49 protein-coding genes, 2 tRNA genes and 1 pseudogene (1 of these 52 running past the window's edge) are annotated in these 57,671 nt (G+C 40.8%); 43 read left to right on the top strand and 9 right to left on the bottom strand.

The genetic code is table 11. The features are described 5' to 3' along the window. The 12 genes from G601_RS22195 to G601_RS0106100 form a co-directional block, all read left to right on the top strand. Positions 1–224: the 3' portion of a glucosaminidase domain-containing protein gene (locus G601_RS22195; protein ID WP_051205643.1), read on the top strand. The gene continues 466 nt to the left of window position 1, outside the view; 224 of the gene's 690 nt are visible here — the last part of the coding sequence; its start codon lies beyond the left edge, outside the window; its stop codon occupies positions 222–224. Positions 225–757: 533 nt separating this feature from the next. Next, positions 758–1,636, top strand: a complete 879-nt coding sequence (locus tag G601_RS0106150; RefSeq protein ID WP_026664828.1) for a hypothetical protein — start codon at positions 758–760, stop codon at positions 1,634–1,636. Positions 1,637–1,859: 223 nt separating this feature from the next. After that, entirely contained in the window at positions 1,860–2,483 is a 624-nt protein-coding gene (locus tag G601_RS0106145; RefSeq protein ID WP_026664827.1) for a DNA-directed RNA polymerase subunit alpha C-terminal domain-containing protein, read from the top strand. An 86-nt stretch (positions 2,484–2,569) separates the two neighbouring features. Continuing rightward, a complete protein-coding gene (locus tag G601_RS0106140) occupies positions 2,570–3,595 on the top strand; it encodes a bacteriophage abortive infection AbiH family protein (protein WP_026664826.1) in 1,026 nt (341 codons plus the stop codon). Between the two features lie 132 nt (positions 3,596–3,727). Further along, a complete protein-coding gene (locus G601_RS0106135) occupies positions 3,728–4,825 on the top strand; it encodes a bacteriophage abortive infection AbiH family protein (RefSeq protein WP_196808826.1) in 1,098 nt (365 codons plus the stop codon). A 56-nt stretch (positions 4,826–4,881) separates the two neighbouring features. Beyond that, positions 4,882–5,112, top strand: a complete 231-nt coding sequence (locus G601_RS0106130) for a hypothetical protein (RefSeq protein WP_026664824.1) — start codon at positions 4,882–4,884, stop codon at positions 5,110–5,112. A 135-nt stretch (positions 5,113–5,247) separates the two neighbouring features. Continuing rightward, positions 5,248–5,733, top strand: coding sequence for a hypothetical protein (locus G601_RS0106125; protein ID WP_026664823.1), 486 nt, complete (start codon positions 5,248–5,250; stop codon positions 5,731–5,733). A gap of 17 nt (positions 5,734–5,750) precedes the next feature. After that, positions 5,751–6,209 (top strand): hypothetical protein, encoded by a 459-nt coding sequence (locus G601_RS0106120; protein ID WP_026664822.1) that lies wholly within the window; start codon positions 5,751–5,753, stop codon positions 6,207–6,209. Between the two features lie 130 nt (positions 6,210–6,339). Next, positions 6,340–7,848, top strand: coding sequence for a recombinase family protein (locus tag G601_RS24790; protein ID WP_051205642.1), 1,509 nt, complete (start codon positions 6,340–6,342; stop codon positions 7,846–7,848). Continuing rightward, positions 7,775–9,163: a recombinase family protein gene (locus G601_RS0106110; protein ID WP_026664821.1), complete on the top strand. Its 1,389-nt coding sequence runs from the start codon at positions 7,775–7,777 to the stop codon at positions 9,161–9,163. The genes G601_RS24790 and G601_RS0106110 overlap by 74 nt, the downstream gene beginning before the upstream one ends. A gap of 125 nt (positions 9,164–9,288) precedes the next feature. After that, positions 9,289–12,996, top strand: coding sequence for an AAA family ATPase (locus G601_RS26775; RefSeq protein WP_051205641.1), 3,708 nt, complete (start codon positions 9,289–9,291; stop codon positions 12,994–12,996). A gap of 14 nt (positions 12,997–13,010) precedes the next feature. After that, positions 13,011–14,324 (top strand): McrC family protein, encoded by a 1,314-nt coding sequence (locus G601_RS0106100; RefSeq protein ID WP_026664819.1) that lies wholly within the window; start codon positions 13,011–13,013, stop codon positions 14,322–14,324. A gap of 75 nt (positions 14,325–14,399) precedes the next feature. On the opposite strand, the gene G601_RS0106095 is transcribed toward G601_RS0106100, so the two are convergent. Next, entirely contained in the window at positions 14,400–14,612 is a 213-nt protein-coding gene (locus G601_RS0106095) for a hypothetical protein (protein ID WP_026664818.1), read from the bottom strand. Between the two features lie 153 nt (positions 14,613–14,765). Between G601_RS0106095 and G601_RS0106090 the strand changes: the two genes are divergently transcribed. The 5 genes from G601_RS0106090 to G601_RS0106070 all read left to right on the top strand — a co-directional run bounded on the left by G601_RS0106090 (position 14,766) and on the right by G601_RS0106070 (position 18,379). Then, a complete protein-coding gene (locus G601_RS0106090; protein ID WP_026664817.1) occupies positions 14,766–14,945 on the top strand; it encodes a hypothetical protein in 180 nt (59 codons plus the stop codon). 22 nt (positions 14,946–14,967) lie between these two features. Continuing rightward, positions 14,968–15,369, top strand: a complete 402-nt coding sequence (locus G601_RS0106085; RefSeq protein ID WP_026664816.1) for a (deoxy)nucleoside triphosphate pyrophosphohydrolase — start codon at positions 14,968–14,970, stop codon at positions 15,367–15,369. Positions 15,370–15,388: 19 nt separating this feature from the next. Further along, positions 15,389–16,876: a hypothetical protein gene (locus G601_RS0106080; protein WP_026664815.1), complete on the top strand. Its 1,488-nt coding sequence runs from the start codon at positions 15,389–15,391 to the stop codon at positions 16,874–16,876. A gap of 286 nt (positions 16,877–17,162) precedes the next feature. Further along, entirely contained in the window at positions 17,163–17,942 is a 780-nt protein-coding gene (locus G601_RS22185) for a ComEC/Rec2 family competence protein (protein ID WP_196808824.1), read from the top strand. Between the two features lie 146 nt (positions 17,943–18,088). Next, positions 18,089–18,379, top strand: coding sequence for a hypothetical protein (locus tag G601_RS0106070; RefSeq protein ID WP_026664814.1), 291 nt, complete (start codon positions 18,089–18,091; stop codon positions 18,377–18,379). A gap of 68 nt (positions 18,380–18,447) precedes the next feature. On the opposite strand, the gene G601_RS0106065 is transcribed toward G601_RS0106070, so the two are convergent. Next, a complete protein-coding gene (locus G601_RS0106065; RefSeq protein ID WP_026493349.1) occupies positions 18,448–18,861 on the bottom strand; it encodes an amino acid-binding protein in 414 nt (137 codons plus the stop codon). Positions 18,862–18,987: 126 nt separating this feature from the next. On the opposite strand from G601_RS0106065, the gene holA reads away from it, so the two are divergent. The 3 genes from holA to G601_RS0106050 all read left to right on the top strand — a co-directional run bounded on the left by holA (position 18,988) and on the right by G601_RS0106050 (position 22,046). Next, entirely contained in the window at positions 18,988–20,004 is a 1,017-nt protein-coding gene (gene holA, locus G601_RS0106060; protein WP_051205639.1) for a DNA polymerase III subunit delta, read from the top strand. Between the two features lie 261 nt (positions 20,005–20,265). Further along, on the top strand, positions 20,266–20,991 hold the full coding sequence (locus G601_RS0106055; protein ID WP_026664812.1) for a DUF1653 domain-containing protein: 726 nt from the start codon (positions 20,266–20,268) through the stop codon (positions 20,989–20,991). A gap of 29 nt (positions 20,992–21,020) precedes the next feature. Further along, on the top strand, positions 21,021–22,046 hold the full coding sequence (locus G601_RS0106050; protein WP_026493352.1) for a glycosyltransferase family 2 protein: 1,026 nt from the start codon (positions 21,021–21,023) through the stop codon (positions 22,044–22,046). Between the two features lie 128 nt (positions 22,047–22,174). Here G601_RS0106050 and G601_RS0106045 read toward each other — a convergent pair whose 3' ends face one another. The 3 genes from G601_RS0106045 to G601_RS0106035 all read right to left on the bottom strand — a co-directional run bounded on the left by G601_RS0106045 (position 22,175) and on the right by G601_RS0106035 (position 26,332). Next, positions 22,175–24,373: a S41 family peptidase gene (locus tag G601_RS0106045; protein ID WP_026664811.1), complete on the bottom strand. Its 2,199-nt coding sequence runs from the start codon at positions 24,371–24,373 to the stop codon at positions 22,175–22,177. A gap of 132 nt (positions 24,374–24,505) precedes the next feature. Next, positions 24,506–25,222, bottom strand: coding sequence for a phosphatase PAP2 family protein (locus G601_RS22180; RefSeq protein ID WP_026664810.1), 717 nt, complete (start codon positions 25,220–25,222; stop codon positions 24,506–24,508). Between the two features lie 129 nt (positions 25,223–25,351). After that, positions 25,352–26,332, bottom strand: a complete 981-nt coding sequence (locus tag G601_RS0106035; RefSeq protein ID WP_026664809.1) for a diacylglycerol/lipid kinase family protein — start codon at positions 26,330–26,332, stop codon at positions 25,352–25,354. 264 nt (positions 26,333–26,596) lie between these two features. On the opposite strand from G601_RS0106035, the gene glyA reads away from it, so the two are divergent. Together glyA and G601_RS22175 are read left to right on the top strand one after the other, a co-directional pair. After that, positions 26,597–27,835 (top strand): serine hydroxymethyltransferase, encoded by a 1,239-nt coding sequence (glyA, locus tag G601_RS0106030; RefSeq protein ID WP_026493356.1) that lies wholly within the window; start codon positions 26,597–26,599, stop codon positions 27,833–27,835. An 816-nt stretch (positions 27,836–28,651) separates the two neighbouring features. Beyond that, positions 28,652–29,941: a glycoside hydrolase family 3 N-terminal domain-containing protein gene (locus tag G601_RS22175; protein ID WP_051205638.1), complete on the top strand. Its 1,290-nt coding sequence runs from the start codon at positions 28,652–28,654 to the stop codon at positions 29,939–29,941. Positions 29,942–30,046: 105 nt separating this feature from the next. Here the strand turns inward: G601_RS22175 and fliD are convergent, their stop codons facing one another. Then, complete coding sequence (gene fliD, locus G601_RS0106020; protein ID WP_026664808.1) at positions 30,047–30,844, bottom strand: flagellar filament capping protein FliD; 798 nt, start codon at positions 30,842–30,844, stop codon at positions 30,047–30,049. A gap of 253 nt (positions 30,845–31,097) precedes the next feature. Between fliD and G601_RS0106015 the strand changes: the two genes are divergently transcribed. The 9 genes from G601_RS0106015 (at position 31,098) to truA (ending at position 40,062) form a co-directional block, all read left to right on the top strand. Continuing rightward, positions 31,098–31,436, top strand: a complete 339-nt coding sequence (locus tag G601_RS0106015) for a hypothetical protein (protein ID WP_026493358.1) — start codon at positions 31,098–31,100, stop codon at positions 31,434–31,436. 53 nt (positions 31,437–31,489) lie between these two features. After that, complete coding sequence (rlmD, locus tag G601_RS22170; RefSeq protein ID WP_081673407.1) at positions 31,490–32,830, top strand: 23S rRNA (uracil(1939)-C(5))-methyltransferase RlmD; 1,341 nt, start codon at positions 31,490–31,492, stop codon at positions 32,828–32,830. A gap of 90 nt (positions 32,831–32,920) precedes the next feature. Continuing rightward, entirely contained in the window at positions 32,921–34,042 is a 1,122-nt protein-coding gene (locus G601_RS0106005) for a DUF362 domain-containing protein (protein ID WP_026493359.1), read from the top strand. A gap of 21 nt (positions 34,043–34,063) precedes the next feature. Continuing rightward, the gene (locus tag G601_RS0106000; protein WP_035790411.1) at positions 34,064–34,756 is read left to right on the top strand and encodes a DNA alkylation repair protein; all 693 of its coding nucleotides are present in this window, start codon (positions 34,064–34,066) and stop codon (positions 34,754–34,756) included. Between the two features lie 130 nt (positions 34,757–34,886). Continuing rightward, entirely contained in the window at positions 34,887–35,429 is a 543-nt protein-coding gene (locus G601_RS0105995; RefSeq protein WP_026664806.1) for a glutathione peroxidase, read from the top strand. Between the two features lie 110 nt (positions 35,430–35,539). Continuing rightward, the gene (locus G601_RS0105990) at positions 35,540–36,724 is read left to right on the top strand and encodes an aldo/keto reductase (protein WP_026664805.1); all 1,185 of its coding nucleotides are present in this window, start codon (positions 35,540–35,542) and stop codon (positions 36,722–36,724) included. Positions 36,725–36,849: 125 nt separating this feature from the next. Then, entirely contained in the window at positions 36,850–38,598 is a 1,749-nt protein-coding gene (locus G601_RS22165; protein ID WP_051205637.1) for a bifunctional diguanylate cyclase/phosphodiesterase, read from the top strand. An 81-nt stretch (positions 38,599–38,679) separates the two neighbouring features. Continuing rightward, positions 38,680–39,285: a bifunctional phosphoserine phosphatase/homoserine phosphotransferase ThrH gene (gene thrH / locus G601_RS0105980; protein ID WP_026664804.1), complete on the top strand. Its 606-nt coding sequence runs from the start codon at positions 38,680–38,682 to the stop codon at positions 39,283–39,285. A 24-nt stretch (positions 39,286–39,309) separates the two neighbouring features. Beyond that, positions 39,310–40,062: a tRNA pseudouridine(38-40) synthase TruA gene (truA, locus tag G601_RS0105975; RefSeq protein ID WP_026664803.1), complete on the top strand. Its 753-nt coding sequence runs from the start codon at positions 39,310–39,312 to the stop codon at positions 40,060–40,062. Between the two features lie 44 nt (positions 40,063–40,106). Here the strand turns inward: truA and G601_RS0105970 are convergent, their stop codons facing one another. Beyond that, complete coding sequence (locus G601_RS0105970) at positions 40,107–40,754, bottom strand: hypothetical protein (protein WP_026664802.1); 648 nt, start codon at positions 40,752–40,754, stop codon at positions 40,107–40,109. A gap of 265 nt (positions 40,755–41,019) precedes the next feature. On the opposite strand from G601_RS0105970, the gene G601_RS24785 reads away from it, so the two are divergent. From G601_RS24785 to G601_RS0105920, 10 genes are all read left to right on the top strand, one after another. Further along, positions 41,020–42,057 carry a polysaccharide deacetylase family protein gene (locus tag G601_RS24785; RefSeq protein ID WP_081673406.1) on the top strand — a complete coding sequence of 346 codons (1,038 nt, stop codon included), beginning with the start codon at positions 41,020–41,022 and terminating at the stop codon, positions 42,055–42,057. Between the two features lie 24 nt (positions 42,058–42,081). Further along, complete coding sequence (locus tag G601_RS26770) at positions 42,082–43,095, top strand: polymer-forming cytoskeletal protein (protein ID WP_026493365.1); 1,014 nt, start codon at positions 42,082–42,084, stop codon at positions 43,093–43,095. Then, a complete protein-coding gene (gene pyrH / locus G601_RS0105955; protein ID WP_035787258.1) occupies positions 43,095–43,787 on the top strand; it encodes a UMP kinase in 693 nt (230 codons plus the stop codon). The genes G601_RS26770 and pyrH overlap by 1 nt, the downstream gene beginning before the upstream one ends. A 23-nt stretch (positions 43,788–43,810) precedes the next feature. Beyond that, a complete protein-coding gene (gene frr / locus G601_RS0105950) occupies positions 43,811–44,362 on the top strand; it encodes a ribosome recycling factor (RefSeq protein WP_026493367.1) in 552 nt (183 codons plus the stop codon). A 227-nt stretch (positions 44,363–44,589) separates the two neighbouring features. Next, on the top strand, positions 44,590–45,312 hold the full coding sequence (locus tag G601_RS0105945) for an isoprenyl transferase (RefSeq protein ID WP_026493368.1): 723 nt from the start codon (positions 44,590–44,592) through the stop codon (positions 45,310–45,312). 30 nt (positions 45,313–45,342) lie between these two features. Continuing rightward, positions 45,343–46,170 (top strand): phosphatidate cytidylyltransferase, encoded by an 828-nt coding sequence (locus G601_RS0105940; RefSeq protein ID WP_026664801.1) that lies wholly within the window; start codon positions 45,343–45,345, stop codon positions 46,168–46,170. An 18-nt stretch (positions 46,171–46,188) separates the two neighbouring features. Further along, positions 46,189–47,334 carry a 1-deoxy-D-xylulose-5-phosphate reductoisomerase gene (gene dxr / locus G601_RS0105935; protein ID WP_026664800.1) on the top strand — a complete coding sequence of 382 codons (1,146 nt, stop codon included), beginning with the start codon at positions 46,189–46,191 and terminating at the stop codon, positions 47,332–47,334. Positions 47,335–47,359: 25 nt separating this feature from the next. Next, positions 47,360–48,415: an RIP metalloprotease RseP gene (gene rseP / locus G601_RS0105930; protein ID WP_026664799.1), complete on the top strand. Its 1,056-nt coding sequence runs from the start codon at positions 47,360–47,362 to the stop codon at positions 48,413–48,415. Positions 48,416–48,425: 10 nt separating this feature from the next. Beyond that, positions 48,426–49,481 carry a flavodoxin-dependent (E)-4-hydroxy-3-methylbut-2-enyl-diphosphate synthase gene (gene ispG, locus G601_RS0105925; RefSeq protein WP_026664798.1) on the top strand — a complete coding sequence of 352 codons (1,056 nt, stop codon included), beginning with the start codon at positions 48,426–48,428 and terminating at the stop codon, positions 49,479–49,481. 61 nt (positions 49,482–49,542) lie between these two features. Continuing rightward, positions 49,543–54,096 carry a PolC-type DNA polymerase III gene (locus G601_RS0105920; protein ID WP_026664797.1) on the top strand — a complete coding sequence of 1,518 codons (4,554 nt, stop codon included), beginning with the start codon at positions 49,543–49,545 and terminating at the stop codon, positions 54,094–54,096. Here the strand turns inward: G601_RS0105920 and G601_RS0105915 are convergent. Then, on the bottom strand, positions 54,083–56,422 hold the full coding sequence (locus tag G601_RS0105915) for a putative bifunctional diguanylate cyclase/phosphodiesterase (RefSeq protein WP_081673405.1): 2,340 nt from the start codon (positions 56,420–56,422) through the stop codon (positions 54,083–54,085). The two genes, G601_RS0105920 and G601_RS0105915, sit on opposite strands and share 14 nt — an antisense overlap. Positions 56,423–56,592: 170 nt before the next feature. Here G601_RS0105915 and G601_RS0105905 point away from each other — a divergent pair. Next, positions 56,593–56,664 (top strand) — tRNA-Glu (locus G601_RS0105905). Positions 56,665–57,196: 532 nt separating this feature from the next. Here G601_RS0105905 and G601_RS0105900 read toward each other — a convergent pair. Continuing rightward, a tRNA-Glu gene (locus G601_RS0105900) sits at positions 57,197–57,268 on the bottom strand. Between the two features lie 228 nt (positions 57,269–57,496). On the opposite strand from G601_RS0105900, the pseudogene G601_RS27420 reads away from it, so the two are divergent. Continuing rightward, positions 57,497–57,671, top strand: a pseudogene (locus tag G601_RS27420) (IS1634 family transposase); the annotation flags it as partial.

Genomic DNA, 57,671 nt, shown 5'->3' with positions numbered 1-57,671 from the left:
TCATTGAAAATCCATACAAAGAGCCCTTATTCAATGTTAAGACTGGAATGAAAGGTGATTCAGTCAAATGGGTCCAGGCTCAGCTGCGTACTAAAGGTTACAGCCTTGCAATCGATGGCGATTTCGGATATAAGACAAAAGCTGCAGTGGTACAGTTCCAAAAGGCAGTAGGTCTTGATCCGGATGGGATTGTTGGAGTGCTTACACGTGACAAACTTAAATAGTACATTAGGAAATAGCTTGCTGTTATATTGTGACATCTGTGTAATGTTTATAGGACAGCAGATTTGATAAGCTGTAATTCCTGCTGACGGCCGTCTGAAGGAAACAAGCTATTTTTTATTTAAGGAGTTTTATATGTGTATTTATTGTACCCCTAATGACAAAATCGATATTATGTGTAGAGAGATATTTAATATCAGGGTGGACTGTGGATTTGTAGGAAAAATATGCTCATCATTGAGTATTCGCAGGAAAGAAAAGGTATTGGAAATGGTCGTATATAACGAGAAAGGAGACGACTATAGAGTGAAGAAGGCTATTGAAAAATGTCCATTTTGTGGTGAGTTTTTTTAATAAGAGGATGTAGTAATTCTTTAATTATGTGAACGGAAATTATACTATGACCTCAAGTTAGATAATATATAGAAAGTAAAATGTATAAAAGGTAAGCTTAAATAGATGATATTTGAAGAAAAATCATAATAAAAGTGCTAATATATTAAATAGTGTGTATTTAAAAAAGGGAGGAAATGGTATGTCAGTATTATTAGCGCTCATATGGTTATTGGCGTTTATTTCAACTATTGCTTTATTTGTTATTTCGATGGTGTTAAGAAAACAAAACAAGGATTACAAATCCGTAAGAAGAATGTCTTTTATTGCATATTTGATTTCTTGTGCATCATTTATTGCAGCAGGACTATTAGATTCGAGAAATATATCTGATGTATTAATTTTGTCATGGATGTTTGCTTTTGTAGCAGCTGTTGCTTTATCTATTATAGCACTTGGGGAAAAGCACAGAAAAGAAGATCATAGGCGTACAAGAAATTTGGCTTTTATAGCATATTCGGTATTTTTTGTATGTTTTATAGCTTCTATTGCACTGATGTGGAACAATCCGTCAAAAGCTTCAGGACCTGCGGTAGAAGGGGAAAACGACACAGTTGAAGTAGCTGCAGAAAATGAAGTGGTGGAAGAAGTAGAGGCTAAAGAAGATAAAGAGACAGAAGTAGAAGATACCAAGGTTGATGAAGTGCTTGAGGAAGAAGCTGAAAAAACAGGAGATGTAATTGAAAATGATGAAGCTCTTACTATTTTTCTAGTTGCGGAAGAGCCAAATGAGTATAGTAAGGAATTAGTTCTTAATGAGGGACGCGGCGAAGATGAATATAGGATGTTAGGCTATTTCATTCCTGCTGGAAAATATGAATTTACCAATTTAGGAGATTATCCGACTCAGATAAATATTTATAAAAATGAAAAACATACTACGGAAGAAGGCTGGGAAGAATGGTCTGATGGAGAGGTACAGAGGATAAAAGTGGATGAGACTATAGAAATGACTGTAAAAGAGGGCTATTTTGTTAAGCTGATAAAACCTGATTATATTAGGGCAACAAAAATTGATTAAGCACTCAGTGAAAACAAAGTGATATATAGAAAGAGGCATGGTGGATTTTTTATCACGATGCCTCTTTTTCATCTTGCTGATATTTAATATTTTGGTTTTGCGGAGAAATACTGACTTGACGGAGCAGGCTAAATGTTTATTTTATTTTTATCGTGGATTCATCTGATTTTTACAAGAATGCGTAATAATATGCGTAGGCTTTTTGATATGAAAGGAAATCGTGATGAAAGCATCAGTAATGGAATATCCATTTCCTTTAAATTTATATCGTGATCTATGTAATACCTTAAAACGGGAGCCTCTTCCTGATGCAATTACTGATGATGAGAAAAAGGGTATAGAACTTGTTATTAGCAGTATAGGAAATCCTCGATACAAAACGATACTTTTTGAAAGGTATAAAGACGGGAAGAAGTATTCTGAGTTGGCCGAGGAATATGATTTTTCATATCAAAGAGCGAGCCAGATCATAAAGAAAATTCTAAGTAATCTGTGTAAAACATCTTTTGTTGGGATGATCTTTGGCTACGAAGAGTATATAGCTACAACAACCGTTGAGGACCTTGATTTTTCCACTAGAGCTTTGAGGGCGTTACTTAGAAATGATATAAATACGCTTGATGATATGAAATATCATGGTAAGGAAGGAATAAAGAAATTACGCAATATTGGTGATGACACATATGCTGAAATAATCGAAAAGACATGGTTTTTGTGGGATGAAAGCTTAGAAGATAAGCTCAGTGAAAAACATGTGAGGAATATAACAAAAGCTTTAAAAGATAAAGGATGGAAAACAAAGCAAATAGCAGACTTTATAGACTATGTAAATAAAAATGATGATTAATACAATCTGCTCAATATTTGGGCAGATTTTTTTCGTTTTTGTGATAAAATAAATTCTTGTGAATCTTTTATTACAGGGAGAACGGTATGGAGACAAAATTATTTGTTATTGGAAATGGTTTTGACCTCGGTCATTATTATGAACATGAGTTTTGGGAAGATGGTACACATAAGAGTCTACCAACTAGATATAAAGATTTTAGAGAATATTTGTATTATAATCATCCGGATTTCCTAAATAAGATGGAAAATGCTTATGGTTCGAGTTACTATTCGGGAGAAGATTACCAAAATCCTGGATATTATGAGAATCCTAAAATAGTTGTGGATGATAAATGGTGGAAGGATTTTGAATATAACTTAGGAGATGCTGATCTATTTGAATCAGATTTTCGGGATGCAGCTAAATCCATTATAGATGGTATGAAGGATGATGATGGCGAGTCTATGCCTGATATTGAGGATACGCTTAGAGAAGCGTTTAAGGATTACTATGATTTTATGGAGGAGCTTAAGGAGCTTGCAGCAGAATGGATAAAAACAGTTAACCTTGAAGATGTGGAAAGGCGTACAAAGTTTATAACCGATATAGATTCGCTTTATTTAACATTCAATTACACTAAGGTATTGGAAAAAGTATATGGCATTCCTTCGGAAAATATATGCCACATACATGGAAGTGTAGATTTATATAAGGTAGTTATAGGGCACGGTAATAATGAAAAAATAGAGTATCATAGAAATAGATATTATGAACTAAAGGATTTAGATAAAAATGAAGCTGAGATAGAAAGTGCTTTTGAGGAATTTTATGATGCGTCATTAAAGGATACCTCAAGTATAATTATTGATCATGCAGATGTTTTTGCTTCATATAAAGGTGTAAAAGAGGTTCATCTTGTAGGACTATCTTTAGGAGATGTTGATAAACCATATTTTAAAGAGATTAAAAGAGTTATAAGGCCGGATGCAGACTGGTATTGCTATTATCACTGCCCGGATAAAAACCAGGTTCCACAAGAAGTAAAGGATAAGCGTGATAAACTTAGTTTTCTTGATCTTGATGAAGATAAACTGCATATTGTTGATGCGGATAAATTCTGGAAACTATAAATGCGCGCACTGAGGTAATATGCTTACATATAAAGAAAAAACAATAGGAGGTTTTTGAAAAGTGTAAGTACTGTAGCGGTGATGAGAGTGTAACATATGAGGAGAGATCATTTATCAATGAAGGAGAGCGGTATGAAAACGAAATTATTTGTATTTGGAAATGGCTTTGATCTGGGGCATTATCTTGATACACGATACACAGACTTAAGGGATTATTTAGAAAAAAAAGATCCGGAATTTTTAAGTGTAATGGAAGAATTATATGAAGTTCCGCAACAGATAGAGGATAGATTTGGTAGACTTATTGATAATTCTGATAAAGAGAGGAATTTTTGGTGGTCAAAATTTGAGGAACATCTAGGAAATAGGTACAGAACTTATGATGAAAAGAGGGAGTCTTTTGATGAAGGGAGTGAGTCTTTTGATGAAAAGATTGAGCCTTTTTATGAAGAGACTGGAGATTTTTATTTCGACACCTATCATGATTTTATAACGGGGATGTATGCTGATGATATTGCAGATGCATTGGTAAATGCTGATGGCGAAGCTATATGTGATGGAGATACTTTGAGAGATATTGTAGAAAATGAGCTTGCTAAGTACTACAATTTTATGGAAAAGCTTAAAGAACTTACAACAGAATGGGTAAGAACTATTGATATTGATTTGGTGAAGAAAAAAACGGATAAAATAGCAAAGAAGAATAAGGATTCTCTATACTTAACATTTAATTATACTAAGGTGTTAGAAAAAGTTTATGAAATAAATTCTAAAGATATATGTCATATGCATGGAGATGCAGATTCTAATGATGTAATTATAGGACATGGGAATAAGTCTGGACTATTACATGACAGGAGAGAAAGTGAATTACTAAGTGGAGGCAATGGGAAGAGGGCTGCAGTAATATATACGAACTATCGCATATATAAAAGTACATTTAAGGATACTTCAAGCATAATTTCCGCTCATGCAAGTGTTTTTGCTTCATATAAAGATGTAAAAGAGGTTCATATTGTAGGATTATCTATAGGAGATGTTGATAAACCATATTTTGAAGAGATCAAAAATGTTATAAGGCCAGATGCAGATTGGTATTGCTATTATTACTGCTCGGACAAAAAAGAAGCTCCACAAAAAGAGAATGAAACACGTAATAACCTTAGTTTTCTTGATCTTGACGAAGATAAACTACATATTGTTGATGCGGATGAATTCTGGAACCTATAAATGCGCGTACCGCGATAATATGCTTACATATAAAAAAACAATAGGAGGTTTTTGAAATGTGTAAGTATTGTAGTGGTGATGAGAGGCTAACATATGAGGAGAAATCCTTTATCAATGAAGATATTGATTTGGGCTTTCTTGGAGAAATATCCCTCTTTAATCTGATCAATATAAAAGAGCAGGCGATAGAACTTGCTATTAACAATGCGGGAGAAGATGCCAAAATATTTAGGCAAAAAATAGATTTCTGCCCGTTTTGTGGGGATCGTCTTCAAATAAAAAAATGATATGTAATAAAAGCTGGATAGGAAAATTATTTTTCTTCCAGCTTTTAATCTTTTTTCGAGAATAAGTGATAAAATAAATTAAAGTAAGTTCATTTACTATTATTATCTTTAGAACATTTTCGAGAGGGGAAGAAGATGGGATTTGTGGCCGGGAAATGCCCATGTTGTGGGGCTAATTTATCTGTTGATCCATCACAAGATGCTGCCATATGCGATTATTGTGGCAATCCGTTTGTTGTCAAAAAAGCAATTTCTACTACTAATGTGAATATCCCTAATATGTATGCTGATAACATAAATACGAAGTCGACAAATTATGTAAAAGTAAATGGAGTTAGATATAATAGCGGAACTAATTATAATCAATCCAATTACAATGGGGTTAATAATAATTTGTATGACCAGACGAGTAATATAGAGCATCATATATATGAACCTGATTCGAAGTTAACAAAAATGGCCAAATACATTTCATATGGGCTTCAGAATGAAGCTTATATGAGACCTTATAGAAGAGAAAGATTTAAAAACGAAGTAAAAGAAACGGCAACGAGACTGGTAGTATCATATGTTATTGTACTGATTATTGTTTTAATAATTATATCGATGATGATTAAATAAAAAAGAGGTACGGAATTATGGGACTTGTGGGTGGAAAGTGTCCGTATTGTGGAGCTAATCTAACTGTGGATTCATCAAAAGATGCTGCTATATGCCAGTATTGTGGAAGTCCATTTATTGTAGAAAAAGCAATTGTAAATTGGAATATACAAAACCTTAATGCTGGTAACATCAATATGTTTGATGTCAATAATGCTAATACTAGTGGAGTTACTAATATACAACAAGCTAATCATGTTAATGTGCCGCAGAATGCGAAGGTTGAACAACATATACATAAATCAAAATCAGCGCTGGCAACGCTGGCTGAAGGAGTAACAAGAGCCCATGAAATAGAAATGGAACATGAGCAAAGAAGAAGAGATAAGTATATTGAAGAAACTAGCAAATGGGATGGACCTATTGCAATGGGGATGATTGTTCTTCTGATAATTGTGTTGTTAGTAATTATTGCAGGATTGTCTTCAATATTTTAAATTTTTACTAAAGACATAATAAGGACTACGAATATCACATGATGACGCGTAGTCCTTTTTTATACCCGAAATTTCTATTGATAGTACCTGGACTTAGAGGTAACATGTGACACTACAAGGAGGAACGCAATTGGGAATTCAAGTAATTAAAAGTAAGAAAAGCAATGAAAAGCTGAGGGTTGCTGCCTACTGCAGAGTGTCATCAGATACTGATGAGCAGGAATCATCCCTCGAGAATCAGATCGATTATTACACTAAGCTTATAAAGAATAATCCATTATATGAATTTGCTGGCATATATACAGACCAAGGAATATCCGGCTATGTAGAACGCAGGCCAGGCTTTAAGCAGATGATGGAAGATGCCAGGCAAGGGAAGATCGATCTTATCATTACAAAATCAATAACAAGATTTGCAAGAAATACCGATACCGTTTTGAAAGCTTCAAGAGAGCTTAAGAAACTTGGCATCGGTATTTTTTTTGAACTTCAAAATATGAATACCTTAAAAGAAGATGGTGAATTTCTTCTTACGGTTTATGCTGCCTTTGCTCAGGGTGAAAGAGATACATACAAAGAGCTGGCTGATATGACATACCGTAGGAGATTTGAGGAGTGTAAGCCTTTTTATAACATCAAAAATGTTCTCGGCTTCGACATGGATGGAAAGCAAAACATCATTGTTAACAAAGAGGAAGCAAAGAATGTGAAGCAAATCTTTACCTGGGTAAAACAGAATTATTCGACTGTTGAAATAGTAAAGAAATGCAAAGAAGCTGGGATAACCAACACGATGGGGAAGCCGGTTACAAGGGTATTCATAATAAAGACAATCCGGAATGTGCAGTATAAAGGGGACTACATTATGCAGTCAACTTATACAGATGATAAAAAGATATCACGTCGGAATAATGGTGTGGTGCCATCCTATTATATAAAGAATAATCATCCAGCTATTGTTTCAAGAAAGTTGTGGGAGGACGCAAAAAGGTGTGTAGATGAAAGAAGTAGTGAGCTCCATAAGAGGCTGGTGGTAAAGCCAATGACTACTACCAACTACCCATACAAAAATATGATTTATTGCGCTGAGTGCGGCGGGAAAATGAAAGCGGTTAAGAAGAAATCTGGATTGGAATATTCATACACATGTCAAAATCGTAGGAAATATGGTAGCGACTTTTGTAATAACAGGGCGGTTCCGCAGAAGGTAATAGAGTCCTGGGGGACGATAGATGAGCCGGTCTATGTCAGCTTTGATAAAGAAAAGCCCATAGATAAGCAATACAAATTTGTTAGAGGCAGTACTTGGAGAAAAGGTCATATAGAAAAAGTGCCACCAGAAGACTATACAAGGGAAAAGTGTTTTTATTATAGACGGATTTTTTGTGATAAGTGCGGAAGCATGCTGAGGAAAACAACAGATACTGGTGGTAATGTACATTTTAGGTGTGGGGGACATGTAGACTTTGGAAATGAATATTGTAAAGGGATATATGTTCCTAAAGAGAAGCTTGATAACTTGCCACAGGTAGATGGCTACTACTTGATTAAGGAGGAGAAGAAAGGTGAAGAAAAGCGTTACAGTTATACCTGCAAAGAGGAGCGTCCAATCAGGAAAGAGAGGCCGGATAGGAAATAAAAAACTCAGGGTTGCAGCATACTGCAGAGTTTCTACAGAACATGAGGAACAGCTCAATTCTTTTGAAAATCAGGTGGAATACTATACACAGTATATTAGTAATAAGCCAGACTATGATCTTGCAGGCATTTATGCTGATGAGGCTATATCCGGTACAAGCACCAGGAGACGTGAAGGATTTAATAGGATGATTGCAGACTGCGATGCTGGGAAGATAGACTTTGTAATAACAAAATCGATTTCAAGATTTGCCAGAAATACGCAGGATTGCCTTTCTTATTCCAGGCATCTAAAGAGCTTGGGAATAGGTATTTATTTTGAAAAAGAGAATATAAACACACTAGAAGCAGCCGGTGAGCTGCTTTTTACAATTTTGAGTTCTTTGGCCCAGGAAGAATCCAGGAATATTTCTGAGAATAGTAAATGGGGCATAAGGCATGGCTTCAAAAATGGTAAGCCAGTTCTTAACACGACTTGCTTTTGGGGATATGACAAGGATAAGAATGGGAAACTTATTGTAAATCGCAAAGAGGCAAAAATAGTAAAAAGAATATATCAAAGATTTATAGAGGGGCAGACTATAGGTAGAATCTGCAGGGAATTAGAAGAGGATCATATAAAGGGAATTATGGGAGGTCATTGGGCACACCAGGTTGTTAAGAGCATTCTTAGCAATGAGAAGTATTGTGGAGACCTACTTATGCAAAAGACATATTGCGAAGATTTCCTCACTAAGAAAATGGTCAAGAATAACGGTGAGGTCGATCAGTATTTTGTTGAAGATGACCATGAAGCAATAATTCCAAAAGATGAGTGGAAAGCGGTACAGCTCGAATTAAAACGAAGAGACGATTTTAAAAATGAAGTAGGGATAATTAAGCTTGCTGAAAGACAAGGCGGATTTTCTCAGAAGGTAGTATGTAGCTGCTGCGGGAAGACCTATGTTAGGAGGAACTATGGTACTAAAGGAGAAAAAGCCTGGTATTGTTCTAATAAAAAGAATAATGGGGCCCACGTATGCAATGGGGCATTTGTTCGAGAGGAGAGTTTGAATGCGGCTTTTAAGATTGCCTGGAACAGCATAGTACAAGAAAAGGATATACATATACAGAGGTGGGATGAAGCCATAGAAAAGGGTGATCCGCTGGAAAGATTAAGAGCTAAGCAGATGAAAATGATGATGGATGAAGGTATGGTTAGAATTGTGATACCCGAGCATGTCATATATGTATTGGAGAGGATTATCGTCAGAGATAAGTATGTATTTGAAGTGAGGTTCTTGGACGGAACGGTGAAAAATGTAAGTGTAAGATAATAGGTTATGTAAGGCCGGGGAGTAAAATCCTCGGTCTTTTTTTTATTTCCGGAATCTTCATTAAAAGCCAATTGAGAATTTGTTATAATAGTTCTATTGTATTTATATTTTTGAGAGGTTTTCATATGGCGCATCAGACGGGAAGATTTGATTCATGGAATGTCGTTAATGAATTAAATGTTGAAAAAGAGTGTGACAAGTCTTTTTTTGTGAATAATGGTTCAGGAATACCAGCTGAAATAAGGTGGTTTTTTGATGCTGAGGAAATGACACCTGGGCAGAATAAAAATATTGCGCTGAGGTTTGGCGATAATATTTATGATGCCAGAATTAATAAGGAATCACATGAACTTGGGAGAACGAGGATTTTTTGGTCAGCTAATTTTTCAAAGGCTTTTGCTGCAAAGAAAAAGAAACCAGCAGATAAATTGATTGCTCGTTTTGAAAATGGATATGAAGGACTGACGGTTGAGCCATATTTAACAGAGGTGTCTTTATTTAATTCGAAGCAGATAACTGAATTGTTGAATAGTTTTTCAATAAAAAATCATATTGTTGAGCCTAATATGATTGCATTTGGTGATGATAATAGCAAGTCAAGAATGATCCACTTGCAAGATAATAGAAGATTTGTTCTTTATATTACTTATGAGGACTATAAGACTTTAGTAGAGTCTGAGGTATTAAAGAAAAATATAGTCAAGTTGAATGACAATGTAAGTGGAGCTTCTGAGCGTCAAATGGAGGAACAAGCCAGGCTTAATCCTGATCTCATATTTTGCGTTGCAGATGAAGAAAATGGAAGCGAATACAGGCCGCATAATATTTATATTTATTCGGATGATTCTTTAAAAGCGGTTATTAATTTCATAAGATCTGAGCTTCAGAAAAAGATTTCAGTAAATGATGCAATTTGGATTGCTACGGCTGTTATAGCGTATGAAAAGTATCATGTGGAAGGTACAAGAAGTATTGCTGGCTATGCCTTTTCACAGGCAGATATTATTAGGCGTGCTTCCGAATATACTGATGATAATGTAGATGCGGCAAGAGCAAGTCAGTGGTGCTGCGGAGATCATGACAACCATTCACATGCTTATTTAAGAGCGGTTGATTCAAAGCGTAGATTGTCTTTCCATAATGAATTTGCAGGGGAAGCATCAGAGCCCAGCGGTTTGGATATGTCAAAAACTATTCAAACTTCAGCAGGTGATGTTTCATTACAGCAATTATTTGATTTTGTTCATAAGGAGTATTCAGATATGGCAGATCAGGTGATACAAAAGACGGATATCGATTATAATGCGCCGCTTGAGTATATTGACCTACATGCTAAAGAAGCATATTCGGGTCCTGATAAGATTACAACAGAAGAAGAAAAAGTAAGGATATCAGCCTTGCGGGTAAGTGCTCAAAATGCTGTTGCCCAGATGAACAAGGTAATTGAGCTATGTGATAAGAGTTTCAAATTGAAGAGAGCTGCACAAGTTAAGTGGCTTGATGGAAGCAATACCAAAACAAAACATTATTTATGGGGGCAAATGAAATATGCCGATAGGCTAGACAACCCCATATCTATTTCAATATTTGTTGATAAAAATGCAGAGACATTACAGCCAAGGTATCGTATTAGTCTTGAAACTATGAATAAGGATTCAGACTTGGCTATGATGAAAAAATATCATAGCTATCTTGATATGGATCCTGATATTACGCATGAGCTTTCCTATGGTGCAGGAAGTAATGAAGCCGGTTACGTTGAAATTATTGACGATGATCTGGATACAATAAAAGAAAAAATTGAAGATGGTACATATAAAAAAGTACAGTACTGCAAGGTGATTAACCAGAATTCGGATTATTCTAATGAGGACTATGAGCGGTTGATTCTGGAAGGTGTAGAGGCGCTAATACCATATTACGAGCATGTGACCAGCGGTGAAAACGAGCAGTATTGGCCAAGTAAAGAAGAGTATGATCCGGGTATTACAACAGAACAGTGGATTGATCTTCTTAGAGATTCGACAGTGGTTTCGGAAAATAATTTGCAAATGTTATCCATGATGCTTGCCTATGGGAAGCCGGCTACATGCACACAATTTGCTGAAAGATTCGGGAAAACCAAGAATTTCTTTAATGCTGGGTCAGCATCACTTGCTAAGAAGGTCGCTGATAAAACAGGATGTCCGCTTCCACCGGAAAGAATTAATGAAAATGCTAAATGGTGGCCAATTCTTTATGTGGGTAGGTATGCTGCAGAAAATGAAAAAGGAAGTTATGTGTGGAAATTGCGAGAAGAGCTCAAAAACGCACTTACTCAAATAGAGATTCCTGAAATAGAAGGTGAAAACAATATGAATTCAGAGGAAAAAAACTTTAGCCTAAATACAATTTTGTATGGCCCGCCCGGGACAGGAAAGACATACAACACAGTTAAATATGCTGTAGCTATATGTGAGGAACAGCCGCTGTCCAATTATGATGACATGGATTATTCTGAAATACTCGAAAAGTATGAGTGGTTTAAAACCCAGGGGAGAATTGCGTTTACTACATTCCATCAGTCATATGGGTATGAAGAATTTATTGAGGGAATAAAGCCTGTACTTAGTGCGACAGAAGAAGCTGATGATTCAAAGGAAATAAAATATGATGTGGTACCAGGCTTATTCAAAAAGTTTTGTAAGAATGCTTCCACAAAGTGGGTAAGCGTGGGAAATACTATATTTAGCATGAATGAAAAAATCTGGAAGGTCACTGTTAGATCAAATGTGAAGAAAGACTGCTTTGACAATGACTACGTACGTGTTGACTATAATATAGATGATATAAACGCAGCTGGATTTGTAAATGATATTGAAGTTGGGGATATTATTATTACGACTGATGGCTCAAGATCTACGATAAATGGCATTGCTAAGGTTGTCGGCGAAGAAGCATACATGCTCAAAACAGAATCTGATAAGTTGACCAGGGATGTTAAATGGATTGCAAAGGATATAGATGAAAATATTGTTGGGATAAATTCAGATAAAATTCTTCATCGAATGACTGTAGCAAGAGTTCCACATATGAAAGTTGAGGATCTTGTTTCTGTAGTAGAGAATGTTAATCTTTACGATCTTGATGAAGTAGAAGCAGAAGAGGAAGTAAAAGGACCTTACGTATTTATTATTGATGAGATAAACCGAGGCAATATTTCAAAGATATTCGGTGAACTAATTACATTGATTGAGGATACTAAGCGTGCTGGTGCAGATGAAGCTATGGAAGCAATACTTCCATACTCAAATGAGCCTTTCAGTGTTCCTAATAATGTATATATTCTTGGAACCATGAATACGGCAGATAGGTCTATAGCTTTAATGGACACCGCTCTTAGGCGTAGATTCCAATTTGAGGAGATGATGCCTAACGCGCAGGTACTTCGTGATATTGGTGCAGATAAGGTGGAAGACCTGGATGTTGCAGCTATGCTTGAAAAGATTAACGAACGCATTTCCTTCCTATATGATAGGGAACACACAATAGGCCATGCTTTCTTTACCGGATTAAAAGATGATCCTACTGTTGAAAAGCTGGCAAGTATCTTCCAAAGATCAGTAATACCTCTACTACAGGAATATTTCTATGAGGATTATCAGAAGATACAGTTTGTTCTTGGAGATAATGCAAAGTCAGAGGATAAGTATAAATTTATTCAGGATGTGACTGTTGTTGCTAAAAATATATTCAAAGGAAGCGTAGATGATGTCATTGATCTTCCAGAGAAAAAGTATGTAATTAATACGGAAGCATTTATGGAGCTTCAGAGCTACAAAGAAATTATGTAAAAAGTGGTGACTCAATGGATAAGCTGTTAGAAGTTAGGGAGTTTGACTCCATCATAGGAAATGAAGATTATAAAGATTATGATAATTATAAGTACCTTGATAAAAAGGTATTTGAGGGACTTGTCAGCTTTATCCACGAGTATGCTGGGGATGATGAGAATTCTGATGCTTTGGAATTTATGAGGATAGGCTATAAGCGTAATGTTGGAGATGTAGTAACCATAAAGAATTATGTTGGGCTTATCCAGATGAAGAATGGATTCCAGGTTCAGGTGCTTCCTAAGATTGACTTTGGATATGGCGAAGATAGTTCAGCGAAAACAAAGAAAGTATTTCTTAAAATGCTCCGGAGCATGAAGGATTTTCCTTGCAAGGTTTTCAATGATGCATCTCTGAAGATTGATCGCATGAATCTTTATGAGATATTTATTAATATGTATCTGCAGGAAGTTCGACAACTTGTAAAGCGCGGGATCAGATCTAATTATGTTCGGCAAGAGGATAATCTTAGGTATTACAAAGGAAAGTTGATGATAAGTCAGCATTTAAAAGCAAATCTGGCTCATAAGGAGCGCTTTTACGTTGAGTTTGACGAATTCCACCCTAATTGCTCTGAAAATCGCATTGTTAAGGCGACTCTTTTAAAGCTGCAATCATTGACCAATAGTACAGAGAATTCAAAAGAGATAAGGCAGCTTCTTACTGCATTTGAAATGGTGGAGCCATCAACCAATTATGAGAAGGATTTCTCTAAGATTGTAATAAATCGTAGTACAAAGAAATATGAAATGCTAGTACAGTGGTCAAAAGTATTCCTGATGAATAAGAGCTTTGCTACCTTTACAGGAAGTACCAATTCAAGATCATTGTTGTTTCCAATGGAATCTGTTTATGAGAGTTATGTTGCTCAGCAGATGAAGAAAGTGTTTGGACCTGCTGGGTGGGATGTTTCTAGTCAGGATAAAGGGCATTATCTCTTTATGCAGCCTAGAAAGCAGTTTGCACTTAGGCCGGATATAGTAATTGAGAAAGATGGTCACAAGATTATTCTGGATACAAAATGGAAAAGGCTCTATAACAATGAGCGTATCAACTACGGAATATCCCAGGCTGACATGTATCAGATGTATGCGTATTCAAAAAAGTATAAAACTCCTGATATTTGGCTGCTATATCCTATAAATGAAGATATGAGAGCTCATGCCCCAATTGAGTTTGACAGCGGGGATGATACATACGTTAGACTGTTCTTTGTTGACGTAGCAAATATAGAAGCCAGCTTGGGAAATCTTATGTCTAGGATTGAATCAACGATCCAGGATATATAGGAAATATAATAGCTCTCAGAGTTTGTCAGCAGGAACTCTGAGAGCTTATCTAGGTAAAAGAAATGACTGTTGAATTTATGATACGTTTATAAGTTTACAAGAATGGCACTTTATGCGGATGTCTCCGTTTTCACCAGCAATCTCATATAACTTGTGGCCGCATCTGCGACATCTGGCCCAATTCTTTTCATCGATCCGCATTTTACCGTAACCATTTGAAAAGTCTTTGTTTTGGCTTGGAACTTGCAGATATGTCAGATTTGCAAGTTCACTAATATCTGGATTCATAATAACGATCTCCCTTCATTTTTTAAGACAACTACAAAACTCATAACTAGATAATACTCAAAATGGTGTCCAATAACTATACCACCAAAAATGCTATAATTTGTATAGTTGTTATAATGGTGTATAGTTTGACAGAGTCAAGGGGGATTTTCTATGGCGTATATTGATTTCGTTTTAAAAAGCTTTATTGGAGAGCATGCTGATATTATAATATTTTGGTTGGGGTATATCCGTTTGGTTGCAATTTTGTCAGTCCTTTTGCATGTTGTACTATTGAAGCATGAAATAGAGGAAGGGCAGTTGAGAATTCCTTATGAGCAGGATTGGCCATAAGAAGATTGAGGGGGGAGTTTAAGTGAAAACAGTTAAAGTAGTAGCCGCAGTTATTTATAAGGAAGGAAAAGTATATGCGACGCAGCGAGGCTACGGTGAGTTTAAGGATGGATGGGAGTTTCCTGGCGGAAAGATAGAAGAAGGTGAAACACCGGAGCAGGCTCTTGTAAGAGAAATAAAAGAGGAGCTCAATACGGATATTACGGTTGGGCGGTTTATTGGAGACGTAGAGTACGATTATCCGAAGTTTCACTTAGACATGCAGTGTTTTTTATGCGAAATAAAAGCAGGTACGCTGGAACTTAAGGAACACGAAGCAGCGAAGTGGCTAAGTGCGGATGAGGTTTACAGTGTGGATTGGCTTCCGGCGGATATAATAGTAATTCCAAGAATTAGGGAAGCGATAAAAAAATATAGTAGATAACAATAAAGAGGGCAATGGCATGATAAATCCATATATATGGGAATTATATAAGAATGCTGAGGGAAAGAAAGTAATCGATATTTTTCGTGAGTGCTTATATAGCAAGATTTCAGATGAGTATATTGATACCATTAGTAATTTGCGAGAGTATTACTGTGCGAATTCTAGTGCTGTTGAAGTTGCAAAAGCAGATCTCTCAAGGTTAAAACAAAATATACGATATGATAGTTCAGTTGAAAAAACAAATGAAGATGTGGACTTATACATTGCTGGTGAAGATATAGATGAGTGTTTTACTGATTTTTATAATCAAATATTTGAAAAAGATGAAAAAGATACATTTCTATATTTTATAAATACTATTGAGTATGAAACCACTCGCTTAGCAATTATGTGGCCAGGATTATTTGTACCTTATTATTTTTTATTTAATTATAATGTGTTAACCAAGATAGCTGAAACATTTGACATTACGCTTCCTGAAATACCATTGAAAACTGATATTAAAGGAAGGATGTGGCACTATGTCGAATTGTGCAAGAGTTTAAATAACTTCAGAAAAGAAAACAACCTTTCGGTGTATGAATTATGTGCTTTTATTTATGATTTTGCTCCTAAATATATAGGTGGCCAAAAAAGCTATATAATTGATGATCTTCCTGAGCCAAGGGGAGCATACTTTATTGGTGGTGATGGAAACAATCAGGATAGTGTAGCAGAGGAAGACGAGAATAATGTTATACGATGGCAATGCAGCCCAGATACACGTGCAGGAGACATGATTGTAATGTATCTTCGTACTCCGATCAGCGCTATATCATCAATTTGGAGAGCTAGATCGGTAGGTTTTATAGATCCGTTCTTCTGGTATTATAGATGCACATATATTGGTAACCCTGTAAAAGTAAAGCGAATACCGATAGATAAGATAAAAAAAGATAAGGTTTTAAAGGAATTACCGATAGTTAAAAAGAATATGCAGGGAATAAATGGTGTGGAAATTAAGCCATCTGATTATAACTATATTGTAGAGAAAACAAAGGCGAATGTGCCTAAACTTGAGAGTGTTTTTGAAGTGAGTACCAGTGAATATGCCAGTGAAAAAGCCGTTGAAGACGCTTTAATAAAGCCTATTATTAAAATGTTGGGTTATGATGAAAACGAATATAGACAACAAATATATATTGAAATAGGTAATCATAACTATGCGTTGATACCAGATTTTGTTCTGGCACCATCTGTTTCAAAGGGGCATTATTCTGGATATGTTATTATTGAGGCCAAGCGAAGTATAACAACAGAAAAACAGCTGGAAGAAGCAAAGACGCAGGCAAGAAGCTATGCGAAGATAATGGGAGCAAAATATTCTTCGATTGCATCTCAGGAGGGAATATGGGTCACTTCATCTAAGGATGATTATTCGAAGAATATCTTTTCTGCGTCATGGGATGAATTAAAGAACGAAGACAAATTTCATGTGTTACAGCAATTACTTGGAAATATGTAACTGAATCAATTGTTATTGACTCTGGAACCATAGTATTTATAATTATCAAAATGGCTATGTTTCTGAGAGATGTTTGGTAAATGCGAAAAAATAAAAAAACAAGCAAAATATTCTAAATTTGACATACAATTCAGAACATTATATATTAAATGAAATCAATACCCTTGGAGTAATCTGAGGGTATTTTTTATACTATCGCACATTTAATAGGGGCATAAGATAAATATTTGTTTCATGCTATATATTGTATTTAAATAAAACATAAGCACAATATATAGTGTTGGAGGTGGGGGATGGAATAGTCATTGAGACCAGATCCGCCAACTACCTTATAGATGGCGGAAGCACCTCTAAAAAGAACATCGCCAAATATCAGCTCATACCATTTTTATCCTACAGAGGTATAGGAAAACTGGATGCGGTGATTGTAACTCACGAGGATGAGGACCATATAAGCGGAATAATAGAGCTTATGGATGAGATGGAAAGTGCAGGCAGTATAAGGATAAGAAAACTGATTCTTCCTGCGGTAAGCGCAGATTCCAAAGGGGACAATTACAGAATTCTGGAAAGAAAAGCCGCTGAGCAGGGAATACCGGTTTCGTACATAAGCAGGGGAGACAGGATAAGGAATGATGCCATAGATATCACATGCATTGGGCCTGTTAAGAATATGTACACCGATGAACCCAATGCCTATTCCACAGTACTTTATATAAAAAAGGGCAGCTTTAAGGGGCTTTTTACCGGGGATGTGGATGGTAAAGGACAGGAGCTTCTAAGAGACTATGTGAAGGAAAACAGAGAAGAATTCAAGGACATAACGCTTTTGAAGGTTGCCCACCATGGGAGCAGGTACACAACCGACGAAGAATTTTTAAATATCATAAATCCAAGAATTTCGATAATAAGCTGTGGAATCAATAATAAATACAATCATCCACACAAGGAATTGCTGGAAAGACTTGAAAATACTGGCTCTTTGGTATATGTAACCGCTGAAAAAGGCGCTATTATGTCATTTTTTGAACAGGAAAAAGTAAAAGTAAAAACATGCCTAGATTAGTGAGATATGCATAATGGTTTGGGGAGTGTTCGAGAAAATGAGGCTTTGTCAAGTACGAGTTTTGAACAGAACCGTGCATATCCCGTAAACACAGGGTTTCAGACGTACTATATAATGAGACATGTGAGGAAAGACAGAGGTGAGGGATGAAAAAAATTTTTGCAGGCGCGATTCTTGTATTCGTGATTCTGCTAGAAGCATTTTGTTCTACCGAAACGGTATATGCTTCAACGGCTGAAAATCAATCAGCTTCTTATGAGTTGGCAGGGGAATTGGAAACGACAACTGAAAATGAGACAGAGGTTGAAGAGGATGCTGAGGTTCTCGGAGCGAAGAGAGACCAGACTGATCGATTCATCATCGGTATAGAGATAGCTATCTCACTAACATTTTTAGTAGGCCTTATAGCTGCTAGTCATGGGGCTGAAGTTAAATGAGCTAGGTATGAAAATCTATATATATATATATTAAAAGACGCGGACAGGGGAGTCCGCGTTTTTGCTTTTTATATGATCTCTATTGATTTATAACCTTTGTTAACAAGAATGTTCTCAACTGCGTAAATATCGTCAGTGTGCATTACCATAATGGGAAGTCCGGATTCACGGTTGAAGGACAGATAAATATAATTGACGTTTATGTTGCTCTCATATAATGACTTAAGGATATTATCAAGAGCACCAACTGCATCGGGACACTCAATACCAAGAACATGAGTGGTCTTGCAGATATAACCCTCTGCACCAAGTACAGCTATACATTTTTCAGGATCTGAAACAACCATTCTGATTATGCCGTATTCTGCAGAATCATTAGTTACTGATCCGAGAATGTTGATATCATTTTTTCTAAGAATGCCGGTGATATTCTGAAAACATCCTTTTTTGTTTTCAGCGTAGATAGAAACCTGTTTTAACATAATTTATCCTCCCACAAAACTTTGTATAAAACGATTAGCATGCGAGCATGCACACATTTATGACTTTTAACGTCTATATCATGTTATAATATACAACATATTGTAATAACGGGGCAAGGGAAGAATATGGCAGCTAGTAAAACATCAGACTACAAAGTAAAGGCTGAAAAGATAAAACAGGATATCCAGACAGGGACCTTCAGACCGGCATATCTTGTATATGGGGACGAGGCGTATCTGAGAAAACAGAACAGGGATAAGCTTAAGGTCGCCCTTCTTGGAAGCGGAGATGCCATGAATATGCAGCATTATGAAGGTGCGGGCATCAATCCCTTAGAGGTTATCGATATGGCAGAGACCTTGCCGTTCTTTGCCGAGCGCCGAGTGATAGTTATTGAGGACAGCGGCTTTTTTAAAAACGGATGCCCTGAACTTGCTGACTATCTTAAGCATCAGTCAGAGACCACGGTTTTCCTGTTTGTGGAATCCGCTGTTGATAAGCGCAAGGATATGTACAAGGCTGTTACGAAGACAGGACTTGATATAAACTGCGAGACCCCTGATGAGCAGCAGCTCTACAAGTGGGTTGCCATGAAAATGAAAAGCGAAGGCTTTGCAATATCCGCAAGAACAATTTCCTACTTCATAAGCCGTGTCGGAACCGACATGTCCAACATGGTCCATGAGATGGAAAAGCTTGTGAGCTACTGTCTTGGAAGGACAGAGATCACTGAGAAGGACGTGGATGCTGTCTGCGCAAACTGGCTTACCAGCAGGATCTTCGAGATGACGGATGCCATCGTAATGAAAAATCAGGCAAAGGCCATGAATATATATTATGAGCTTCTTGCTTTAAAGACTGCGCCTGAGCAGATTCTCGCCCTTATCATGAGACAGTTTAATCAGCTTTTGTCAGCCAAGGAGATGGCTGATCTTGGCGTTGGTAAAGGTGTTGCAGCGTCAAAGCTTGGTGTTCCGCCCTTTGTTGCGGATAAGATTATGGGATGGACCAGGAGCTATTCCATGAAGGATTTAAAGGACTCGCTTAACATGTGCCTTGAAAGTGATGAGGCGGTTAAGACAGGACGCCTCGACAGGATCATAAGTGTCGAGATGATTATAGTAAAAGCCTCGTCAAGATAGTAATACCATGCGCCAAGCAGGGCTTTTTATGGTATAATCGAGAAGCGAGTTTCTTATGATATAGGAAATTTCTCCGAAATTCCTATATCATAAGAAGCGCTCCGCTATGGATGCGCACTCGCGCGATAGGAATATGTTGCCTTCAGCAACCGCGTCTACGTTCCACTTCGGTCGTTGCAAAGCAGATGTCCCCCGGACATCTTGCAACGGCGCGAGAATGTCGCAAGCGACATTCTATCTTGTATTTAGGAGGATTTTGTTTTGAACAGACCAAAACCGCAGGAATTATACAGACATTTTAAAGGCGGAAAGTATCAGATCATCACTATCGCAAGGGATGCTGATACAGGTGAAGAGCAGGTGGTATATCAGGCTCTTTACGGCGACTATACTATATATTGCAGATCTCTTAAGGAATTCACATCTGAGGTTGACAGGGAGAGATATCCGGGCCCTGATCAGAGAATGAGATTTGAGCTGTTTACTCCCGATGAGACTGAGGCAGCAGGGGAAGCCAAGGTGCACGCCGAGGCTGATAAAAAGCCTGCATTTACAGATGCAGAGAAAAAGCCGGCACCTTCCGAGACAGAGAGAAAGTCTTCTCTTTCTGAGACCTTCAAGAAGTCTCCACTGTTCGAAACAGAAAAGAAGGTTACGCCGGAGACAGATAAAAAGCCTGAGACCTCTGAGGATGAGGAAAAGGCTGAGATTAACGAGAATTACATGAATCGTACCATTGAGGAAGAGGCAGAGAGCTTTGGCATGAATCCTCTTGTTGTAAAGTTCCTTGACGCCAGCAATTCAGGAGAGAGAATTGAAGTCCTCAGTCAGATCAGACCTGTTGTTACAAATGACATGATCGACATTATGGCAATGGCCATGGATACAGAGATTCCCGGAGATGACCCGGATTTAAGATGCAGTGAATTAAAGGAATTCCTGCTGACAAAGCAGAAGTTTGAAGTTACCAGACTTCGTGGACTGTAATATGAATTTTTAAGGAGAAATGGAAAAAGATGAAGTTACTTAGCATAACAGTACCCTGTTATAATTCGCAGGATTATATGAGAAAATGTATAGATTCACTTCTTGTTGGTGGAGAGGACGTTGAGATCCTTATAGTTGATGATGGTTCAAAGGACAACACAGCAGCAATCGCTGATGAGTATGCCGAGAAATATCCCACCATCTGCAAAGCTATTCATAAAAAGAACGGTGGACACGGTTCAGCGGTTAATACAGGTCTTGAGAACGCTACAGGTCTGTACTTCAAGGTTGTCGACAGTGACGACTGGGTAAAGGAGATCGCTTACAGAAAAATACTTACAACTCTTGAGGACTTTGTTGCAGGAAGTGAGAGACTTGACCTTCTTATCAGCAACTTTGTATATAACAAGGAAGGTGAGCAGCGTCATAAGGTAATGCGCTACAACAGAATGTTCCCCATCGAGGAGCTCTTCACCTGGAATGATGTAAAGAAGATCACCATTGGTCATTATCTTCTTATGCACTCAGTAATTTTCAGAACCAAGCTCCTTCGTGACTGCGGTCTTAAGCTTCCGGAGCACACCTTCTATGTGGACAATATTTACGTATTTAATCCGCTGCCCTTCGTTAAGACCATGTACTACCTGGATGTAAACTTCTATTACTACTACATCGGAAGAGCAGATCAGTCTGTAAACCAGGAGATCATGATCTCAAGACTTGATCAGCAGGTACGTGTAAATAAGCTTATGGTTGATTATTACGTTGAGAATATCGGAATGATCAGATCCAATAAAAAGCGTTACCGCTACATGTTCAATTACCTGGAAATCATTACAGCGATTTCAACAATCCTTATGCTCGCATCAGGAACCAAGGAAAATCTTGAGAAGCGTAAGGAACTTATGAAATATATTAAGAACAGAAGCTTTTTGTTGTACGCTAAGCTTCGCTACAGAATCGAGGGGGTATTCGTATACCTTCCCGGAAAGGGCGGAAGAAAGATCACACTTACCGGATATAAGATTGCACAGAAGCTTTACAACTTTAATTAACCTATTGCAGGGCAAAAACATCAAAAAACCTCATGGCTGTGCTTGCACAAAGCCATGAGGTTTTTTTGATGTTTTTAAGGGGCGGTAGCCCCAAAACGAGGAATCTTTGATTCCGAGTCTGCAACAGGTTACTCCTCTTCCTCATCAGAAGTCAAAATGGATATAAGTGCATTCGCCAATGAATCTAACTTATTACCCTCATAATCAATTTCTGTTTTGCCATCCTTGTACTGGTGAACAGCATCAGTAATACCTTCGGGATCAAACCAGGGAACGCTGTTAAAATCCAGAAGTGACGTCATCATATTAAGATCAGGTACTGTTGCTGTTTCATTGGAGATGAACTGACCATTCTCCATTTTACCGAGCTTGAGCATTCCTGAAAATGAGCCATTATATCCATAGGCATCGACGTAGTTACCTACAACACAGTCGCCTCCGCCGGGTCTTGTTCCGATAATTTTTGCAAGATCGTATTGCTGTGCAAAATATGGAAGGGCATTTCCGCAGGAATAGGAGGAAGGACTTGTCATAATAAAGAAGTCATATTGACCGCCATATCCATCATTATCATCTGCGATACCATCAAGATTGGTATCAACGTGGTAACATTCCTCACGGTAGGATTTTGATACAAGATCAAGGTTAGTGATCTTTACCTCGCCATCCTTAGAGAGGAAGCCAAGGATAGTAATCAGTGCAGAGGCTGCTCCGCCGCCATTGTTTGATAGATTGATGACTACATTTTTAACGTCCTTATGAGTTTTGATATCCTCAAAGCAGTTATAGAAAAATACAAAATTGTTTTCGGCTATATCATCCTCTGTCATGGGATCAAGATAGAAGGATGGATCTCTTTTAGGATTATCTTTGAAGACGTCAAAGTAGATAACTGCAGTATCATCAACATAATCCAGTCGTTCATGACCATAATTTTCAGGAAGCGTCTTACTGAAATACGTTGACCATGCCATTGTAGGAGCGATTTCCGGGATTTTGAAGCCTTTTTCGATAAGAGCTCCCATGAGAGCATTGCCAAGAGCATCCGGTTCTTCGTTCCCACTATCCTCGTCATCATCGAATAACTTATTTCCTTCTTCTGAATCCTTCACATTGTTAATTATTTCTTCAGCCTGTGAACTGTCTGCTTCTGCTACATCGCCAAAAACGTTTTTGATTCCTAAAAATGCATCATGACCTGAATCGAAAAGGTAGAAGAATACAAGAGTTTCAGCTACTGCTACTGAGGAAAAATCTGTAGAGCATAGGGATTCTTTCGCATTGATTCTGGTAAAGTACTCATCAAAAGTGGTGATGTTTCTCTCTTCCTTGTGACCAAAATATAAATCCAGTAAAAGACAGATGGAATAATAGTTATAGTTTGCATAATCCTGCGTAGGAGTACCTTTTTCGCTAAAAGGTCCGGTATATAGTGCGTTTGCGTAGGGCAGGGTTTCCAGATCCACATTCTCATGTGTCATAGTATATGAGGAAATGGCAGAGACGTTGTAATAGTCCTTACCATTGTAAACAAGAACATTGCTCCAGCAGATGGCTCCTAAGGTATTCTGAAGTGCCAAAAACGGCATAAGAACGTCATCCTCAAATGGCATTACGGGCATATTATAATCATCCAGTGAAATGGTGATTGGCTCAGGGGCTGTTTGTGTAGATTTGTTTTTAAGAGATGTGGTAACCACATTCATCTCTTCAACCTCTAAGATAGCACCATCAACCAGACTGTCAGATCGGAATCTGGAAGGGTTTTCAATATAAACAGTATCTGAAGCAGGATCTATGGAAGCCTTTGTGTCATTACGTGTAATATAAAGAACTCCGTCTTCAAAAGATAAATAAGCCTTTTTTTCGAATACGATATGCACATAATCGGATGCTTTAACAAAGGGCACATCCTCAAAGCCTTTGACAGAATAGGTCGGCATTATGTAATACTGACCAAGACTGGTGCCTGTGTAAACTCTGCTGTCTTCCCAAAGCAGAGTAATATCTCCGGAGGGCACATCTTCCTCTGCACCTCCTTTTATTTCAGGAGCTGCTTCGGCTTTTTGTGTTTCTTCTTTAGTTTCTTTGTTTTCTTCTTCCTTTGTATCTGCCTCAGAAGTGGTCTCTTCCGGAGCATCCTTTTTTGTGGAGGGCTCTTTGGCAACAGTTTCCTCTGAGGAGGATTCTGCTGAAGCAGAAACAGACTTGGTGTCAGCATCGGAATCAGTAGTGGACGCACTGTTTGCAGCTGGACTGCTGCAGGCAATGGCAGATGATATCATAGCAATAGATAAGATACAACTTATAACGCGTTTGAATTTCATTGATTACCACCTTTCGTTATTTCGTTAATGCCTACATACAATGATTATAGTGTATATAAAAGGTGGAATGGCGGAGTTTAGCCTTTTTTAATAAAAAAATAAAAATAAAAAAAGTGCTAAAAAGCACTTTTTTTATAGTAATACCTTTCCGGTTTTAATTCTTTCATTATGACGGTGATAAGCATTTACAACAAGCTCACTCTTGTAAACCACAAGGTTAGTTGCTACTGCAAAGATAATTCCGCCCAGCACATCGATTACTGAGTGCTGCTTCAAAAACATAGTTGAAAGGATGACCGATATGCAGAAAATAAGTGATCCGCCCTTGAGCCACTTGCTAAAACGCTTGGAATTGGTAACTGCCAGGTGTGTTCCGATCGCGTTATACACGTGGATACTGGGCCATAGATTAGTGGGTGTATCGGTCTTATACAGGTTAGCAACCAGATGAGTAAAGATATTGTCTCTGGGCATAACCGTGGGCCTTAAGTACTGTATGTTAGGCCAAATGGACGATATTATCAAAAACAGTGTCATTCCCGTAAAGAAGAATGCTGCATTCTTAAAGAAGTCCTCCATGTCGTACATGAGAAGGAACAGGAAAAAGAAGAATGCACAATATGCAAACCACCCTAAATAAGGAATGATAAATATCTCAAGGAAGGGAATCTTATCATCCAAGGTGGAATGAATAACTGTGTAATGCAACTCCTTGGTACCTTCCAAGTGGAAAAACCATGTTAGATAAACAAAACCATAAATGATTACCGGGATAAGGCATCTGATGGTATCTTCAAGTCGTTCTTTGGTCCAAGGCTTGTCAAACCATTTTGATGTTCTTTTTTTCATATAACTTTTCACCTTATTACGCTAAGCAGTGTTTGTACTATCGACTTCTAATATATCGCAAGGAGTGACATTTTTCAAATTAAAAACTGTACAAAAATCATAAAAAAAGTATAAATTTCTGTGCGTTTTTCACGATAAGAGGTTTAGTTTTTGTTTATAACAGCTAAGGGTAATGGAGTCGGACTTAAGAAGCACTTCTCCATCGGTGTGTACCCAGAGCGGAAGAGCAGTGGTTATCTTTATTTCTTTAGCTCTTATGTGATATATGCCGGGCTGTCCGTAGTGTTTACCAAAATAAGCCATGGGTAGAGCTTTGAAGATTTGTCCTGTAGACATATCACCACCTGCTATAAGGTCGAAATACCCATCCTGAAGATCCGCATCGGGAGCAAAGTTAAATCCGCCACCCTCGTAGTGATGGATCATGGCTGCTGCAAATATCAGGTGATCAAAGTGAAGCTTCTGGCCGTCATCTGTCTCAATGTCACATGCGGGCTGATCAGCGTGAAGTATCTGTCTTACTGCGACAATGCCGTAGGTTGCTTTTCCAAGACCTATTTTATTAAGAGTGTTTTTTGTCTTTGAGGACAGGGCCTCCTCACACACGGCAGCATCGAAGCCGATACCTGCACTTACGTCAAAGCGTCTGTCTGATTCTATGCGCTCATCGTGGAGTCTCGACAAAGTTTTGGTCATATGGTCGTAGTGAACATTACCTATGTCCAGCTTTCTTACAATCTCACCCTTTAGAATCTGATCGATAAGCTCCTCGGTTTTCCTGGGGAATCCCAGATCCCTTACGAAATCATTGCCGGAACCAAGGGGGACAACACCCAGGCGGACATTGTCAAAATCCTGGATTCCCGATACTACCTCATTTAAGGTTCCATCGCCGCCCATAACAACAAGGTTTACAGGCTCTGAAGGTTTATCCCCTTCGGAGGCAGACTTTTCAGTGAGGCGCTTTACAACGCTCATGGCATGGCCCGGTCCCTTGGTGAAAACTACCTTATAGGGAATACCAGAAAGACGGCATTTTTCCTCAAACATATTGTAAATATTCTTCCCGTGACCTGATCTTGCAGAGGGATTTACTATGCAATAAAACATGGATTTCAGACTCCCATAAAAACTTTTTTAATATCATAGGAAATTGCTTTCCTATGATATTAAAACGCTCCGCGTGGATGCGCACTCGCGCGAATGGAATATGTTGCATTCTGCAACCGCGCTCGGCGCGAGAATTTCGCAAGCGAAATTCTTTCTTGTATTATAGCATAAGCTTTGACACCTATATTATTATGTGCTATGATACATCACAATTGCTTTAGCACATTAAAACGTCAAATTATCGAAGTGGAGGAAAATGCCGGTATGTATTCATTAGATGAAGTAAAAAATGTTGATCCTGATATCGCTGACCTTATTGTAGAAGAGATGCAGCGTCAGAACGATCATATTGAGCTGATCGCATCAGAGAACTGGGTTAGTAAGGCTGTTATGGCAGCTATGGGTAGCCCCCTTACAAACAAGTACGCAGAGGGACTTCCCGGAAAGCGTTATTATGGTGGATGTCAGGTAGTTGATAAGGTTGAGAACATTGCAAGAGACAGAGCTAAGGAACTTTTCCATTGTGATTATGCAAATGTTCAGCCTCATTCAGGTGCGCAGGCTAACCTTGCGGTTCAGTTCGCACTCCTTAAGCCCGGCGACACTATTCTCGGCATGAACCTCAGTCAGGGCGGACACCTTTCACACGGAAGCCCGGCTAATATTTCCGGTACTTATTATAATGTAGTAGCATATGGTGTTGATGAAAATGGTTTCATCGACTACGACGAGGTTATCAGACTTGCTAAGGAGCACCAGCCCAAGCTTATCATTGCAGGTGCTTCAGCTTACTGCAGAACAATTGATTTTGCCAAGTTCAGAGAGGCAGCAGATGCCTGTGGCGCTGTACTTATGGCTGATATCGCTCACATTGCAGGACTTGTTGCTGCAGGTGTTCATCCCAGCCCGTTCCCTTATGCAGATGTTGTTACAACAACAACTCACAAGACTCTCAGAGGACCCAGAGGAGGACTTATTCTCTGGAACCAGGCTGCACAGGATAAGTACAAGTTCAACAAGGCTGTATTCCCCGGAATCCAGGGCGGTCCTCTTGAGCACGTGGTTGCAGCTAAGGCTGTATGCTTCAAGGAAGCACTTGATCCTTCATTCGTTGAATATCAGAAGCAGATCGTTAAGAACGCAAAGGCACTCAGCGAAGGCCTTATGAAGAGAGGAGTTCAGATCGTTTCAGGCGGAACAGATAACCACCTTATGCTCATCGACCTGACTAACTTCGATCTCACAGGAAAGGATGTTGAGGCATGGCTTGACGATGCACACATCACAGCTAACAAGAACACAATTCCTAACGAGAAGCAGTCACCCTTCGTTACAAGCGGAATCAGACTTGGTACTCCTGCTGTTACAACCCGCGGAATGAACGAAGATGATATGGATAAAATTGCAGAGGCAATTTCCATTGTTATCAAGGGTAAGGGTGAAAAGAACGATGAGGCAAGAGCAATCATCAAGGAATTAACTGCAAAATATCCTTTAATTTAAAAAATTTATAAAAAGGAAGAGCTGGCCTAAAATTGTTTATAATTTAGGCCAGCTTTTTTTATACTTTATTTCGAGAAGAAAAAACGGTATTTTGAATTGTGCGAATATTATGACTTTTGCAAACAATTTATCAGAAAACCGAAATTAATCTTCGGAATAATCTAATTACAAAAATAAAATTTAAAAAATGTATTGACAATTAAAAAATACATGTGTATAATGCGATTAAAGATAAGAGAAAGAGAGAACTTCTTTCAAAGACTTCAGCATCGAGGCTGAAAGAAATGGAGGTATGGTCCAAAGGGAACTTAAGTTTTTACTCTAAATCTTAGTTTTACAAAATTTTTCGGAAAGGAAGGTATAGTCCGCCGAACTATTTAGTTAACACCACAAACAATAGTGAATTTCCAACACAACGAGCTTAAGTACATGACATAGTGGCGAAGAACTAGCCGTCGAACTAGCCGTCACAGCATACGAGTGCAAAGGTTAATGGAAAGGGCAGAGTTGAGAAATTGGAGGTAAGTCCATTGGACAACGAATCACAATTTGAACATGTGTAAGGGCGAATGTATAGATGAGATGCATTCGCCCTTATACTTTGTGTAGACATATTGCGGTTGTTCATTGATTTGTATGTCAAAAGAGGCTTAATATCTGGAATTTTATAATCAAAATATTGTTTTTTGGCTCTATGACGCACTTCTTGAAAAACACAAAATATTGTGGTTTCATTCTCTCTTTTTGGTAGAACTTGTGTGATTTGTATGTTATAATAAATACAAGTTTTAAGGGGATTTTCCATGGGGAGGATGTATGGAAGATAAAATGAATAATAATGTTGGCTCTGAGAGAAATACTCGCAGAGAACTTAGAAGACAGCGCAGGATCAAGGCACAGATTACCGCTTATGCCATAACAGGTGTTTTAGGAATATCAGTTGTATCCGGCGCATTTTTTACGGTTTCTAAGATCGTTCATGCCGTAAAAGCATATAATGCGCAGGTAGAGGAGACAGTGGCTGAAGCCAGAGAGGTGGATGTCGAGCCCGCAGCAGTGGCTTCTCCTGATGAGAATATAACTGATTCTGAGGTTATGAGTAATGACAGCATGCTGGATCACATCGTTGATACCTGCATATCAGAGATGCCTTTGGAGGATAAGGTTGCCGGACTTTTCATGATCACTCCGGAACAGCTTACCGGCTCTGATGCTGTTATTAAGGCGGGTAATACTACTCAGGACGCACTTTCCACATACGCTGTAGGCGGTCTGTTCTATGTATCCAAGAACATCAAGGATGAAGCTCAGATCAAGGATATGCTCAGTTCTACAGCATCTATGAGTAAGTATCCGTTATTTATTTCAACAGTAGAGGTTGGAGGAGAGAAGAGTATCGTAGCTAATGCTCTTTCACTTGGTGCAGTAGCATCACCTTCAGAGCTTGGCGCATCAGGTAATCCCGATGAAGCATACAATACAGCTTCTAAGGTGGCTGATTATCTTGAGGGCTACGGCTTCAATATGAACCTCGGTGTTAATGCGAATCTTGCAGATGGGGGCAACTCCTTCGGAACAGATTCTCAGGTGGTTTCATCAATGGTTGCCAAGACCGTTGAGGGCTTACAGACATTCGGAGTTTCCGCTTGCCTTCAGTATTTCCCGGAGACCATTAACAGTGGTAATGATGCAGAGGGACTTGCTGATGTACTTGCACCCTTTAAGGCAGGTATCGATGCAGGAGCAAGCATGATAATGGTATGTACAGCACCTTCTATGGGACTTACAGGAGATGATACACCTTCATGCCTCAGTCCTACAGTTATTCAGGATGTACTTCGTGGACAGCTCGGATACGACGGAATCATTATCACCGATTCTCTTTCAGATTTGGCTGACAGATATTCATCTGCTGATGCAGCAGTAGCAGCAATCCAGGCAGGTGCAGACATGATCTTCATTCCTGCCGACTTCGTAGAGAGCTATCAGGGTGTTCTTGCAGCAGTACAGAACGGAACCATTTCAGAGGACAGAATTAACGAATCTTTAAAGCGTATTTATAGAGTAAAATATGCCGGAAGAGTTGATGAGATAACAAATGAATAAATATAGGAAAGCTCCTTCCTATACATAAAAGTGCCGCCGCATCAGTAAAGTACTGATTGCGGCGGCTATTCTTAAGTACGCCTTTCGGCGGACGTTCACTCTTCATCAAATAAAGGAATCCATTATTGATGAAAAGTCTGTGTTTGTAAATCCTGTCTTAGAGTAGGTGGATGAGGAGGAAGCTGCTCTTGAAGCAGAGGTTTCAAGGCTGGTTGCTGCCTGAGATACCTTGTAGCCAAAGCCTGCTTTCTGAGTAAATACATTCTGTATTGCTTCCGCACCTGCTGCCTGGAGCTTGTCCTTATCAAGGGAAAGCTTGCCGTTGTCCTTTACAGTAATTCCAATGGATGAAAGCTCGCTCTTATAGGAGCTTGTTACCTTGCCAAGATAGTCGGCTCTTGTACTGGTAGTCACATCCGATACACCTGAGGATGAATCCAGAAGACTGTTGTAGTCCTTTATAAAACTGGAAACAGCACTGGCGATCTTGGAAGTATTGTAATCGTAAACCTTTGATTCATTTCCGTCCTCGTCCTTAACTGTCTGCCAGGATTTGGAATAAACGGAATCATCACCGGTCTTGGTCAGCTTGTCTATGTCAGAGGTAACGGTCTTGGCACCTGAAGAAATAGCGGAGTACTGCTTTTTCTCAGCTGCTTTTGACTTCTCTGTTGTGGTCTCTGTATTTGTTCTTGAACTCTTATCCGTCTTTTCGGAGGAATCAGAGTTTTCATTTCCTATTTTTTTATAATATGCTGATACAAGCTTGCCATAGCTTCCGTTTCTAATGGAAGAATAATCGGATAGCATACTGGATAAGCCTGACATGATGTTGTTTGAAGAGCTTGCTCCCGGCAGACTGCTGAACAAGCTGGAATAGTCCATATTTACATTTATTCCCATACAAATCACTCCTTTGATCTTCGGGAATGTATTCCCTGGAAAACAGCATCCGTGCTGTATGTATAATATCTCTAATTAATTATTACCTCTAAAAGTGCAAATATTCAAATGAAAAGACCATTAACAGTATTAAGAATGTGTAAAAATGTGCGCTTTTGCGACTTTCGTAGTCTATATAAACAGTTTACAAATATCATCTTGCTAGTGTAAAATGAAGTGAATATCTAATATAGAAAGAGGCTATGAAGGTTTTATGTCATCAATAATTCAAAGTGATCAGGTTTTTAATAACGAAGTTTCCTTTTGCAAGGTTTATAGCAAGGAAAGTAAGAAAATATTAGAAGAGCGTTTCCTGGCGAATCGTATCTCTTATTATATTGACTGGCATGATAAGAGCTTTTTTCAGCGTATTTTCGGCGGCGACAAGGATAAAATCTTATGTACTGTCCGCATAAACAGAGCTGATGTTGATCGTGCGAGAGATCTTGTTCAGGGTCTTGAGGATGTGAAAATAAGAGATTTTAGCGGGAAGGCTAAAAGCAGCAAAAACAGTAAGAACAGTAAGAACGGCAAGAATAAACCCAAGAAATAATAATGACCTCCGGCTTTGACCGGAGGTTTTTGAGACTAAAGGAAATGTGATATATGAGAAAAGAAGGTTCATCACCAAAGAAAGAAACAACAAGAGCACCCAGAGCTACAGGAGCTAAGAAGTCTGGAATGACAGGAAAAGCAGGAGCTAAGAAAACTGCTGATGCTAAAAAGGTACCTAATGCCAGAGGAGTCGGAGCCAGAAAAAATGTGAAGAAGGCTGATGATAAGAAGGCCGGAATCTGTCCTGTATCCAAGAAGTGCGGCGGCTGCCAGATGATCGACGTTCCCTACAAGGAGCAGATAAAGCGCAAGCACAAGAGAGTGGAGGAGCTTGTGGGCAAATTTGGCAAGGTCGAGCCCTTCATTGAGATGGATAAGCCTGAGCACTACAGATGCAAGGTGCATGCGGTGTTTACCCATGACAGAAAGGGCAACCCCATATCAGGCATATATAAAGAAGGAACCCATGACGTTGTTCCGGTTAATGAATGTTATCTTGAGAATGAAAAGGCAGATGCGATCATCGCAACTATCCGTGGAATGCTTAAGTCCTTTAAGATAAAGACCTTTGATGAGGACAATGGCTATGGTCTTTTCCGTCATGTCCTGATAAGAGTTGGACACAACACAGGTGAGATCATGGTTGTGCTTGTCCTTACTTCACCGATTCTTCCTTCCAAGAATAACTTTGTTAAGGCGCTTCTAGGGGAGCACCCTGAGATAACAACAATCGTTATAAACGTCAATGATAAGCGCACCAGTATGATCCTTGGCGACAAGGAGAAGGCTATCTACGGTCCTGGATTTATATATGATACTGTCTGCGGAATGAAGTTTAAGATATCTCCGAAGTCCTTCTATCAGGTAAACCCTGTTCAGACAGAGAAGCTTTATTCCAAGGCTGTTGAGCTGGCAGGACTTACAGGAAAAGAGACAGTCCTCGACTGCTACTGCGGTGTTGGAACAATCGGTATCATCGCAAGTCCTCACGCAGGCGAAGTTATCGGAGTTGAGCTTAATAAGGATGCCGTTCGTGATGCGAGAATCAATGCAAAAATGAACGAAATTAAGAATATAACCATCTATGAAAATGACGCCAGCCGCTTTATGGTCCAGATGGCAGAAGCCGGAGACCACGCCGATGTTGTCTTCATGGACCCGCCTCGTGCAGGCTCTACCGAGATTTTTATGGACTCAATGTTCAAGCTGAATCCTGACCGCGTGGTATATATTTCCTGCAGTCCCGACTCGCTTGCAAGAGATCTCGAGTACTTAACAAAGAACGGATATAAGGCAGACAGAATTATTCCTGTTGATATGTTTCCTTTTACAAGGTCATGTGAAACAGTCGTTCTTTTAACGAGAACGACCGGTAGGGAATTTCGAGTTTAGAGCAGAACGAGCACTGCTGTTTGCACATATATTGTAGACAAATGGGAGAAAGCATAAACATGATATTTTAACTAAGGTAGGAGGTTACAAATGGAGAATTCTAAGGTTTATTTTACTGATTTCAGAACGGTTCTGGAGCAGAGTCAGGGAGTCAAGCTGCAGAAGTTATGCAGAAAAGCTGGAATAGGAGATATTGATTTTGAAGGAAAGTTTGTAGCCATCAAGATGCACTTTGGTGAGCTTGGAAACTTTTCATACATAAGACCAAACTATGTAAAGGCAGTGGCAGACCTTATTAAGGAGCTGGGCGGCAAACCGTTCCTTACAGACTGCAACACCTTATATCCCGGAAGCCGCAAGAACGCTGTTGATCACCTCTACAACGCAGAGGTAAATGGCTTTAACAGTGTGACAACAGGCTGCTACGTAATCATAGCAGACGGACTTAAGGGCACGGATGAAGCAACCGTAGAGGTGCCAAACGGCGAGTACTGCAAGGAGGCTTACATCGGAAGAGCTCTGTATGATGCTGATGTAATCATTTCCCTTTCGCACTTTAAGGGACATGAGATGACAGGCTTTGGCGGTGCTATCAAGAACATCGGAATGGGCGGCGGAAGCCGTGCAGGAAAAATGATCCAGCACAATGATGGCAAGCCTATAGTTAATCCCGACCTTTGCAGAAGCTGTAAGCTGTGCGCAAGAGAATGCGGCTCTGATGCCATTTCTTACGAGACAGGTAAGGCAGTGATAAATCAGGATCTTTGTAAGGGCTGTGGCCGCTGTATCGGCGCCTGCGCTTTTGATGCTATCAGCAATCAGAGCGGAACTGCTCTTGAGTCACTTTGCTGCAAGATGGCTGAATACACAGCAGCTATCTGCAATGGAAAGCCCTGCTTCCATATAACACTTATCATGGATGTGTCACCTAACTGTGACTGCCACGGAGAGAATGATGCACCTATTCTTCCTAATATAGGAATGCTCGCTTCCTTTGATCCGGTTGCTCTCGATCAGGCATGCGCTGATCTTTGCCAGAAGGCTGAGCCTATTCGTAACAGCCAGCTGGGAGATAACCTTGCTAAGGAGGGCTGGCATCATCACCACGATCATTTCCTTGATTCCAACCCCAACATCAAGTGGAAGGAAACTCTTGAGCATGGCGAGAAGATCGGACTTGGAACAAGGGAGTATGAGCTTATAAAGCTTTGATCCAAGGGGAGGATTAGGATTATGGCTGATATCGTAGAAGAGATAAGGGAGGAGCTTTTTAAGCTTCAGGATGAAAAATATCGCGATTTTCAGGTAAAGCTGATTCCCGGGAAGGACACCGATACAATGATCGGTGTCCGGACTCCGGATTTAAGAAAATACGCAAAGACTCTAGGAAAGAACGACAAAATTGAAGATTTTTTAAATAACCTTCCTCATAAATATTTTGATGAGGATCAGCTTCATGCCTTCATAATTTCTGAAATGAAGGACTACGGAAAATGCATGGAGGAAACAGAGAAGTTCCTTCCTTACGTAGATAACTGGGCAACCTGCGATCAGATGTCGCCCAAAATTTTCAAAAAACATAAAACAGAATTACTTGAAGCAATAACGGAATGGATAAAGTCGGATAAGACCTATACAATAAGGTTCTCAATCGGAATGCTCATGCAGCATTTTATGGATGAGGACTTTGACGTAGCCTATCCCGAGATGGTAGCTGGTGTAAGGAGCGAGGAATACTATGTGAACATGATGATCGCATGGTATTTTGCGACGGCTCTTGCTAAGCAGTACGAGACCATACTTCCGTTTATTGAGGGAAAGAAGCTTGATACCTGGACTCACAATAAGGCGATCCAGAAATCTGTTGAAAGCTACAGGATTACTCCGGAGCAGAAGGACTATCTTAGAAGCCTTAAAATCAGGTAAAAAGCAGTTTCAGATATATTTTAAAATAATATCTTGACATGATGCATTGTGCGCAATATAATCAAGATAAATCAAATGCCTATGGCACGTAAACAAAATCATTTTTATAAAATATATTTGGAGGTCTACAATGGGATTTTATGATTATTCTGTAACTACTGCTAAAGGTGAAGAGTTTTCAATGGAGAACTATAAGGGCAAGGTTGTACTTGTTGTAAATACTGCAACAGGATGCGGTTTCACACCTCACTACAAGGATATCGAGGATATGTACGAGAAGTTCCACGATCAGGGCTTTGAGGTACTTGATGTTCCCTGCAATCAGTTCGCAGGCCAGACACCCGGAACTGACGATGAGATCCACGAGTTCTGCCAGCTTCATTACAATACAAAGTTTCCCCAGATGAAGAAGTCTGATGTCAACGGCGAAGATCAGCTTCCGCTCTTTAAATATTTAAAGGAGCAGAAAGGCTTCGAGGGCTTTGGTAAAGGACCTTCAGCCCTTGCAATGGGAGTTATGCTTAAGAAAATTGACAAGGATTATAAGAACAATCCTGATATCAAGTGGAATTTCACCAAGTTTGTCGTAGACAGAAACGGTGAAGTAGTAGCAAGATTCGAGCCCACCGAGAAGATGGAGAATGTTGCTGCGTGTGTTGAAAAGCTTATCTGAATTTTTGTAGTTTCATATTCCCCTCTTTTAAGAGAAACAGTAGCAACAGGCCACTGTTTCTCTTTAGTGGTTTTAAAAACGGATGAAAGGTTTTTACAGGGAGATATCTTATGAAGTATAGGAAAAACAGGCAGGGCGGAGACATATCTATTCTGGGATACGGTTGTATGCGTTTTACCAAAACAGCTACAGGCGCTATAGATATTGCCAAAGCCGAGAAGGAAATGATGAAGGCTTATGAGATGGGAGTAAATTACTACGATACGGCCTACATCTATCCCGGAAGTGAAGCAGCAGTCGGAGAAATCCTTGAGAAAAATAATATCCGTGACAAGATCCAGATTGCCACAAAGCTTCCCCAATATCTCATTGCAAGCAGAGCTGCCATAGATAAATATTTTGCTGAGCAGCTATCAAGGCTCCGCACCAATTATATCGACTATTATCTGATGCACATGCTTACAGATATAGAGGCCTGGAACAAGCTTAAGAAGCTGGGAATCGAGGAATGGATAAAGGAAAAGAAGGCATCGGGTGAGATAAGGCACATCGGATTCTCTTTTCATGGAAATACCGAGATTTTCATTGAGATACTAAATGCCTACGACTGGGATTTCTGTCAGATACAGTACAACTATCTCGATGAGGTGTCACAGGCTGGAAGGAAAGGCCTTGAGGCAGCAGGAGAAAAGGGTATTCCCGTAATCATCATGGAGCCTCTTAGAGGTGGAAAGCTGGTGGATCAGCTCCCTGAAAAAGCAAAGAAGCTTATTGCAGAGGATGAAAAGAAAAGAACAGCTCCTGAACTTGCTTTCAGGTGGCTGTGGGATCAGCCCCAGGTAACCTGCGTCCTTTCCGGAATGAATTCAGTAGAGATGGTGGAGGAAAACTGCCGCGTTGCATCAGAGGCAGAGGTAGGAGAGTTCACAGAAAAGGACTTTCAGCTTATAGAAGGTATAAAAAACAGCATAAATGAGCATTTGAAGGTGGGCTGCACCGGCTGCGGATACTGCATGCCCTGCCCGAGAGGTGTTGATATTCCAAGTACCTTCAGGTGCTACAATGCAATGTACATGGATGATAAGAAATCAGGTAGAGAAGAGTACCTTAGAGTTGTTGGCCTGAGGAAGGACACAGGACTTCCATCCCAGTGCGTAGCCTGCGGAAAATGCGAAAGTCATTGTCCACAGCACATTCATATCATAGAAGAGCTGAAAAAAGCAGACAGGGATTTAAGGCCTTTGCCGTATAAGATAGCTATAGCTTTTGCCAGAAAATTCCTATACAGAAAATGATTATTGATTTTTTATTACAAGTTAATATTTTTAAATAACGACATGGGATAGAATTAAGGCATAGTGGAAAAGTATACTATGCCTTATTTTTATGCAAAAATTCAGAGAATGCGCGAGGGAAACCTATGCCAAACCAAGTGAAGAAAACTGGCCCAAAAAAAGCAAAGTATGAAATTGGAAGTATTCCAAAGGGTATTCCCGGTGGATTTTTTATATATTGTGCAGACGGCGATGGTGAGATAGTTTTTGCTGATGAAAACATTGTTAAATTGTACGAATGTGACTCCTTTGAGGACTTCAGAAAGTTTACAGGCAATTCCTTTAAGGGAATGGTCTATCCTGAGGACTACAGTGCAATAGATGGCGAGATCAGCAAACAGACAGTATTTGGTGCCATGCGCCACGATTATGTGCGCTATCGTATAAAAACAAAGAAGGATAATATCAGATATGTGGAGGACTTCGGACACCTTGTTCACGGTGAGAACGGGGTCAGCTATTACTATGTCTATATAGTGGATATAGATCAGAATGAATTCTACAATCAGAATAAGAACAGCTATGCCGAGTCTCAGATCCTTGAGATGAACCAGGAGACCGATACTCTTACGGGAATGTGGAATCAGGCGCATTTTTACAGGGTTGTTCAGGAAAAAATGGCGGATCCTGACATAAGAGCTCAGGGAATAACTGTCATTTATTTTGATCTTAATCATTTCAAGCTTTTTAATGAAAAATATGGTTTCAAGAAGGGTGACGAGCTTTTGTATGAAATTGCAAGGAGGCTCTGGCATTCCTTCTTAGAGCGCATGGTTGCAAGATTTTCAGAGGATCATTTTGTAGTATGCACTCTCACCAGGGAAGTGGAGCCGATAGTCCTTAAGATCCACGAGGACATCGCAAAGCTTGTACCCGGTGCAAAGCTTGAGATAAAGGCCGGAATCTACAGAGTGGAAGAGGACTGCAACGATATAGGGCTTGCCTGCGACCACGCAAGACTTGCCTGCAAGAGCATTAAGACCAGATATGATACGCCTTACATTTTCTATAATGAGGCCATTCATTCAAAGCTCCAGATGCAGCAGTTCGTTCTTGATAATATAGACGACGCGGTCGAGCATGAAAATATCAAGGTTTTCTACCAGCCGGTAGTTCGCACAAGAACCGGTGAAATATGCGGCTATGAGGCCCTTGCAAGATGGAAGGACCCTGAAAAGGGGCTTATTTCTCCTGCAAGCTTTATTGATATCCTGGAGGAGCACAGACAGATTCACAAGCTTGATCTTTTTGTGCTGAAGAAGGTGTGCGAGGACTATGCAATGCTCCGTGACAGGGGAGAGATGCTGGTTCCCGTTTCTATCAATCTTTCCAGACTTGATTTCAATCTGTGCAATGTAATTGATGAGGTTGAAAAATGCAGGAAAGCCGTCGACATGCCTGTAAACATGATAGACATCGAGATTACAGAGAGTGCGCTGACAGATGATGATGCCCTTATAAAAAGGGAAATAGATCAGTTCAGAGAGCTTGGCTATCAGGTATGGATCGATGATTTCGGAACAGGATATTCTTCTCTTACAAATATACTTAATTATAAATTCGATACATTGAAGATCGACCTGGCCTTCCTTCGTCAGTACGACAAGAATCCCAGATCAGGAGCGGTGCTTGGATTTATCGTTCAGGCTGCCCACACTATGGGCCATGTGACGCTGACAGAGGGTGTTGAGACCGAGGAGCACTTCGAATTTTTAAAGACCATCGGCTGTGATAAGGCACAGGGATATCACTTCGGAAAACCGGAGCCCATGGAAGAAAGCCGAAAGTTTACGTCCTTTAGCGGAATGACCTGGGAAAAATATCAGCCTGAATAATTACTTTATTTTTATTCAAAATATGGTAAACTACTAGCAATTGTGTTAAACGGAATATTGCTGTAAGAGGAGGATGAAAAAATGTACGTTACATGTTTGGACCTGGAAGGTGTGCTTGTTCCCGAGATCTGGATCGCTTTTGCTGAGGCAACAGGAATCCCGGAGCTTAAGAGAACAACAAGAGATGAGCCTGATTATGACAAGCTCATGAAGTTCAGAATCGATATCCTTAAGGAGCACGGCCTTGGTCTTAAGGAGATTCAGGACACTATTGCTACTATCGATCCCCTGCCGGGCGCTAAGGAGTTCCTTGATGAGCTTCGTTCTATCACACAGGTTCTCATTCTGAGTGATACATTTACCCAGTTTGCTACACCTCTTATGAAGAAGCTTGGCTGGCCTACAATTTTCTGTAACAGTCTTGAGGTTGCAGATAACGGTGAGATCACAGGCTTTAAGATGCGCTGTGACAAGGGTAAGCTCACAACAGTAAAGGCTCTTCAGAGCATTGGCTTTGATACCATCGCCAGCGGTGACAGCTTTAACGACCTTGGTATGATCGAGGCAAGTAAGGCAGGCTTCCTGTTCAGAACAACTGATCAGATAAAGAAGGATTATCCTCAGTTCCCTGCATTTGAGAGCTATGATGAGCTTCTTGGTGCTATTAAGGAACAGCTTAAAAAGTAATAAAAATCTTTCAGGAGATTATTGATGAAACGGAATTACAAATTCACTCTCAGTTACGACGGAACCAGATTCTATGGATGGGAGAGACAGCCAAATAAGGATATGACCATACAGGGTAAGCTGGAGTCGGTTCTCACAAGAATGGTGGGACTTCCTGAGGGCGAATCCGTACAGGTCATAGGAGCCGGCAGAACTGATGCCGGAGTTCATGCAAGAGCAATGACTGCCAACGCCATGCTGGATACGGACATGACTGAGGAGGAGATTCAGAACTACATGAACACCTATCTTCCCGAGGACATAAGTATAAATGATGTGAGAGCCTGCTCAGACAGATTCCACAGCAGATACAACGCCCTTGGTAAGACCTACAGATATACCTGCTATTATGGCAATACAAAGCCTGTTTTCGACAGGAAATATGTTACGGTTCTGGATCAGAAGCCTGATGCGGAGCTTATGAGAAAGGGTGCCGAGTATATAATCGGAACCCACGATTTTAAGAGCTTTTGCGGAAATACCAGGATGAAAAAGTCCACCGTTCGCTGTGTGGACAACATCAAAATAGAGGAGAGCGGCCCCCAGATTAGGCTGTATTTCCACGGAAACGGCTTTTTGCAGAACATGGTAAGGATAATGACCGGAACTCTTCTGGAGGTTGGCTATGGCAACATAAAACCGGAAGAGATCGGAGCCATAATAGAAGCCTGTGACAGACAAAAAGCAGGCCCCACGGCACCGCCGCAAGGCCTTTGTCTCATGAAGGTTGATTACTAAAAAACAGAGCAGCTCGTCGCTGCTCTGTTTTCCTATGTCGGTTATTATAAATCAGATGCTACTGAGTAAGTAACGAGGTAGTCATCATATTCAGGAAGGAGCATACCGATTTCCTGAGTGTTTGAGCTGCCGCTTCTTAAGGAGTAGCCATAATCTCCGATATTTACTGTATCAAAAGCAACTGCTTCGCCGTTCTTAAAGAAGATGCTTCTTACGTTGATGCAGCCAACATCCTCAGAGGAATAGTTTGTTCCTGTTACTGCGAGGGCGCTGTCTATGCCTGCTTCAACATCAAAGCCTACTGCATCATATCTGCAGTTATCTGTTTCTTTCACGGTTATTTCGTAGGAGAATTCTGTTGCTTCTTCGATATCACTGTTTTTAAACTGGCCGTAAAGCATGAAGGACTGACCCTTTTTAACGGCAGAAGCACCGTCAGTTACGGATTTTACGGGATTACCGTTTGCCTTAAGGGCGTAAAACTTCGCAATTACAGACAGATCCTTGTCTGAAACGTTCTTAGCTACAACTACATATCTGGTATGAATCCCGTCGATATCGGAAATGAGGTATTCACCCTCGATCTTAATACCATCTGCAGTTTGATTTGCGGCGTATGAAATTATTGCTGAACTTGTGAACATGCTGATAATAACAGCGATTGCAATGATTAGACTGTAGATTCTCCTCATACCGGACACCTCCTGTTGCTTTGGTGTATTTAGAATATCAGACGACAATAAATATATCGTAAAGCAAATCTAAAAAATCTATATACTGGAGGGTTTTTGGCCTCCAAAATTTTTTGGAATATTTTGGTACATTTTAAGTATTGACAGTACGAAACTATTTTTTTGCTTTTTGTAGTTCTTAATATATGCTATAATCTAGTTTGGCTATGTGGATAGCCAGGTGTCTTTTTAGACATAACAGCAAGTTGGAAATGTGGTAATTTATATGGCAACGAACACGGAGGGTCAGGGATCAGGCGTGGATCGTTCCAGGCGAATCCGCTTTTTGAGGAGGTTGATCCTCGTATCTATTGCAGTTTCGTGCCTTATTCCTACGTGCATCTGTATTTTCCTTGTCATTCGAAACGGACATACCAGTAGAATGCTTAATAAAGCAAAGGAGGAGTTGTCCTGGTACGAAGAACATTATGGGGAGGAGCTTTTAGCAGGCGGTGAGATCGATGATCCGATAAAGCCCAAAGAGAACGGCTCTGAAGCTACAAAAGGAAATGACCAGGTGGAGGCTCCGGATACAGAAGACGGAGAGCCAATGGCAGAAGCAGAGGTCACAGGTGGCGCGGGGCAGGTTACGGCCGGAGATACAGCCATCGCAGAAGGACCGGATGAATGGGACGGAACAAGAAGAGTATACATAACCTTTGATGACGGGCCCAGCACATCAACAAATACAATACTAGATATACTCGACCAGTACGGTGTGAAGGCAACATTCTTTGTGACAGGTAAGGAAGGCAGCGAGTACGCTGAGGTGTACAAGCGTATTGCCAGCAGCGGACATACGATAGGAATGCACTCCTACAGTCACAAGTACAGCGAGCTTTATGAATCGCTGGGAAGTTTTTCTGCTGATCTTCATAAATTACAGACATTTTTGTATGAGACGACAGGAGTCTGGTCGAAGTATTACAGATTTCCGGGCGGAAGCTCCAACACAGTCAGCAATGTTCCGATGGATGAGCTGATAAAATATCTGGAGCTTGAGAATATTTCTTACTTTGACTGGAATGTAGCCAGCAGTGATGACAGAGCCGGAATCAATAAGGACATAATAGTGGCCAATGTCATGACGGGAGTGCCCAAGTTTCATGAGGCGATAATACTTCTGCATGATGCGCAGGATAAACAGGCCACGGTAGAAGCCTTGCCTGAGATTATCGAACAGATACAGGCGATGGATAACACAGTGATAGTTCCGATAACGGAGGATACGTTACCGGTTCAACATATCAGCAATTCTCAGTAAATATATAAACGGGAGGAAGAGAAAATGGGATTTTTTTCAGAGCTGAAAAGTGATCTCTCTCAGGCTGCAAAGACAATTTTGCCTGAGGAAGGTGATGATGCTAAGATCCTTGGGGAAGCTGCCGTAAAAGAAGCAGTTGTTAAGCCGAAGACAGAGGCTGAGGTAAAGAAGGACCTTAATGAGATGCTTGATCACCTTGATGAAATCAAGCTCGACGAAGGTGGGGCAGAAGAAGCGGCTAAGGAGCCGGAAGTAGTTGAAGAGGAAGTTAAGGAAGAGAAGGTTGAGGAAGTGGCAGTTGAACAGCCTGCTAAGCCTGTAATTCCTGAGACTCCCGTAGTTAAGGAGGAGGCTCCTGTAGTAATTCCTGAACCTGAAGAGGATGTGGAAGAGGAAGCCAGCTTCGAGGAGGAAGATACAGAGGATACAGTAGCTGACCTTGCAGCTTCTCTTAGCGCAATTGAGTCAATCGCTAAGGTAAAGGCTGAGGAGGCTCCTGTGTATGAAGAAAGACATACTACAAATTATAATAACAATGGGGGATTTGATACAATGGATATTCAGCAGCAGACACCTACAGATGAGACAGCCAGCATAACAGAGGGTATGAGGATTGTTGGTAATCTTGAGACAACAGGATCACTTGATCTTATTGGTAAGATTACAGGTAACGTTACATGCCTCGGTAAGCTCAATGTAACAGGCGAGATCGAGGGTGATTCAAAGGCAGCAGAGATTTACGCTGAGGCAGCAAGAATCACAGGTGAAGTCAGAAGTAACGGAAGTGTTAAGATTGGTCAGAGTACAGTAGTTATCGGTAACATCTTTGCTACAAGCGCTGTTATCGCAGGCGCTGTAAAGGGTGACATCGATGTTCCCGGCCCTGTAGTTCTTGATACAACTGCTATCGTTATGGGTAACATCAAATCACAGTCAGTACAGATTAACAATGGTGCCGTTATCGAAGGTAATTGCTCACAGTCTTACGCTGAGGTTAATCCTTCTGCATTCTTTGACGGACTTAAAGGACAGAGATAATGAGAATACTTTTAAAATTAAGTGGCGAAGCACTTGCAGGCCCGAACAAAACCGGTTTTCACGAGGACACAGTTCGCGGCGTGGCTTTGCAGGTAAAGAAGCTTGTTGACGATGGAACACAGGTAGGTATCGTTATTGGTGGCGGTAACTTCTGGAGAGGTCGCACAAGCGAGAATATCGACAGAGTTAAGGCAGACCAGATCGGTATGCTTGCAACTATTATGAACTGCATCTACGTTTCAGAGATTTTCAGAAGCGTAGGAATGATGACCAACATACTTACACCCTTTGAGTGTGGCTCTTTCACCAAGCTGTTTTCCAAGGACAGAGCCAACAAGTATTTTGAAAAGGGCATGGTAGTGTTCTTTGCAGGTGGTACAGGACATCCTTATTTCTCAACAGATACAGGTGCTACACTTCGTGCTATTGAGATCGAGGCAGATACAATCCTTCTTGCTAAGGCAGTAGACGGAGTATACGACAGCGATCCTGCTACCAATCCTAATGCAAAGAGATATGACACCATCAGCATTGATGAGGTTGTAGCTCAGAACCTTCAGGTTGTCGACATGACTGCTTCAATAATGGTAAAAGAGAACCATATTCCGATGAGGGTATTCGCACTTCAGGAAGAAAATAGTATAATAAAGGCAGCGAGTGGTGACTTCAACGGAACCACTGTTACAGCTTAAACTATAATCCGGAGGATGAGTGTATGAATGAAAAAGTAAAGCCTTATGAAGAAAAAATGACCAAAGCTTTTGACTTTCTTGCCAGCGAGCTTGCATCAATACGTGCAGGACGTGCTAATCCGCATGTTCTTGATAAGCTCAAGGTTGATTATTACGGAACACCCACACCTCTTCAGCAGGTTGGTAATGTTTCAATACCTGAAGCTCGTATGATCCAGATAGCACCTTGGGATAAGAGCCTTATAAAGGACATCGAGAAAGCTATCCTTGCTTCAGACATCGGTATCACACCCAGCAACGACGGTAGTGTTATCAGACTTATTTTTCCTGAGCTTACTGAGGAGCGCAGAAAGCAGCTCGCTAAGGATATCAAGAAAAAAGGCGAGGACGCTAAGGTTGCTGTAAGAAATATCCGCAGAGACGGTAATGATTCCTTTAAGAAGCTTAAGGGAACTGACGTGTCAGAGGATGAGATTGCTGAACTTGAGGAAGATCTTCAGAAGATGACAGATAAGTTCGTTAAGAAGATTGACGAAGCAGTAGAAGAAAAGAGCAAAGAGATCATGACTGTATAAAGTAATCACCTGGCGAGGGCATAGCCCGAGAGCAGAACTACCTTGTGAAAATGTCAAAAATTAAGAGCCTGTGGGTCATAGCACAGGCTCTAATTATACTACCGAACGAAATTGATTTACTGAATTATTCCCAATAGTGTACTGGAATTTCGTTCGCTAGTCGGGTGTATTGACACCTGAAATTATTAACAAGTATGCATTAGAGAAAAGCACTTAGGAGGTGCAATTTGGAAGAGAATAAAAAAATACCACAGCATGTAGCTATTATTCTTGACGGTAACGGAAGATGGGCAAAAGCCAAGGGACTTCCCAGAAACTACGGCCACAAGCAGGGCGCTAAGGCTGTAGAGGACATCCTTGTAGTAGCAAGAGATATGGGAATAAAGTACCTTACTGTTTACGCGTTCTCCACAGAGAACTGGAACAGACCCGAGACTGAAGTTTCAGCTCTTATGATGATCCTCAGAACATATCTTAAGAGCAGTATCAAGAAGTCCATGAAGAACAATGTGCGCTGCCAGGTTATCGGAGAGAGAAGCAGACTTTCCGATGATATCAATGCGGCAATTGATGAGCTTGAGACAGCTACTGCAGGTAATACAGGACTTACATTTACAATTGCGATCAATTACGGAAGCCGTGATGAGATAGTTCGCGCCGTAAGAAAGGTTGCAGATAAATGTAAAGCAGGCGAGATAAGCGCTGAAGAGATAACTGAGGATCTGATCAATCAGAATCTTGATACAGCTAATCTTCCTGATCCTGATCTTCTTATTCGCACCTGTGGTGAGCAGCGCCTCAGTAATTTCCTTCTGTGGCAGTGTGCTTATACTGAGTTTTACTATACAGATGTTGCATGGCCTGATTTTGATGAGGCGCAGCTTCAGATGGCGGTTGATGCTTATGGCAATCGTAACCGTAAATATGGCGGTCTTAATGACGCTGAATAAAAACTAATTCCTTATATGAGAGGATAAAATATGAAGACTAGAGTAATGAGTGGTGCCGTCCTTGTAGTTTTGCTTGTATTGACACTTGTAACCGGCGGTCTGATAACGGGAGGAGTACTCTTTTTAGTATCGATTATAGGATATAGAGAGCTCTCATTTGCCCTGGGGGTCTGCGGCGAGGATAAAAAGACAAATCTTCCTGAGCTGCTGGGGCTCGTGGCAGTCTGTGCTCATTATCTTGTAATGATGACCATCGGCTCTAACATGACCTTTTTTGTAGCTGTGATAATGGGATTATTTGTAGCTGAGGCGGCAGCCTTTGTGTTTAAGTATCCTGAATACAAATCCCATCAGCTGATAGGCTCTGTATTTTCATTTATTTATGCACCCATGATGCTTTCCTTTATCTATCTTCTTAGGATGTTCCCGACAGGAAAGTATCTTGCATGGCTTCCATTCATAGCATGGATTTGTGACACCTTTGCATACTTCACAGGCGTTGCATTCGGAAAGCACAAGCTTTGCCCTATACTTTCTCCCAAGAAGACCATTGAGGGAGCAGTCGGAGGAGTTGTAGGAAGCGTTCTTGCAGGTGTTCTTTTCGGATATGTATATGCAACCTATGCTGATCCGGGAATGGATGTTAAGAAGGCTATTATCAGCTTTGCGGTTATGACTCTTGTGGCTGGCATTATATCCCAGATTGGAGATCTTATCGCTTCCGGTATCAAGAGAGAACATGGCATTAAGGATTATGGTAATCTTATCCCCGGACACGGCGGAATAATGGATAGATTTGACAGTGTAATCTTCATTACACCGGCTATATATTTTTTATCACTACTGTTCTTACAGTAAATATGTGAGGTTTTATTTATGAAAAGAAAAATAATTCTTCTTGGATCAACCGGTTCAATAGGTACTCAGACCCTTGACGTTGCAAGGGCTAACCCTGACGATCTTAAGATTGTTGGTATCGCTGCCAATAAGAGCGTCGATAAGTTGGAGCAGCAGGTAAGGGAATTCAAGCCCAAATATGTTGCCATGTACGACGAGGAGGCAGCAAAGGAGCTTAAGGTAAAGCTTGCAGACCTTCCGGTTAAGATCTTTTCAGGAATGGAGGGACTTGTAGAGATTACGCAGGTTCCCGATGCAGATACAGTTCTTACAGCAGTTGTAGGTATGATCGGTATCAGACCTACCATGGCTGCAATTGAGAGCGGTAAGGATATTGCGCTTGCAAACAAGGAGACCCTTGTTACTGCAGGTCATATCATCATGCCCCTTGCTGCTAAGATGAACGTAAGCATTCTTCCTGTAGACAGTGAGCACAGTGCTATTTTCCAGTCACTTAACGGTGAGCCCAGGAACAAGCTTGAGAAGATCCTTCTTACAGCATCAGGTGGCCCTTTCAGAGGTAAAAAGCGCGATGAGCTCGCTAATATGACAGTTGATGATGCACTTAAGCACCCCAACTGGGATATGGGACCTAAGGTAACAATAGATTCCGCATCTTTAGTAAATAAGGGACTTGAGGTCATGGAGGCAAGATGGCTCTTTGACGTTTCACTTGATCAGATCCAGGTTGTAATACAGCCCCAGAGTATAATCCATTCAATGGTTCAGTTTGTGGACGGCGCTGTTATGGCTCAGCTTGGCGTGCCGGATATGAAGCTGCCTATTCAGTATGCGCTTTTCTATCCTGACAGAATGCCTATGAGCGAGGAGAGACTTGATTTCTTTGAGCTTTCACAGATCACCTTTGAAAAGCCCGACACAGATACATTTATGGGACTTAAGCTTGCTTATGACGCTGCAAGAGCAGGAGGAAGTATGCCTACAGTTTTCAATGCGGCTAATGAGATGGCAGTTAAGAAATTCATCAACAGAGAGATCAAGTTCCTTGAGATATACGATATGATCTCTGGAGCTATGGCTCATCACACAAGGATTGATAATCCTAATCTTGAAGAGATACTCAGAGCAGAAGCTGAGACCTATGAGTATCTCGGAAATAAATGATAAATCACAAATGTGAGGAACGTAAATGTTAGTAAGCGTTATTTTGTTTTTTATAATTTTCGGGGTACTTGTTACGACCCATGAGCTGGGACACTTCCTTATAGCCAAGGCAAACGGCATAAGAGTCCTTGAGTTCTTTATAGGAATGGGACCCATACTTTTTAAAAAGCAAAAGGGGGAAACTCTTTACAGCATAAGACTCCTGCCCATCGGCGGAGCCTGCAGATTTGAAGGCGAGGATGATATCGACGGAGAGGATCACAGCTATGACGAGAGATCCTTCCCCAATGCCAATGTCTGGGCCAGAATAGCAGTCCTTTTCGGAGGCCCCTTCTTTAATTTCATTACTGCGATGATTCTTGCGATAATCGTAGTTGCCAATGCACCCTGGGATTTTCCGGTGGTTTCTGGACTTACTGAAGAGAATTCCGCTGCAGCTGAGGCAGGACTTCAGGAGGGAGACCTCATCGTCTCTGTGGATGGCGAGAAGATTTATCTTGCTTCCGAGGTTTCTGTGATATCACAGTTCAGCCAGGGCGGAGTCATGAAGATCGACTTTGAGCGTGATGGCGAGCTTATGCACACAGAGCTTACACCTCATTATGATGAGGAGCAGGGCCGCTATTTCATGGGAGTGTACATAGGAAAATACGAGAGAATTACAGGACTTAAGATAATTCCTTATGCTTTCCATGACGTACTTTTCTACTTTAAGAGCACCTACAGAAGCCTTGCACTTCTTATTCAGGGAAGACTCTCAATGAGAGATGTTTCAGGCCCTGTTGGAATGGTGAAAATAGTTGATGATACCTACGAGGCAGTCAGTCCTTATGGTATCTCATCAGTGGTTCTCACCATGCTGGAGCTTATGATACTTCTGTCTGTGAACCTGGGAGTTATGAACCTTCTTCCCTTCCCGGCACTTGACGGCGGAAGACTGGTATTCCAGTTTATTGAGGTAGTAAGAGGTAAACCGGTTCCCAGAGAAAAGGAAGGAATGGTTCACCTTGTTGGAATGGTAGTACTAATGGCATTTATGCTTGTAGTTGTTATAAGTGATATTTCTAAGTTTATGAATTAAGGAGCGTATTATGGCATATAGGGATAATACTAAGGTTGTTCATATTGGGGATAAGGTCATCGGTGGCGGCAATCCTATCATGATTCAGTCAATGACTAACACACCTACTGAGGATGTGGAGAAAACCGTATCCCAGATTCTTGCACTTGAGGCAGCAGGCTGTGACATCGTCAGATGCACTGTTCCTAACCAGGAAGCTGCTGATGCTATCAAGAGTATAAAGAGCAGAATCCATATTCCGCTTGTTGCGGACATTCATTTTGACTACAAGATGGCTATTGCCGCAATGGAGAACGGTGCTGACAAGATCAGAATCAATCCCGGCAATATCGGATCAAAGGATAGAATCGAGGCAGTTGTTAAGACTGCCAAGGAGAGAAATATTCCTATCAGAGTAGGCGTTAACAGCGGATCTCTTGAGAAGGACCTTCTTGAAAAGTACGGCGGAGTTACAGCCGAGGGTCTTGTTGAGAGCGCTCTTGATAAGGTGCATATCATCGAGGATTTTGGCTATGACAATCTTGTTATCAGTATCAAATCCTCCAACGTTATGCTGTGCTTTGATGCACATAAAAAGCTTGCAGAGAAGACCAACTATCCGCTTCATGTAGGTATTACAGAGGCAGGAACTCTTTATGGTGGTAATATCAAATCCTCAATCGGACTTGGAATTATCTTAAATGAAGGTATAGGTGATACCATCCGTGTATCTCTGTCAGGCGATCCTACAGAGGAGATCAGAACAGCCAAGATGATACTTAAGACCCTTGGTCTTAGAAAGGGCGGAATCGAAGTTGTTTCCTGTCCTACCTGCGGAAGAACCAAGATCAATCTCATCGGCCTTGCCAATGATGTTGAGAAGATGGTTCAGGAATTCCCGCTTGATATCAAGGTTGCAGTTATGGGCTGCGCTGTAAACGGACCCGGTGAAGCAAGAGAAGCAGATATAGGCGTCGCAGGCGGAATCGGAGAAGGACTCCTTATTAAGCACGGCGAAGTTATTAAAAAGGTTCCCGAGGCAGAGCTTATCAATGCCCTCCGGGAAGAATTAGTAAATTGGAAGTAAAATAGCCTCCTCCCTCAGGGAGAAGGTGTCGGCGTAGCCGACGGATGAGGGTTAAAACGGTATGAGAAAACCATTTCTTGAGGTGTTTCAGACATTAAAACTGGACCCACACACAAAAGAAGAACTGTCAGATGTGCAGGTCGAGAAGATATCCACAACGGAGAAAAAGGATCTCGTACGCATATATCTATCCAGTAATCGCCTTATCGATAAGGCAGATGTTGTAAAGGCAGAGAAGGAAATCAAAAACCAGCTCTTTAAGGAGACCAACCTTACGGTTAAGATTTACGAGCGATTTTACCTTTCTGCCCAGTACACTCCACAGAACCTGTTGGATATGTACAAGGACAGTATTCTTCTTGAATTCAAAAACTACGATCCAATAGAATATACGATTTTAAAATCCGCAGACTTCTCATTTCCGGAATCAGACAGAGTTGAACTGGTTCTTGAGGAGTCTGTTATTGCTGAGAAAAAAAGCAGCGACATCCAGCGCATTTTAGAGAAGATTCTAAATGACCGCTGCGGTTTTGCTGTAAAAATGGATGTCTCCTATAAAAAGGCAACGACAAAGAAGAAGGAAGTTGACTATTCCAAGGAAACAACCAAGCTTGCAAGAAAGCTCGAAGCTGCGGAGGAACAGTCAGAGCAGAAGCACAGAGAGAAGGATGCTGCCAAGGCAGCTGAAGCAGGTGCAGCCAAGACGGAGAGTAAGCCCGCAGAGAAGGCTGCTGCAAAGCCCGCAGGCTCAGAGAGTAAGTTTGGAAACAGAGGTAAAGCCGGTGCAGGCGGAGGAAGCAAATTCTTTAAGAAGGGCTCCGCAAGCAGCTTTAAGCGCTCAGACGATCCCAATATCATCTACGGAAGAGATTTCGAGGATGATACCATCAACATCGAAGAAATTGTTGGTGAGATGGGTGAAGTTACCGTCAGAGGTCAGGTAATAAGCTACGAAAGACGAGACATCAGAAATGAGAAGGCAATCCTTATCTTCTCAATGACTGACTTTACCGATACCATAACCTGTAAGGTATTTGCAAAGCAGGAGAATGTTCCCGAGCTTGAACAGGACATCAGGAAAGGGGCATTTCTTAAGGTGCGCGGAATTGCCATGGTCGATAAGTTTGACCATGAGGTTACAATCCAGAGTGTTGCGGGAATCCGCAAGATACCTGACTTTACCACCAAGCGTGTGGACGAGGCAGAGTTCAAGAGAGTCGAGCTCCACTGCCACACCAAGATGTCCGATATGGACGGTGTATCTGAGGTTAAGGACATTGTTAAGCAGGCATACAAATGGGGAATGCCCGGTGTTGCCATTACAGACCACGGCGTAGTTCAGGCCCTTACTGATGCCAACCACGCCTGGGAGGATCTCTGGAAGGAGGAAAAATCAAGACGCAAGGAGGCCGGTGATAAGAATCCTGACAGGCAGGACTTTTTCAAGGTTATTCAGGGCGTCGAGGGTTATCTTGTCGATGACCTTAAGGAGATAGTAATAAATAACAAGGGGCAGAAGGTTGCAGGCTCTACCTTTGTAGTATTCGATATAGAGACCACTGGCTTTTCTCCAGTTAATAATAAGATCATAGAGATCGGTGCCGTTAAGATGACGGACGGTGTTATCACTGACCGTTTTTCAGAGTTCATTGATCCCAAGGAGCCTATTCCCTTCAGAATCACAAGACTTACCAGCATCACTGATGACATGGTAATGGGATGTCCCACAAGGGATGAGATAATCCCGAGGTTCGTGGAGTTCTGCGGCGATGCTATTTTGGTAGGCCATAACGTAGGCTTCGATATCAGCTTTATAAATGAAAACTGCAAGCAGCTCGGTATAGACGTGGATTACACTACGGTCGATACCATGGGACTTTCCCGTGCATTTTTCCCGAGACAGGCTAAGCACAATCTGGATGCACTGTGTAAGACTCTGGGCGTCGTAAATGAGCACCATCACCGTGCGGTTGATGATGCTGAGTGTACTGCCAAGATTTTCCAGAAGTTCATGCCTATGCTGGAGGAGGAAGGCGCAGATGACCTCAACAAGGTGAATGCCCTCGGAGCCTCCAATCCTGAGATTGTTAAGCACTTAAGGACTCACCATATCATTCTTCTTGCGAAGAATACAGTTGGCCGCGTGAATCTCTATACCCTTGTAAGTAAATCCCATGTGGATTACTTCAGCAGATTCCCGAGAATACCTAAGAGTGAGCTTATAAAATACAGAGAGGGCCTTATCATAGGCTCTGCTTGCTGTGCAGGTGAGCTCTACGGCGCTGTGGTTGAGGGAAGAGCAGAGGACGAGATAGCAAAAATTGTTGATTTCTACGACTATCTTGAGATTCAGCCTGTTGCAAACAACCACTTCATGGTGGACTCAGAGCGCTATGAGGATATCAATTCCGATGATGATATCAGGGAGATCAATAAGAGGATCGTCAAGCTGGGAGAGCAGTATGGCAAGCCTGTTGTTGCTACCTGTGACGCTCACTTCTTAAATCCTGATGATGAGATATACAGAACCGTTATCATGGCAGGTAAGGGTATGAACGAGGAAGAGCCGGCGCCGCTTTTTGTGCGTACTACTGCGGAGATGCTTGCTGAGTTTGATTACCTTGGTGCTGCCAAGGCCAACGAGGTTGTAATAGAGAACACCAGAGATATCCTCAGAAGGTGCGACAGTATTTCTCCTGTGCGCCCTGATAAATGCCCTCCTGTCATCGAGGACAGTGACGGAATTCTCACAAGAATCTGTTACGACAAGGCTCATGAAATCTACGGTGAGAAACTTCCCGAGATAGTTGAGGAGAGACTTGAGAGAGAGCTTAACTCAATTATTAAAAATGGTTTCGCCGTTATGTATATCATTGCTCAGAAGCTGGTTTGGAAGTCCGTGGAGGACGGGTACCTGGTTGGATCCCGTGGTTCCGTAGGATCTTCCTTCGTTGCCTTCGCTTCAGGTATTACCGAGGTTAATTCACTTTCACCTCACTATGTATGCCCGAAGTGTAAATACAGCGATTTTGATTCCGAGGAGGTTCTGGCATACGGCGGTAATTCAGGCTGCGACATGCCTGATAAGAGATGCCCCAAGTGCGGACATATGATGAATAAGGATGGCTTCGACATTCCTTTCGAGACCTTCCTTGGATTTAAGGGTGATAAGGAGCCTGATATCGACCTTAACTTCTCCGGTGAGTATCAGTCAAAGGCTCATAAGTATACGGAGGTTATTTTCGGTTACGGTCAGACCTTCCGTGCGGGAACCATAGCGGGTCTTGCGGATAAGACTGCCTACGGCTTTGTTAAGAAATACTATGACGGTCTCGGTGTTGGAAAAAGAAGATGCGAGATCGATAGAATTACGCAGGGCTGCATCGGTATCAGAAGAGGTACAGGTCAGCACCCCGGTGGTATCATAGTTCTTCCTGTGGGTGAGGATATTAACTCCTTTACTCCGGTTCAGCATCCTGCAAACGATATGACTACCGCAACCATAACAACACACTACGATTATCACTCAATCGATCATAACCTGCTAAAGCTTGATATTCTGGGACATGATGATCCTACCATGATCAGATTTCTTCAGGATTGTACCGGACTTGATCCCAAGACGGTGCCTCTTGATGACCATAATGTTATGGAGCTTTTCATGAGTACCAAGTCTCTTAATATCAGTCCTGACCAGATTGGTGGTACGAAGCTTGGCTGTCTTGGACTTCCTGAGTTTGGTACTGATTTCGCTATGCAGATGGTTATCGATGCGCAGCCCACATCGCTGTCGCATCTTATCAGAATTTCAGGTCTGTCCCACGGAACCGACGTGTGGCTGGGTAATGCCCAGACGCTCATCCAGGAGGGCAAGGCTACGATCGATACCTGTATCTGTTGTCGAGATGACATCATGATATATCTTATTCAGAAGGGAATGGATAAATCACTTTCCTTCAAGACCATGGAGTCAGTTCGTAAGGGTAAGGGCTTAAAGCCCGAGATGGAATCAGCCATGATAGAGGTTGGAGTTCCCGACTGGTACATCTGGTCCTGCAAGAAGATCAAGTACATGTTCCCTAAGGCCCATGCTGCCGCTTACGTTATGATGGCGTGGCGTATAGCATATTTCAAGGTTTATGTGCCTCAGGCGTTTTACGCTGCATGGTTCTCAATTAGAGCTAAGGCTCTTAACTATGAGCACATGTTCCAGGGAGAGGGCACCCTTAAGATGTGGATGAACACATACCGCGCCAAGGGAGATGAGATGACCAACGCGGAGCAAAACGAGCTTGCCGCAATGAGACTTGCTGAGGAGATGTATGAGCGTGGCATAGAGGTTATGCCTATTGATATCTTCAAGGCTGCATCCAGATCCTTCCAGGTATTTGGAGATAAGATAATGCCCAGCCTTCTTAGCATAGATGGCCTTGGTGAAAAAGCTGCCGACCAGATAGTTGAAGCATGTAAGGATGGCGCCTTTATTTCAAAGGACGACTTTAAGCAGAGGACAAAATGCCCTCAGGCTGTTGTTGATAAAATGGCTGATATGGGACTTCTTGGAGATATTCCGGAATCCAACCAGATCAGTATATTTGATTTTATGAAGGGATAAATGGGATTATGCCCTTTTGAAGAATGGGATCCAGCTCTTCTGCACGTACTGGTCTGCTGAAGAGATATCCCTGCATCTTCTTTATTCCCATCTGCCTAAGCAGCTGGTACTGGGCCTCGTTCTCTACACCTACTGCGGCGATGGTTATGCCCATGGCAGATGCGAGACCTGTTATGGACTCAATAAGGATTCTCATGGTCTCATCCGTTTCGGCGGAGGAGATGAGATTTCTGGACAGTTTTATGTAGTTGACACCGCAGGTCATAACATAAGCAAGATTTATACTGCTGCCTCCAAAATCGTTGAGGCTGAGCTTAAAGCCATAGTGATGGAAGGCTTCCAGCGTATCTCTTGAAGAGCTGGAGGATTCCATCATGATATCCGTGGAAATATCCAGGATAATCTTTTTTACATCAAGTTCGAATTCGGCACTAAGGCGCTCTAATGCCTCAATAAATTCCGCGTCGATCATTTGCTGCGCCGCAAGATTTATTGTAAGAGCGATGTTGGTGCCGTATTTTTTATTCCATTTTGATACGGTTTCAAAGGAATCCCGTACAATCCATATTCCAAGGGCTGATAAAACACCGCATTCCTCTGCCACAGGAATGAGGTCGGCAGGAGATACGTTTTCCATATCACCCTTAAGGTGCGGGAAAACCTCAACTCCTAATATTTCTCCGGAGTCTGCGTCCACCTGAGGCTGATAATGAAGCACATAGTCCTTATCGGGAGCTGCATTCTCCACAGTCTTTCTTATGAGCTGCTTTCTGGATATCTGCTCACTCATTTTTACATCAAAGAATTTGCAGCCATCTTTATTTCCGCTCTTTTTTACCATATACATGGCATTATCGGCGTAATTAAGAAGGAGTCCTAAGGTTGTAGCATCGTCCGGATAAATGGCAACACCGATGCTGGCTGAGAGATTGAAGATATAATTATCAAAAATGATAGGTGTATTAAACAGTTTTCTTATAGAATCGGCAGCATTCTCTGCTTCTGAAATATCACTGATTCCATTTAAAATAATCAGGAATTCATCGCCGCCCATTCGGAATGCTCTGTAATCAGAAGGAAGTCGGCCAAGCCTTTTTCCTATTTCCTTTAACACTTCATCACCCATCTCATGACCATAGGTGTCGTTAACAGGCTTAAAGTGATTAAGATCCGTGCAAAAAACAGCAAATTTCTCATTGGAAGAAGCATTTTCGCCAATCATTTTTTCTATATATTCAGTGGCAGAGCGTCTGTTTAGAAGTCCTGTGAGCGCATCTGTGGAGGATAGAACATGAAGCTGATCATTTGCTGACTCGAGGTCCTGAGTCTTTTCCTTTATACGCTCCTCAAGCTTGGCATTCTGCTCCTTCTGGCTGTTTATAAGCTCTTCGTTCAGGTACTGGGAATGAAGGGCGTAATTGGTTATGAGATATGAGAGCAGCGTGATCAGGATATACATTCCCAAGGACTGGGGCAAAAAGCTTGTTGAGATCATGATAATATCTACAAGTATCATGCACAGGATAAATACAAACCTGCTCCTTGTGGCCTTTTTTGAGAAGTCTCTTTTCCTGAATTCAAAATCGTAGTTCTTGATGATCTGGAAGGTAGTACCTACTCCCATGAAAATTATGAAAACAATATAGAGAAGATTTGTGAAATCACTTTCTGCATCAATGCCCTGCGCCAGAAGGAAGTTATATCTTATATCCAGGGCAGAGTAGCAGAAAACGCCAATATTTGTAATGAATGGACCTTTGAAGATGTTTTTTATACCGATATGGATGGCGAGTTCAAAGCACATCATCATAACGAAAAAGCTCACGAAAAAGAAAATGAGCTGAGTCCAGTGAATGTGATCATGGGTGTCATCCGAAGCATAGAGGTGGAGCCTTAAAATGAGAACAAAAAAAGAAATAGCAAAGCAGAGGGAGTTAGCAAGAAGAAATGCCATCTCTATCCTGGAATTAGAGAGCTTATACAGCATATATATGGTAATACATGCAGCAAGGCATCCGTTAGGCAGCATGTAGATGAATTCTGTGGTAGCTGATAGTAATTCAGAATCCGGAAAAACGAAATCATTTAAAAGAAATAGAATATCTCCGACAAACCATAGGAATATTCCAAGGGCCATAGCAACAGAGGACCACATGAATTGCCCGAGTCTTTTTAACTCGGATATCAGTAATATGAGTACTAAGCCTACAGTAATGGGAGAGAACAGATCTATTAAAAATGCGTTCTTAAGAAGAGTACTGATAAAGTACACTGCGAATGAAAATGCTATTAAGTAGAGTAGAACTTTTTCCCGTTTCTTAAGCATTTTTACAAGCTCCTTATGTCTAAAAAAGCGCTATTTCTGCGAAAAAAACACGGGTTTTAAGCTGCATAGATATTATATCATAAATTTTTTTCAAAAAGTACTTGCATTTATTCTCGACTTGTAATAATATAATCAAGTCGCCAAACGAAAGGCGAAACAAAACACTATATGGCTCGTTGGTCAAGCGGCTAAGACGCTGCCCTCTCACGGCAGAATCAGCGGTTCGATTCCGCTACGAGCTACTGAATCCCAAATCACAATTGTGATTTGGGATTATCTTTATTTTAATAAATTATATATCTTTATTTCTTATATTTTTTTCCATGATTTTTTATATAAAGTTAATAGTTTTTTCTCTTAAGCTCTCCTAGCATGAAATAAAGAAAAATCAGAAAAGCAAAAGAAAATCCATGCAAATGGATACTTCAATGTTTTGCAAAAACGACAGGAACTTGATGGCCATTTGTATTCAGAGCGAGTAGCAAACAGCAATATGTTCGGCACAAGGAACAGTGGGCTGGCTCATAAGAAACGAAATGTAGTTGTTTCCTGTCATAAAAGAAATGTTTTGTACATAGAATTCTATATTTCTTCAAGTAAAGCAAAGGATGTAGAATTTGAATTTTCCATTGAATAACGAAAAGATGGGGGATAACCTCTTCAACATAAAAAGAGAAGTCGTCGTGACTTCTCTTTTTAAATGATTTTTTATAATAAAAAACCCAAATCACAATTGTGACTTGGGATATAGGGTTGGGCTGTTTACACAGTCAGTAGCTCGTAGCGGAATCGAACCGCTGATTCTGCCGTGAGAGGGCAGCGTCTTAGCCGCTTGACCAACGAGCCATATTTTTGTTTGCTTGTCTTGCGACAGCTTGTTTATACTATTATATTTCCGGAATAATTGCAAGCCTTTTTTGAAAAAAATTTAACTTCTCGGGAGTTTGACAGTTAAATTATATCAGAAGTACTTACAGGCCACAGCTGGTCTGTATTTTTTTGTCAAATTTATATTCTTAATATATAGTAATATATAGCGATATGTGTTATAATAAGGGCTGGGGGATAATTATTATGAAGCTTACAATCTCAAAGTCCAAAAACTCAGAATCGTTTTATATTTCAAAATCCTATATCGATAATTCGGGCAAGAGCACAACTGCTACTGTTCGCAAACTCGGCACTCTATCAGAACTATTAAAGGATCATGGGCCTACTCGTGATGATGTTATTGCATGGTGTAAGAGTG

This window comes from Butyrivibrio sp. FC2001 (assembly GCF_000424125.1).
Taxonomy (GTDB): Bacteria; Bacillota; Clostridia; order Lachnospirales; family Lachnospiraceae; genus Butyrivibrio.
The sequence above is the reverse complement of the archived record's forward strand: the minus strand, read 5'-3'. Positions and strand labels throughout refer to the sequence as shown.

What these genes read in the sequence shown, in the direction of transcription:
- G601_RS0106150 (WP_026664828.1), top strand. Translation starts at nt 758, where the DNA reads ATGTCAGTATTATTAGCGCTCATATGGTTATTGGCGTTTATTTCAACT.
- G601_RS0106145 (WP_026664827.1), top strand. Translation starts at nt 1,860, where the DNA reads ATGAAAGCATCAGTAATGGAATATCCATTTCCTTTAAATTTATATCGT.
- G601_RS0106140 (WP_026664826.1), top strand. Translation starts at nt 2,570, where the DNA reads ATGGAGACAAAATTATTTGTTATTGGAAATGGTTTTGACCTCGGTCAT.
- G601_RS0106135 (WP_196808826.1), top strand. Translation starts at nt 3,728, where the DNA reads ATGAAAACGAAATTATTTGTATTTGGAAATGGCTTTGATCTGGGGCAT.
- G601_RS0106130 (WP_026664824.1), top strand. Translation starts at nt 4,882, where the DNA reads ATGTGTAAGTATTGTAGTGGTGATGAGAGGCTAACATATGAGGAGAAA.
- G601_RS0106125 (WP_026664823.1), top strand. Translation starts at nt 5,248, where the DNA reads ATGGGATTTGTGGCCGGGAAATGCCCATGTTGTGGGGCTAATTTATCT.
- G601_RS0106120 (WP_026664822.1), top strand. Translation starts at nt 5,751, where the DNA reads ATGGGACTTGTGGGTGGAAAGTGTCCGTATTGTGGAGCTAATCTAACT.
- G601_RS26775 (WP_051205641.1), top strand. Translation starts at nt 9,289, where the DNA reads ATGGCGCATCAGACGGGAAGATTTGATTCATGGAATGTCGTTAATGAA.
- G601_RS0106100 (WP_026664819.1), top strand. Translation starts at nt 13,011, where the DNA reads ATGGATAAGCTGTTAGAAGTTAGGGAGTTTGACTCCATCATAGGAAAT.
- G601_RS0106095 (WP_026664818.1), bottom strand. Translation starts at nt 14,612, where the DNA reads ATGAATCCAGATATTAGTGAACTTGCAAATCTGACATATCTGCAAGTT.
- G601_RS0106090 (WP_026664817.1), top strand. Translation starts at nt 14,766, where the DNA reads ATGGCGTATATTGATTTCGTTTTAAAAAGCTTTATTGGAGAGCATGCT.
- G601_RS0106080 (WP_026664815.1), top strand. Translation starts at nt 15,389, where the DNA reads ATGATAAATCCATATATATGGGAATTATATAAGAATGCTGAGGGAAAG.
- G601_RS0106070 (WP_026664814.1), top strand. Translation starts at nt 18,089, where the DNA reads ATGAAAAAAATTTTTGCAGGCGCGATTCTTGTATTCGTGATTCTGCTA.
- G601_RS0106065 (WP_026493349.1), bottom strand. Translation starts at nt 18,861, where the DNA reads ATGTTAAAACAGGTTTCTATCTACGCTGAAAACAAAAAAGGATGTTTT.
- holA (WP_051205639.1), top strand. Translation starts at nt 18,988, where the DNA reads ATGGCAGCTAGTAAAACATCAGACTACAAAGTAAAGGCTGAAAAGATA.
- G601_RS0106050 (WP_026493352.1), top strand. Translation starts at nt 21,021, where the DNA reads ATGAAGTTACTTAGCATAACAGTACCCTGTTATAATTCGCAGGATTAT.
- G601_RS0106045 (WP_026664811.1), bottom strand. Translation starts at nt 24,373, where the DNA reads ATGAAATTCAAACGCGTTATAAGTTGTATCTTATCTATTGCTATGATA.
- G601_RS22180 (WP_026664810.1), bottom strand. Translation starts at nt 25,222, where the DNA reads ATGAAAAAAAGAACATCAAAATGGTTTGACAAGCCTTGGACCAAAGAA.
- G601_RS0106035 (WP_026664809.1), bottom strand. Translation starts at nt 26,332, where the DNA reads ATGTTTTATTGCATAGTAAATCCCTCTGCAAGATCAGGTCACGGGAAG.
- glyA (WP_026493356.1), top strand. Translation starts at nt 26,597, where the DNA reads ATGTATTCATTAGATGAAGTAAAAAATGTTGATCCTGATATCGCTGAC.
- G601_RS22175 (WP_051205638.1), top strand. Translation starts at nt 28,652, where the DNA reads ATGGAAGATAAAATGAATAATAATGTTGGCTCTGAGAGAAATACTCGC.
- fliD (WP_026664808.1), bottom strand. Translation starts at nt 30,844, where the DNA reads ATGGGAATAAATGTAAATATGGACTATTCCAGCTTGTTCAGCAGTCTG.
- G601_RS0106015 (WP_026493358.1), top strand. Translation starts at nt 31,098, where the DNA reads ATGTCATCAATAATTCAAAGTGATCAGGTTTTTAATAACGAAGTTTCC.
- rlmD (WP_081673407.1), top strand. Translation starts at nt 31,490, where the DNA reads ATGAGAAAAGAAGGTTCATCACCAAAGAAAGAAACAACAAGAGCACCC.
- G601_RS0106005 (WP_026493359.1), top strand. Translation starts at nt 32,921, where the DNA reads ATGGAGAATTCTAAGGTTTATTTTACTGATTTCAGAACGGTTCTGGAG.
- G601_RS0106000 (WP_035790411.1), top strand. Translation starts at nt 34,064, where the DNA reads ATGGCTGATATCGTAGAAGAGATAAGGGAGGAGCTTTTTAAGCTTCAG.
- G601_RS0105995 (WP_026664806.1), top strand. Translation starts at nt 34,887, where the DNA reads ATGGGATTTTATGATTATTCTGTAACTACTGCTAAAGGTGAAGAGTTT.
- G601_RS0105990 (WP_026664805.1), top strand. Translation starts at nt 35,540, where the DNA reads ATGAAGTATAGGAAAAACAGGCAGGGCGGAGACATATCTATTCTGGGA.
- G601_RS22165 (WP_051205637.1), top strand. Translation starts at nt 36,850, where the DNA reads ATGCCAAACCAAGTGAAGAAAACTGGCCCAAAAAAAGCAAAGTATGAA.
- thrH (WP_026664804.1), top strand. Translation starts at nt 38,680, where the DNA reads ATGTACGTTACATGTTTGGACCTGGAAGGTGTGCTTGTTCCCGAGATC.
- truA (WP_026664803.1), top strand. Translation starts at nt 39,310, where the DNA reads ATGAAACGGAATTACAAATTCACTCTCAGTTACGACGGAACCAGATTC.
- G601_RS0105970 (WP_026664802.1), bottom strand. Translation starts at nt 40,754, where the DNA reads ATGAGGAGAATCTACAGTCTAATCATTGCAATCGCTGTTATTATCAGC.
- G601_RS24785 (WP_081673406.1), top strand. Translation starts at nt 41,020, where the DNA reads ATGGCAACGAACACGGAGGGTCAGGGATCAGGCGTGGATCGTTCCAGG.
- G601_RS26770 (WP_026493365.1), top strand. Translation starts at nt 42,082, where the DNA reads ATGGGATTTTTTTCAGAGCTGAAAAGTGATCTCTCTCAGGCTGCAAAG.
- pyrH (WP_035787258.1), top strand. Translation starts at nt 43,095, where the DNA reads ATGAGAATACTTTTAAAATTAAGTGGCGAAGCACTTGCAGGCCCGAAC.
- frr (WP_026493367.1), top strand. Translation starts at nt 43,811, where the DNA reads ATGAATGAAAAAGTAAAGCCTTATGAAGAAAAAATGACCAAAGCTTTT.
- G601_RS0105940 (WP_026664801.1), top strand. Translation starts at nt 45,343, where the DNA reads ATGAAGACTAGAGTAATGAGTGGTGCCGTCCTTGTAGTTTTGCTTGTA.
- dxr (WP_026664800.1), top strand. Translation starts at nt 46,189, where the DNA reads ATGAAAAGAAAAATAATTCTTCTTGGATCAACCGGTTCAATAGGTACT.
- rseP (WP_026664799.1), top strand. Translation starts at nt 47,360, where the DNA reads ATGTTAGTAAGCGTTATTTTGTTTTTTATAATTTTCGGGGTACTTGTT.
- ispG (WP_026664798.1), top strand. Translation starts at nt 48,426, where the DNA reads ATGGCATATAGGGATAATACTAAGGTTGTTCATATTGGGGATAAGGTC.
- G601_RS0105920 (WP_026664797.1), top strand. Translation starts at nt 49,543, where the DNA reads ATGAGAAAACCATTTCTTGAGGTGTTTCAGACATTAAAACTGGACCCA.
- G601_RS0105915 (WP_081673405.1), bottom strand. Translation starts at nt 56,422, where the DNA reads ATGCTTAAGAAACGGGAAAAAGTTCTACTCTACTTAATAGCATTTTCA.